General features: G+C 71.5%; 53 protein-coding genes, 1 tRNA gene and 1 pseudogene (2 of these 55 running past the window's edge). 27 read left to right on the forward strand and 28 right to left on the reverse strand.

What is annotated here, in order from left to right; genetic code table 11:
- The 11 genes from JMJ55_RS05700 to JMJ55_RS05750 form a co-directional block, all read right to left on the reverse strand.
- A protein-coding gene (locus JMJ55_RS05700) for a zinc-binding dehydrogenase (RefSeq protein WP_202824547.1) crosses the window boundary here: on the reverse strand, positions 1 to 685 show its 5' portion. Its footprint begins 338 nt before the window's first position; 685 of the gene's 1,023 nt are visible here — the first part of the coding sequence; its start codon is at positions 683 to 685; its stop codon lies beyond the left edge, outside the window.
- A 70-nt stretch (positions 686 to 755) separates the two neighbouring features.
- Positions 756 to 2,024, reverse strand: a complete 1,269-nt coding sequence (locus JMJ55_RS05705) for a beta-ketoacyl-ACP synthase (protein ID WP_202824548.1) — start codon at positions 2,022 to 2,024, stop codon at positions 756 to 758.
- Positions 2,021 to 3,178, reverse strand: a complete 1,158-nt coding sequence (locus tag JMJ55_RS05710) for a beta-ketoacyl-ACP synthase (RefSeq protein WP_202824549.1) — start codon at positions 3,176 to 3,178, stop codon at positions 2,021 to 2,023. The genes JMJ55_RS05705 and JMJ55_RS05710 overlap by 4 nt, the downstream gene beginning before the upstream one ends.
- Positions 3,175 to 3,606, reverse strand: a complete 432-nt coding sequence (locus tag JMJ55_RS05715; protein WP_236033443.1) for a 3-hydroxyacyl-ACP dehydratase FabZ family protein — start codon at positions 3,604 to 3,606, stop codon at positions 3,175 to 3,177. Before JMJ55_RS05715 ends, JMJ55_RS05710 begins: the two co-directional genes overlap by 4 nt.
- Before the next feature lie 31 nt (positions 3,607 to 3,637).
- Entirely contained in the window at positions 3,638 to 3,928 is a 291-nt protein-coding gene (locus JMJ55_RS05720) for an acyl carrier protein (protein ID WP_202824551.1), read from the reverse strand.
- A gap of 108 nt (positions 3,929 to 4,036) precedes the next feature.
- Positions 4,037 to 4,122 (reverse strand) — tRNA-Leu (locus tag JMJ55_RS05725).
- A 57-nt stretch (positions 4,123 to 4,179) separates the two neighbouring features.
- Entirely contained in the window at positions 4,180 to 5,148 is a 969-nt protein-coding gene (locus JMJ55_RS05730) for a Bug family tripartite tricarboxylate transporter substrate binding protein (protein WP_202824552.1), read from the reverse strand.
- Complete coding sequence (locus JMJ55_RS05735) at positions 5,148 to 6,329, reverse strand: FAD-dependent oxidoreductase (RefSeq protein ID WP_202824553.1); 1,182 nt, start codon at positions 6,327 to 6,329, stop codon at positions 5,148 to 5,150. Before JMJ55_RS05735 ends, JMJ55_RS05730 begins: the two co-directional genes overlap by 1 nt.
- Positions 6,329 to 7,579, reverse strand: coding sequence for an ABC transporter substrate-binding protein (locus JMJ55_RS05740; RefSeq protein ID WP_236033444.1), 1,251 nt, complete (start codon positions 7,577 to 7,579; stop codon positions 6,329 to 6,331). The genes JMJ55_RS05735 and JMJ55_RS05740 overlap by 1 nt, the downstream gene beginning before the upstream one ends.
- 21 nt (positions 7,580 to 7,600) lie before the next feature.
- Entirely contained in the window at positions 7,601 to 9,073 is a 1,473-nt protein-coding gene (locus tag JMJ55_RS05745) for a 4-hydroxyphenylacetate 3-hydroxylase family protein (RefSeq protein WP_202824554.1), read from the reverse strand.
- Positions 9,070 to 9,576: a MarR family winged helix-turn-helix transcriptional regulator gene (locus JMJ55_RS05750; RefSeq protein WP_202824555.1), complete on the reverse strand. Its 507-nt coding sequence runs from the start codon at positions 9,574 to 9,576 to the stop codon at positions 9,070 to 9,072. The genes JMJ55_RS05745 and JMJ55_RS05750 overlap by 4 nt, the downstream gene beginning before the upstream one ends.
- Before the next feature lie 117 nt (positions 9,577 to 9,693).
- Here JMJ55_RS05750 and JMJ55_RS05755 point away from each other — a divergent pair, with 117 nt between their 5' ends.
- On the forward strand, positions 9,694 to 10,644 hold the full coding sequence (locus JMJ55_RS05755) for a Bug family tripartite tricarboxylate transporter substrate binding protein (RefSeq protein WP_202824556.1): 951 nt from the start codon (positions 9,694 to 9,696) through the stop codon (positions 10,642 to 10,644).
- 123 nt (positions 10,645 to 10,767) lie between these two features.
- Here the strand turns inward: JMJ55_RS05755 and JMJ55_RS05760 are convergent, their stop codons facing one another.
- From JMJ55_RS05760 to JMJ55_RS05785, 6 genes are all read right to left on the reverse strand, one after another.
- Complete coding sequence (locus JMJ55_RS05760) at positions 10,768 to 11,760, reverse strand: Bug family tripartite tricarboxylate transporter substrate binding protein (RefSeq protein ID WP_202824557.1); 993 nt, start codon at positions 11,758 to 11,760, stop codon at positions 10,768 to 10,770.
- A gap of 139 nt (positions 11,761 to 11,899) precedes the next feature.
- The gene (locus JMJ55_RS05765) at positions 11,900 to 12,262 is read right to left on the reverse strand and encodes a nuclear transport factor 2 family protein (protein WP_202824558.1); all 363 of its coding nucleotides are present in this window, start codon (positions 12,260 to 12,262) and stop codon (positions 11,900 to 11,902) included.
- 34 nt (positions 12,263 to 12,296) lie between these two features.
- Positions 12,297 to 13,805, reverse strand: a complete 1,509-nt coding sequence (locus tag JMJ55_RS05770) for an amidohydrolase family protein (protein ID WP_202824559.1) — start codon at positions 13,803 to 13,805, stop codon at positions 12,297 to 12,299.
- Between the two features lie 11 nt (positions 13,806 to 13,816).
- Positions 13,817 to 14,581: an ABC transporter permease gene (locus JMJ55_RS05775; RefSeq protein ID WP_202824560.1), complete on the reverse strand. Its 765-nt coding sequence runs from the start codon at positions 14,579 to 14,581 to the stop codon at positions 13,817 to 13,819.
- Positions 14,571 to 15,326 carry an ABC transporter ATP-binding protein gene (locus tag JMJ55_RS05780; protein WP_202824561.1) on the reverse strand — a complete coding sequence of 252 codons (756 nt, stop codon included), beginning with the start codon at positions 15,324 to 15,326 and terminating at the stop codon, positions 14,571 to 14,573. Before JMJ55_RS05780 ends, JMJ55_RS05775 begins: the two co-directional genes overlap by 11 nt.
- Positions 15,323 to 16,300, reverse strand: a complete 978-nt coding sequence (locus JMJ55_RS05785) for an ABC transporter substrate-binding protein (RefSeq protein ID WP_202824562.1) — start codon at positions 16,298 to 16,300, stop codon at positions 15,323 to 15,325. Before JMJ55_RS05785 ends, JMJ55_RS05780 begins: the two co-directional genes overlap by 4 nt.
- A 208-nt stretch (positions 16,301 to 16,508) precedes the next feature.
- Between JMJ55_RS05785 and JMJ55_RS05790 the strand changes: the two genes are divergently transcribed.
- The gene (locus JMJ55_RS05790; RefSeq protein ID WP_202824563.1) at positions 16,509 to 18,728 is read left to right on the forward strand and encodes a putative bifunctional diguanylate cyclase/phosphodiesterase; all 2,220 of its coding nucleotides are present in this window, start codon (positions 16,509 to 16,511) and stop codon (positions 18,726 to 18,728) included.
- Here JMJ55_RS05790 and JMJ55_RS05795 read toward each other — a convergent pair.
- Positions 18,677 to 19,429: an SDR family NAD(P)-dependent oxidoreductase gene (locus tag JMJ55_RS05795; protein WP_328702573.1), complete on the reverse strand. Its 753-nt coding sequence runs from the start codon at positions 19,427 to 19,429 to the stop codon at positions 18,677 to 18,679. The two genes, JMJ55_RS05790 and JMJ55_RS05795, sit on opposite strands and share 52 nt — an antisense overlap.
- A 160-nt stretch (positions 19,430 to 19,589) precedes the next feature.
- Here JMJ55_RS05795 and rpmB point away from each other — a divergent pair, with 160 nt between their 5' ends.
- Together rpmB and JMJ55_RS05805 are read left to right on the forward strand one after the other, a co-directional pair.
- Entirely contained in the window at positions 19,590 to 19,892 is a 303-nt protein-coding gene (gene rpmB, locus JMJ55_RS05800; RefSeq protein WP_202824565.1) for a 50S ribosomal protein L28, read from the forward strand.
- 38 nt (positions 19,893 to 19,930) lie between these two features.
- Positions 19,931 to 20,668: a sensor histidine kinase gene (locus JMJ55_RS05805; RefSeq protein ID WP_202824566.1), complete on the forward strand. Its 738-nt coding sequence runs from the start codon at positions 19,931 to 19,933 to the stop codon at positions 20,666 to 20,668.
- On the opposite strand, the gene JMJ55_RS05810 is transcribed toward JMJ55_RS05805, so the two are convergent.
- Both JMJ55_RS05810 and JMJ55_RS05815 read right to left on the reverse strand, forming a co-directional pair.
- On the reverse strand, positions 20,628 to 20,810 hold the full coding sequence (locus JMJ55_RS05810) for a hypothetical protein (RefSeq protein WP_202824567.1): 183 nt from the start codon (positions 20,808 to 20,810) through the stop codon (positions 20,628 to 20,630). The genes JMJ55_RS05805 and JMJ55_RS05810 overlap by 41 nt on opposite strands.
- A complete protein-coding gene (locus tag JMJ55_RS05815) occupies positions 20,807 to 22,366 on the reverse strand; it encodes an FAD-dependent monooxygenase (protein WP_202824568.1) in 1,560 nt (519 codons plus the stop codon). The genes JMJ55_RS05810 and JMJ55_RS05815 overlap by 4 nt, the downstream gene beginning before the upstream one ends.
- 72 nt (positions 22,367 to 22,438) lie before the next feature.
- Here JMJ55_RS05815 and JMJ55_RS05820 point away from each other — a divergent pair, with 72 nt between their 5' ends.
- From JMJ55_RS05820 to JMJ55_RS05865, 10 genes are all read left to right on the forward strand, one after another.
- A complete protein-coding gene (locus tag JMJ55_RS05820) occupies positions 22,439 to 23,602 on the forward strand; it encodes an aminotransferase class V-fold PLP-dependent enzyme (protein ID WP_202824569.1) in 1,164 nt (387 codons plus the stop codon).
- The gene (locus JMJ55_RS05825; protein ID WP_202824570.1) at positions 23,599 to 24,447 is read left to right on the forward strand and encodes a hypothetical protein; all 849 of its coding nucleotides are present in this window, start codon (positions 23,599 to 23,601) and stop codon (positions 24,445 to 24,447) included. The genes JMJ55_RS05820 and JMJ55_RS05825 overlap by 4 nt, the downstream gene beginning before the upstream one ends.
- Positions 24,444 to 25,637, forward strand: coding sequence for a CaiB/BaiF CoA transferase family protein (locus JMJ55_RS05830; RefSeq protein WP_202824571.1), 1,194 nt, complete (start codon positions 24,444 to 24,446; stop codon positions 25,635 to 25,637). Before JMJ55_RS05825 ends, JMJ55_RS05830 begins: the two co-directional genes overlap by 4 nt.
- A gap of 73 nt (positions 25,638 to 25,710) precedes the next feature.
- Positions 25,711 to 26,571: an HpcH/HpaI aldolase/citrate lyase family protein gene (locus JMJ55_RS05835; RefSeq protein WP_202824572.1), complete on the forward strand. Its 861-nt coding sequence runs from the start codon at positions 25,711 to 25,713 to the stop codon at positions 26,569 to 26,571.
- A 63-nt stretch (positions 26,572 to 26,634) separates the two neighbouring features.
- Positions 26,635 to 27,942 (forward strand): homogentisate 1,2-dioxygenase, encoded by a 1,308-nt coding sequence (gene hmgA, locus JMJ55_RS05840; protein ID WP_202824573.1) that lies wholly within the window; start codon positions 26,635 to 26,637, stop codon positions 27,940 to 27,942.
- Position 27,943: 1 nt separating this feature from the next.
- Positions 27,944 to 29,221, forward strand: coding sequence for a fumarylacetoacetase (fahA, locus tag JMJ55_RS05845; protein WP_328702574.1), 1,278 nt, complete (start codon positions 27,944 to 27,946; stop codon positions 29,219 to 29,221).
- 73 nt (positions 29,222 to 29,294) lie between these two features.
- Positions 29,295 to 29,660 carry a nuclear transport factor 2 family protein gene (locus JMJ55_RS05850; protein WP_202824575.1) on the forward strand — a complete coding sequence of 122 codons (366 nt, stop codon included), beginning with the start codon at positions 29,295 to 29,297 and terminating at the stop codon, positions 29,658 to 29,660.
- A gap of 3 nt (positions 29,661 to 29,663) precedes the next feature.
- Entirely contained in the window at positions 29,664 to 30,062 is a 399-nt protein-coding gene (locus tag JMJ55_RS05855) for a hypothetical protein (RefSeq protein ID WP_202824576.1), read from the forward strand.
- 42 nt (positions 30,063 to 30,104) lie between these two features.
- The gene (locus JMJ55_RS05860) at positions 30,105 to 31,157 is read left to right on the forward strand and encodes an Ldh family oxidoreductase (RefSeq protein ID WP_202824577.1); all 1,053 of its coding nucleotides are present in this window, start codon (positions 30,105 to 30,107) and stop codon (positions 31,155 to 31,157) included.
- On the forward strand, positions 31,154 to 32,116 hold the full coding sequence (locus JMJ55_RS05865) for a Bug family tripartite tricarboxylate transporter substrate binding protein (RefSeq protein ID WP_202824578.1): 963 nt from the start codon (positions 31,154 to 31,156) through the stop codon (positions 32,114 to 32,116). Before JMJ55_RS05860 ends, JMJ55_RS05865 begins: the two co-directional genes overlap by 4 nt.
- Before the next feature lie 165 nt (positions 32,117 to 32,281).
- Here JMJ55_RS05865 and JMJ55_RS05870 read toward each other — a convergent pair whose 3' ends face one another.
- Complete coding sequence (locus JMJ55_RS05870; RefSeq protein WP_202824579.1) at positions 32,282 to 32,905, reverse strand: DUF2306 domain-containing protein; 624 nt, start codon at positions 32,903 to 32,905, stop codon at positions 32,282 to 32,284.
- A 99-nt stretch (positions 32,906 to 33,004) separates the two neighbouring features.
- On the opposite strand from JMJ55_RS05870, the gene JMJ55_RS05875 reads away from it, so the two are divergent.
- Both JMJ55_RS05875 and JMJ55_RS05880 read left to right on the forward strand, forming a co-directional pair.
- On the forward strand, positions 33,005 to 33,550 hold the full coding sequence (locus JMJ55_RS05875; protein WP_202824580.1) for a TetR/AcrR family transcriptional regulator: 546 nt from the start codon (positions 33,005 to 33,007) through the stop codon (positions 33,548 to 33,550).
- Between the two features lie 298 nt (positions 33,551 to 33,848).
- Positions 33,849 to 36,131, forward strand: a complete 2,283-nt coding sequence (locus JMJ55_RS05880) for a PAS domain-containing protein (protein WP_202824581.1) — start codon at positions 33,849 to 33,851, stop codon at positions 36,129 to 36,131.
- Here the strand turns inward: JMJ55_RS05880 and JMJ55_RS05885 are convergent.
- On the reverse strand, positions 36,119 to 36,526 hold the full coding sequence (locus tag JMJ55_RS05885) for a hypothetical protein (RefSeq protein ID WP_236033445.1): 408 nt from the start codon (positions 36,524 to 36,526) through the stop codon (positions 36,119 to 36,121). The two genes, JMJ55_RS05880 and JMJ55_RS05885, sit on opposite strands and share 13 nt — an antisense overlap.
- A gap of 9 nt (positions 36,527 to 36,535) precedes the next feature.
- Entirely contained in the window at positions 36,536 to 36,991 is a 456-nt protein-coding gene (locus tag JMJ55_RS05890) for a MaoC family dehydratase (RefSeq protein ID WP_202824582.1), read from the reverse strand.
- Positions 36,992 to 37,069: 78 nt separating this feature from the next.
- Between JMJ55_RS05890 and JMJ55_RS05895 the strand changes: the two genes are divergently transcribed.
- The 9 genes from JMJ55_RS05895 to JMJ55_RS05935 all read left to right on the forward strand — a co-directional run bounded on the left by JMJ55_RS05895 (position 37,070) and on the right by JMJ55_RS05935 (position 50,057).
- Complete coding sequence (locus tag JMJ55_RS05895) at positions 37,070 to 38,677, forward strand: ABC transporter substrate-binding protein (RefSeq protein WP_328702575.1); 1,608 nt, start codon at positions 37,070 to 37,072, stop codon at positions 38,675 to 38,677.
- A gap of 6 nt (positions 38,678 to 38,683) precedes the next feature.
- Positions 38,684 to 39,400, forward strand: a complete 717-nt coding sequence (locus JMJ55_RS05900) for a metallophosphoesterase (protein ID WP_202824584.1) — start codon at positions 38,684 to 38,686, stop codon at positions 39,398 to 39,400.
- A 168-nt stretch (positions 39,401 to 39,568) separates the two neighbouring features.
- Entirely contained in the window at positions 39,569 to 41,869 is a 2,301-nt protein-coding gene (locus JMJ55_RS05905; RefSeq protein ID WP_202824585.1) for an ATP-binding protein, read from the forward strand.
- A gap of 112 nt (positions 41,870 to 41,981) precedes the next feature.
- The gene (locus JMJ55_RS05910) at positions 41,982 to 44,357 is read left to right on the forward strand and encodes a helicase-related protein (protein ID WP_407927528.1); all 2,376 of its coding nucleotides are present in this window, start codon (positions 41,982 to 41,984) and stop codon (positions 44,355 to 44,357) included.
- Between the two features lie 14 nt (positions 44,358 to 44,371).
- Positions 44,372 to 46,054, forward strand: coding sequence for a DEAD/DEAH box helicase (locus JMJ55_RS05915; protein WP_202824587.1), 1,683 nt, complete (start codon positions 44,372 to 44,374; stop codon positions 46,052 to 46,054).
- 141 nt (positions 46,055 to 46,195) lie between these two features.
- Positions 46,196 to 46,681, forward strand: coding sequence for a HutD/Ves family protein (locus tag JMJ55_RS05920; RefSeq protein ID WP_202824588.1), 486 nt, complete (start codon positions 46,196 to 46,198; stop codon positions 46,679 to 46,681).
- A 52-nt stretch (positions 46,682 to 46,733) separates the two neighbouring features.
- A complete protein-coding gene (locus JMJ55_RS05925; protein ID WP_202824589.1) occupies positions 46,734 to 47,810 on the forward strand; it encodes an LLM class flavin-dependent oxidoreductase in 1,077 nt (358 codons plus the stop codon).
- Entirely contained in the window at positions 47,807 to 49,483 is a 1,677-nt protein-coding gene (locus JMJ55_RS05930; RefSeq protein ID WP_202824590.1) for a M3 family oligoendopeptidase, read from the forward strand. The genes JMJ55_RS05925 and JMJ55_RS05930 overlap by 4 nt, the downstream gene beginning before the upstream one ends.
- 85 nt (positions 49,484 to 49,568) lie before the next feature.
- Complete coding sequence (locus JMJ55_RS05935; protein ID WP_202824591.1) at positions 49,569 to 50,057, forward strand: hypothetical protein; 489 nt, start codon at positions 49,569 to 49,571, stop codon at positions 50,055 to 50,057.
- On the opposite strand, the gene mtnC is transcribed toward JMJ55_RS05935, so the two are convergent.
- Genes mtnC through JMJ55_RS05955 form a run of 4 tightly spaced genes read right to left on the reverse strand, consistent with a single transcriptional unit; the run spans position 50,039 to position 52,155 of the window.
- Positions 50,039 to 50,755 (reverse strand): acireductone synthase, encoded by a 717-nt coding sequence (gene mtnC, locus JMJ55_RS05940; protein ID WP_236033446.1) that lies wholly within the window; start codon positions 50,753 to 50,755, stop codon positions 50,039 to 50,041. The two genes, JMJ55_RS05935 and mtnC, sit on opposite strands and share 19 nt — an antisense overlap.
- On the reverse strand, positions 50,745 to 51,281 hold the full coding sequence (locus JMJ55_RS05945; protein ID WP_202824593.1) for a 1,2-dihydroxy-3-keto-5-methylthiopentene dioxygenase: 537 nt from the start codon (positions 51,279 to 51,281) through the stop codon (positions 50,745 to 50,747). The genes mtnC and JMJ55_RS05945 overlap by 11 nt, the downstream gene beginning before the upstream one ends.
- A complete protein-coding gene (locus JMJ55_RS05950; RefSeq protein WP_202824594.1) occupies positions 51,278 to 51,889 on the reverse strand; it encodes a methylthioribulose 1-phosphate dehydratase in 612 nt (203 codons plus the stop codon). The genes JMJ55_RS05945 and JMJ55_RS05950 overlap by 4 nt, the downstream gene beginning before the upstream one ends.
- The gene (locus JMJ55_RS05955) at positions 51,889 to 52,155 is read right to left on the reverse strand and encodes a twin-arginine translocase TatA/TatE family subunit (RefSeq protein ID WP_202824595.1); all 267 of its coding nucleotides are present in this window, start codon (positions 52,153 to 52,155) and stop codon (positions 51,889 to 51,891) included. Before JMJ55_RS05955 ends, JMJ55_RS05950 begins: the two co-directional genes overlap by 1 nt.
- 302 nt (positions 52,156 to 52,457) lie before the next feature.
- On the opposite strand from JMJ55_RS05955, the gene JMJ55_RS05960 reads away from it, so the two are divergent.
- The gene (locus JMJ55_RS05960; protein ID WP_202824596.1) at positions 52,458 to 53,420 is read left to right on the forward strand and encodes a TerC family protein; all 963 of its coding nucleotides are present in this window, start codon (positions 52,458 to 52,460) and stop codon (positions 53,418 to 53,420) included.
- A 13-nt stretch (positions 53,421 to 53,433) separates the two neighbouring features.
- Here the strand turns inward: JMJ55_RS05960 and JMJ55_RS05965 are convergent, their stop codons facing one another.
- Complete coding sequence (locus tag JMJ55_RS05965; protein WP_202824597.1) at positions 53,434 to 54,402, reverse strand: Bug family tripartite tricarboxylate transporter substrate binding protein; 969 nt, start codon at positions 54,400 to 54,402, stop codon at positions 53,434 to 53,436.
- Positions 54,403 to 54,841: 439 nt separating this feature from the next.
- Between JMJ55_RS05965 and JMJ55_RS32050 the strand changes: the two are divergent.
- A pseudogene (locus JMJ55_RS32050) lies at positions 54,842 to 55,004 on the forward strand (HWE histidine kinase domain-containing protein); its annotated part runs 1,127 nt beyond the window's last position; the annotation flags it as partial.

The raw sequence follows: 55,004 nt of genomic DNA on the forward strand, positions 1-55,004 counted from the left end.
CCTTGCGCGCCACGCTCTCGAACCGGTCGGTGGTGTAATTCACCACATGGTCGGCGCCGAGTGCCCGGACGCGCTCGCATTTCTCATCCGAGCCGGCGGTCGCGATCACGGTGCAGCCGATCGCCTTCGCCATCTTCACCGCGACGGTGCCGATGCCCGATCCGGCGGCCTGCACCAGGATGGTCTCGCCCGGTTCCAGCTTCGCATTGTCGAACAGCATGTGCTCGACGGTCGAGAAGGTGATGGCGGCGCAGGCGGCGTCCTCGACCGCGATGCCCTCGGGCACCGGCACGCAGAGCCGCGCCTGCTGGTTCGCCAGCTCCTGCGCGAAACCGTCGAGGTGGAAGCCCTTCACCCCGGAGACATTCTCGCAGAGATTGTCGCGGCCCTCGCGGCAGGCGCGGCACTGGCCGCAGGTCTGCGCGCCATAGGGCACGGCGCGCTGGCCGATGCGCCAGCCGGTGACGCCCTCGCCGATGGCCACGACCTCGCCCACCGCCTCGGCGCCCACCGTCAGCGGCAGGTTGCGCTTGGCGAAGGCCATGCCGCGCCAGCCCCAGACATCGATATGGTTCAGCCCGACGGCGAGCATGCGCAGCTGCACCTCGCCCGGCCCGGGCGGCGGGGGCGGCGGCACATCGACCAGCCGCGTGTCGCGGTCGCCGAAAAGCTGCAGCGCCCTCATGCTTGGTGCGCCTCCGGCGCGCGGGCCGAGTCAGCCCTCCGCGCTTTCGGCGCTACGACCATCGGACCGCTCACGGCGCCGCTCCCAGCACCAGGCACACATTCTGCCCGCCGAAGCCGAAGCTGTTGGACAGCACCCGCGCGACCCGCGCCGGCCGCGCCGCATTCGGCACCACATCCAGCGGGATGGCGGGATCGGGCGTCTCGTGGTTGATCGTCGGCGGCAGGATGCCGTCGCGGATGGTCAGCAGGCTGACCACAGCCTCGATCGCCCCGGCGGCCGAAAGCGTGTGCCCGATCATCGACTTGTTCGAGGAGATCGGCGGTGGCGCCTCGCCGAAGACGGCGCGCATGCCGAGCGTCTCCATCTTGTCGTTCTCCGGCGTGCCCGTGCCATGGGCGTTGACATAGTCGATCTGCCCCGGCTCCAGCCCGGCATCGGCGATGGCGGCGCGCATCGCGCCGATGATCGCCCCGCCATCCGGGTTGCTGCGGGTGCGGTGGAAGCTGTCCGCCCGTTCCCCGGCGCCGAGCACCAGGCCCAGCACCTCCGCGCCCCGTGCCCGGGCCGATTCCAGGCTTTCCAGCACCAGCGCCGCGGCGCCCTCGCTCATCACGAAGCCCTCACGGGTCTTCTCGAAGGGGCGGGAGGCACGCTCCGGCTCCTCGTTCCGGGTGGACAGGGCCGAGAGCAGGGAGAAGCGGATCATCGCCTCCGGCGCCACGCTGCCCTCGGCGCCGATGCAGAGCGCCGCCGCCGCCTCGCCGCGCTGGATCGCCTCGACCCCGAGCTGGATGGCGGAGGCGCCGGTGGCACAGGCGGTGCTGACCGAAACCGGCGCGCCCTCCGTGCCGAACCGGTCCGCCAGACGCTCCCCGATCCCGCCGAAGAGGAAGGTCTCGAACAGGTCGCGCCGGCCCTCGGCAGCGGCGATCATCGCGGTGTAGCGCCCGGCTGCCTCGCCGGCGGTCTGCCGCGCCAGTTCCAGCCGCTGCGGCCATTCCACCTCCACCGGCGGCATGCCGAGGAAGAGCGGGCCGGGGAAGCGCGCATCAATGCCGGACTGCGCCACGGCCTCCGCCGCCGCCAGCGCGGCCATGCGCTCCACCCGTTCGGGCGAGGAGAGGGGCGGGCGCCCGGCCTCCTCGGGCAGCGCCACCTGGCCGGCGATGGAGGTCTTCAGATGCTCGGTCGGGAAGCGGGTGATGCGGCGGATGCCGGACCGGCCGGCCAGCAGCCCCGCCCAGCTCTCCGCCACGCCCAGGCCGAGCGGCGTCACCAGCCCCATGCCGGTGACGGCGACGAGGTGGCGTCCCAGATGGTCACGTGTCGCGCTCATGCCCCAGCCTCCTCGGCGATGGGTTCCAGCAGCGCCAGCGCCTCGCCCCGCCAGAGGCCGAAGCCGGTCACCAGCGCCTGCGGCACGAGGCCGGCCCGCAACGCCAGGGCGGCCAGCGCCAGATTGGCCGGGAAGGTTGCCTCCACCGCATGGCCGAGAAGATCGGTGGTGTGCCGCACTGGTCCCGGTGCCGGCCCGGCGGCGGCGAGGTCGGCCAGGAAGGCGGCCTCCTCCGCCAGCGGATCGCTGGCGCCGCTGGCGCCGGAAAAGACCGCATAGCCCGGCCGCAGCGGCAGGCCCTCGGCCAGCCGGCCGGCCTCGGCGCGTGCCGTGTCGTCGCTCCGCCGCCGGGCCGTGCCGGTGCGGATGGCCGAGAGCTTCGCCAGCCCCCGCGCCCCGCGTGCCCGGGCGTGGCGCGCCGTCTCCAGCACCAGGAAGGCGCCGGCGCTGCCCATCACCACCCCGCCCGGCCCACGTTCGGCCAGCGGCACCCAGCCGTCGCGCCACAGCGCGCCGGAGGTCCCGAAGAGCAGCAGCATGTCCCAGCGCCCGGCGACATAGGCGCCGCCGACCAGCGCCGTCTCGCCCCGGCCCTCGGCCAGCCGCGCGGCGGCGATCCGCACCGCATCGGCCCCGGCCGATTCCTCGCCCATGAAGGTGCGGGAGGAGCCGGTGACGCCATGGACGATGGAGATATTGCCGGCCAGCAGGTTGGAGAGCTGGGCGAGGAAGAGGGTCGGCCGCAGCCCATTGGCCAGCCGCCCGTTCAGCAGCGGGCCCGCCTCGCCGGGCGGCAGCGTGGCCAGCTCGCGGCAGATCGTCTCGTCCAGCGCCACATCCCGCTCGCCGCCGCCGGCGGCCACCACCAGATGCATGTCGGCCGCCAGGGCGCGGGCCCCGGCATGGTCGAGCGCCAGCCCGGCGGCATAGGTGCCGAGGCGTTGCCAGGGCTCCATCTGCCGCTGGTCGCCCTTCTTCGGGATCTGCGAATCGAGTGCGAGGGCAGGCAGCGGGTGGATGGGGAAGGGGGCGAAGCCCGCCTCATCCACCGCCGGCCGCGACGCCGCGTCCTGCAGCGCCGCCAGATGCGGCGCCTCGCCCTCGCCGAGGGAGGAGACGAGGCCGATGCCGGTGATCCAGACGGCCTCGCTCATGCCGGCAGGCCGATCCGCACCGCCTGGGCGCGCATCGCCGCTTCCAGTTCCGGCGCGGGGAAGGGCTGGAGGCTGAATTTCATCTCGCCCACCTCGCAGACGCGGCGGCCCTCGCAGGTGATGGCGGCCTCGGTCACGGCGAAGCCCGATCCCTCATGAACCAGCCTGGCCGAGACGCTCAGCCGCTCCCCGGGGCGAACGAAGCGGCGCAGCTTCAGCTCCCGGTTGCCGATCAGGAAGGCCATGCGGGTATAGAGAAGCCGGGCCAGCAGCAGGTAGCCGGAGGCCTGGGCCATGGTCTCCAGCAGCAGCACGCCGGGGACCAGCGGATGGCCGGGGAAATGCCCCTCGAAGACCGGGCTCGCCTCGGGGACCACCGCCTCGGCGGTGATGCTCTCGGGATCGACCGCCTCGATGCGGTCGATCATCTGGAAATATTCGAGGCGCACGGATTTGGGGCTAGGTCGCGGCGCCGGATTTCGCCGCGACCAGCTCCTCGATCCGCTTCGCCAGGTTCTCCATGACGAAATACTGCGCGGCCGGGGCGGCGCCGGAATTCACTTCCTGCGTCCAGGCTTCGACCGGGACCTTGATGCCGAAATCCTTGTCGATGGCGAAGACGATGTCGAGGAAGTCGAGGCTGTCGATGCCGAGATCCTCGATGACATGGCTTTCGGGCGTGATCTTCTCGCGCGGGACGTCACTCGTCTCCGCGATGATGTCGGCGATGCGCTCGAACGCCGAGGCCATGGGCTTCTCCGGAACGGACGGTCAGGGAAGGGGGTCTTTGGCCCGATCCGGGGCGCTTGGCAAGCGCCGCGTCGCCGGCGGGACGGCCGGTGTGGATGACCCGAGAGGTGGTAGGGGCGGCCGGACTCGAACCGGCATAGCCTTGCGGCCGGGGGATTTTGAGTCCCCTGCGTCTACCATTCCGCCACGCCCCCGCGGCAGGGCGAGGATTAGCACGGGTCCCCACCGGCTGCGAAGCGGGGGGCGCCCGCCTAATCCGCCACCGCGCCGGACGCCTGGACGATCGTCCGCATCCGCCCCGTCTCCTCGGCGATGAAGCGGGCGAAATGGTCCCGGCCGCGCGCCCGGGCGAGGCTGCCCGTCTCCGCCACCCGGGCGGCGACGCCCGGGTCCTGCATCGCCGCCACCGCCTCCGCCTCCAGCCGGGCGAGCACCGGCTCCGGCACTCCGGCCGGGGCCATCAGCCCGAACCAGCCGACGGTGGTCACGTCGATTCCCGCCTCGCGCAGGGTCGGCAACTCGGCGAAGGCGGGCACGCGCTCCTCGCCGGTGACCGCCAGCGCCTTCATCCGCCCCGTCTTCGCCAGCTGGGCGACGCCGGAGATGGACTGGAACAGCACCTGGACCCGGCCCTCCATCAGGTCGGTATTGGCTTGGGCCGGGTCGCGATAGGGGACGTGCACCATCTGCGTCCCGGTCAGCATGTTGAACTGCACCCCCGCCAGATGCTGCGAGGTGCCGTTGCCGATCGAGCCGAAGCTGACCCCGGCTCCCTGCGCCCGCGCCCAGGCGGCGAATTCGCCAGGCGTCGCAACCGGCAGGCCGAGCGGCACGACCATCAGGTTCGGCACCAGTGCCAGCAGCGAGATGGGGGTGAGGTCCCGGTCCGGGTCATAGGGCAAGCGGCGGAACAGGAAGCGGTTCACCGCCACCGTGCCGATGGCGCCGAGCACAAGGGTATAGCCGTCGGGGGCCGCTCGCGCCGCCGCCTCGGTGCCGATATTCCCGCCCGCCCCGCCGCGATTCTCGATCACCACCGGCTGGCCGAGCCGGGCCGTCAGGAATTCGGCGGTGACGCGGCCGACGAAATCGCTGGCGCCGCCGGGCGGGAAGGGGACGATGAAGCGCAGCGGCCGGCTCGGCCAGGGCTCCTGCGCCAGAGTCGGCGTCGCCAGGGCCAGCGTCGCCAGCGCCGCGCCGAGGAGTGCGCGCCGTCGCATCAGGCGATCTCCTCGGCCCGGCGCAGGCTGCCGATCATGGAGATCTGGGTCAGATAGGCATGCGCCTTGGCGGGATCGGCCGCGGCCTCCGCCATGCGGGCGCGGAAGGCGGCCTGGGCCTCCGGCTCCACCGCTTCCAGGTTCTGCTTGTTGGCGATGGTCTGGCGCTGGACATGCTCCACCGTCACCCCGCGCCGCTGCCGGTCGTAGCGGTCGAGCAGCGCTTCCTCCGCGCCCTCCAGCATCACCGCGGCCAGCTTCGCCCCGAGGTTCACCGCGTCATGCACCCCGCCATTCAGCCCCATGCCGCCGAGCGGGTTGTTGATATGCGCCGCATCGCCGGCCAGCAGGATGCGCCCGCGCCGGAAGGTCTCAGCGACGCGCTGATGCACCCGGTAGAGCGTCCGGTGGCGAATCTCATAGCCGCCGCGCCCGGCGATGATCCGCCCCATCCGCGCCGCCGCGAACTCGTCTGAGGCGACCTCCTCCTCGGAAACCTCGGGCTTCACCGGGAACATCGCCCGCCACAGGCCGGGCACGCGCAACAGGAAGAACCATTCCTCCGGATCGGCATAGTAGGAGACATCGGCCAGGCCCGGGATGGCCTCGGCGAACTCGAAGGGCGTCGAGAGGACCAGGAAGCGCTCCGGCCAGGTGAAGCCCTCGAACTCGATCCCGGCCGCGCGCCGCACCGCGCTGCGCGCCCCATCCGCGCCGATCAGCCAGGAGCCTTCGACCGAGGAGCCATCGGCCAGCGTCACCCGCACATGGTCGCCACGGTCCTCGGCCGTATCCAGCCTGGCGTTGAAGCGCAGCGCGAAGCCCGGCCGGCCGGAGAGCAGGCCGGCCAGGATGCGGGTCAGCTTGAACTGCTCGACCTGCACCCGGAAGGGATGCCGCGTCAGGTCGGCGATGGTGCCGAAGTCGAATTCCGCGATCAGGCTGTGGTCGCGGTTGCGGTACTGCAGCTTCGGCGCCACCAGCCCCTCGGCGATCATGGCCCGGGCGGCGCCGAGATCGTCCAGCATGTCGAGCGTCGGCGCATGGAAGGTGGAGGCGCGGAGCTCGAGCGGCAGGGCCGGCTCCGCCTCCAGCACCGTCACCGGGATGCCGTGGCGGTGCAGGGCGGCGGCGGCGACCAGCCCGACCGGCCCGGCGCCGGCGATGAGGACGGGGCGCATCACCGCCGCACCAGTGCGCATTCGCTCTCGGCGAGCGGCCGCGCGGCGACCTCGGCCGGGATGGTGGCGACGGTCTGGTAGTAGTCCCAGGGGCCGCGGCTTTCGGCTGGTGACTTCACGCGGAACAGGGTGAAGTCGCGCAGCACCCGCCCATCCTCGCGGATGCGGCCCTCCCGCGTCATGAAGTCATTGATCGGCATGGCGCGCATCTGCGCTGCCACCTTCTCGGCATCGTCGGTGCCCGCCGCCTGGATGGCGCGGAGATAGTGCAGCGTCGCGGTATAGATGCCGGCCTGCGGCATGGTCGGCATGCGCTTCATCGTCTCGAAGAAGCGGCGGGACCAGGCGCGGGCCTCCTCGTTCATGTCCCAGTAGAAGCTCTCGGTCAGCATCAGCCCCTGCGCGTCCTGCAAGCCGATCGCATGGATGTCGGTGAGGAAGACCATGATGCCGACCGGCGTCATGCTGCGGAACAGGCCGAAGCTCGCCGCCTGCTTGATGGAATTGGACAGGTCGCCGCCCGCATTGGCGAAGGCGATGACCTTCGCCCGCGAGGCCTGGGCCTGCAGCAGGAAGGAGGAGAAATCGGCCGTGTTCAGCGGGTGCCGCACATTGCCGAGGACGCGGCCCCCATTGGCGCGCACCACCGCCCCCGTATCCCGCTCGAAGGCATGGCCCACGGCGTAATCGACGGTGAGGAAGAACCAGCTATCGCCACCCTGGCGCAGCACCGCATTGCCGGTGCTGGTCGCCAGCGCATAGCTGTCGAAGGCCCAATGAATACCGTAAGGCGAGCAGGCCTTGCCCGTCAGGTCGGAGACCGCGGCGGAGCTGAAGATGACGAGCCGCTGCTTCTCCCGCGCCACCTGCTGCACCGCCAGCGCGATGCCGGAATTGGGCAGGTCCATGATGACGTCGATGCGGTCCTGGTCGTACCAGCGCCGCGCCAGCGCCGTGCCGACATCCGCCTTGTTCTGATGATCGCCGGCCACGACCTCGATCGGCCGGCCCAGCACCTGGCCGCCGAAATCGGCGACCGCCATCCGCGCCGCCTCGACTGAGCCCGGCCCCGCCAGATCGGCGAAGAGCCCGGTCTGGTCGTTCAGCACGCCGATCCGCACCACATTGTCGCTGAGCTGCGCCCGCGCCGGCGCCGCCAGCGCCAGTGCGGCCGCCAGCAGCCCCGCACCCCAGAACCCCATCCGCATCGCCCGAACCCCTGCCGTCCAGAAGCCTGCCGTGGCCGTCATCTTATGTCTTGGGGCTTCGCCCTATTCCGCCGCCGCCTTCAGCGCCGGCCCGTCCAGCCCATAGCCCGAGAGCACGCCATCCACCATGCCGGTGGCGCGCGCCCAATCATAGCTCCGGAAGGAATGTCCCTTCGGCACGAAAGGTGCGCCGGCATAGAACAGCTCGTATTGCGCATGGCGGGAGGCGAATTCGCTCCCCACCGCATCCCAGGCCAGGCGGAAGAATTTCACTCGCTCCTCCGGCCCCACGGCCGGCGAGCGCTGCGTCCTGCCGATGATGGCGCGCAATTCGGGATCGGCGAAATCCTCGATGCCGGAGGGCAGCATGATCATCCCGCCCCCCGACAGCTCCCGCAACGTGCCGATCACCTTCCCATAGAGCTGCTGCGTCAGCACCTGCGCCGCATAGAGCAGGTGCCGGTCGGGGATGAAGTAGCGCCCGTGGAAGCTGCCCTTGGCCTCCATCCCGGCGACCATGCCCTCGACCATCGCCACCTCGGCCGCGAGCTGGCCGAGCGTCTCCCGCACCTGCGGGAAGCCGAGGGTGCCGTTCACCTCGGCGATCCGCCGCCCGAGCCCGGCCAGGAAGCGCAGCTTCACCATCAGCCGCACCTGCGACTGGTAGTTCTGGTAGACATGCGCCGGCGTCGCATGGAATTGCCGGGCGCACATCCCGGTATCGCCGGCGACGAAGACCCTGTCCCAGGGCACCCGCACATCCTCGAACCACAGCACCGCGTCATTCTCGTCGAAGCGGCTGGCGAGCGGGTTGTCGAAAGTGCTCGGCGCCTCCGCCTCATAGGATTTGCGCGAGAGGATCTTCAGCCCCGGCTGGTTCATCGGGATGACGAAGGACAGCGCGAAGGGCTCGTCCGCCCCCGCCTGCAAGGGCTGGATGCAGGAGACGAAGACCTCATTCGCCATGATGGCGCTGGTCGCCAGCATCTTGGCGCCGCGCACGGTGATGCCGGCTGCGTCCTGATCGACCAGCCGCAGCACCAGATCCTCGGCCTGCCCCGCCGCGCCCTGCCCGCGATCGGCCTGCGGGTTGATGATGGCATAGGTCAGATAAAGATCATTGTCCCGCGCATGGCGGTAGTAGTCCCGCAGCGCCCCGGCGGCGCGGTCGTCGAAGGCCTCGATCCCCATCACCATGCCGGAGATGCAGGAGGCGACATGGTCCGGCGAGCGGCCGAGGAAGCCGCAATGGCTCTCGGCCCAGCGCTCCAGCGCCTCGCGCCGATGCACCAGCGCGTCGCGGCTTTCCGGCAATTCCCACATGCGGGAGACGGGGCGGCCGGTCTCCGGGCTGCTGAAGGTCAGCAAGTCCCGCAGCGCCGGATCGGCGTTCAGGTCGAAAAGCCCGGCGGCCGTCGCCACCGCCTGGCGGAAGGCGGGGTGGGTGGTGACATCCGCCACCCTCTCCCCGCGATAGAACAGCGCCCGCCCGTCGCGCAGGCTTTCCAGATGGTCGCGGCCGGTCTTCGGACTCATGCGGCATCCTCCGCGTGCAGCGTGGCGAGCGCCGCATCGCCATCCGCCACCATCCGGGGCAGCAGCGCGGCGAGGCGGCGGAAATCATCGGCTCCGAGCGCGGCGAAGAGCGCATCATTCACCGGCGCCTGCACCGGCGCCAGCCGCGCCAGCGCCGCCCGCCCGGCAGGCGTGACCGAGAGCACGACGCGCCGGCCATCCGCCGGATGCGGCCGCTTATGGACGAAGCCGGCGCGTTGCAGCCGCGCCACCTCGGCGGTGACGAAGGCGGTCGAGACATGCAGATGCGCGGCCAGCGCCGCGACGCCCGGCTGCCCCGCTTCCAGATGCGCCAGGGCGATCAGCGTGGTGTAGGCGGCGCCCGGCAGGCCGAGCCGCGCCGCGAAGCCGGCCCGGACCGCCGTCAGCCGGTCGGCGAAGGCGAGGAATTCATGCACGAAGACCCGGAAGGGCCGATCCGTGCCATCGGGCATCAGGGCCGGCCGGGTAACGGTGGCTGCCATGCGCGCTCCGTGATTTCGCTAAGCAGCTTAGCGACCTTGCGCCCGCCGTCGCAAGCCTTGCCAGCGCCCGGCCCGCATTGTTCAGTCCCGCCCCAAGGAATAATCGGAGGAAACAGGATGACCATCGCCCGCCGGACGCTGCTCGCTGCGCCCGCCCTGCTGCCGGCGCTCGCCCGAGCCCAGAGCTGGCCCGACCGGCCGATCCGCATGGTCATCGCCTTCCCCGCCGGCACCGTGACCGACACGCTGATGCGCCACTTGGCGGAGCCGCTGTCGCGCGAGCTCGGCCAGCCGGTCATCATCGACAACCGCCCGGGCGGCAGCGGAGTCGTCGGCACCGAGAGCGTCGCCCGCGCGGCCCCGGACGGCTTCACCTGGTGCGTGCTGAGCGTCACCAACGGGGCGCTGAATACCTATCTGGTCCCGCGCCTCTCCTACGATCCGCTCAAGGATTTCGCCCCGATCGGCTATGTCGCCGATACCGCCTATATCCTGGCGGTGCCGGCCAGCAGCCCGGCGCGCGACCTGCGCGGCTTCATCGACCTCGCCAAGCGCCAGCCGCTGACCTACAGCTACGGCAATGCCAGCGCCCGCATCGCCTCTGCGATGCTGGCGCGCATGGCCGGGGTCGAGATGACGGCGGTGCCCTATCGCGGCGGGCCGGAAGCGCTGACCGATGTGATCGCCGGCCGGATCGACAGCACCTTCACCGATTTCGCCGCCGTCATGCCCCAGGTCCGCGAGGGCAAGGTGCGGGCGCTCGCCGTCACCTCGCCGCAATCCTTCTCGCTGGCGCCGGAGATCCCGCCGGTGGCGAGCCTGCTGCCGGGCTATGCCGTCTCCGCCTGGTTCGGCATGGGGCTGCCAGCGGCCACGCCGGCGCCGATCGTGGCGCGGGCCAATGCGGCGATGAATGCGGCGCTGGCCGATCCCGGCTTCATCGAGAAGGTCGGCCGCCTTGGCTATGTGCCGCGCGGCACGACGCCGGCGGAATTCCACGCCTTCCTCCGCCAGCAGATCGAGGAGATGACCGCCCGCGCCAAGGAAGCGGGGCTGGAGCCCGGCTGAGAACTCCCCGCAAGACCGCTTCGCGGCGTTGCGGGGGCCCCGGATTGCGCTCGATTTCCCGAACCTCGCACAGCTTTCCGCGGCAAAGCCGCGGAAGGGCACCAAGCAGGGACCGAAGGCTGATCAGTCCGGCTTCACTCCGGCCTCCTGGATCACCCGCCGCCAGCGTGCCAACTCCCCTGTGATGAGGCCGGTGTATTCCGCCGGCCCCATCCGCCCCGGCACCACGCCGAGACCGGCGAAGCGTTCCCGCACCCGCTCATCCGCCAGCGCCGTCTGCAGCACCGCCTGCCAGCGCTCGGTTACCGCGGGCGGGATGCCGGCGGCGGCGGAGAAGCCGAACCAGTTGGTGCTCTGCACCGCAGGGTACCCGGCCTCGGCGAAGCTCGGCACATCGGGCAGGGAGGCATCGCGCACCGCCTCGCTGGTGCCGAGCGCGCGCAGCCGCCCGGCGCGGAGATGCGGCAGGGCGATGGGCAGGCTCTCCATCACCGCCGGGATCTGCCCGCCCATCGCATCGGCCAGCGCCGGGGCGGAGCCGCGATAGGGCACATGCGTCAGCTCCACCCCCGCGGCGCGGGCCAGCAGCACGCCGGTCAGGTGGTTCATCGTGCCATTGCCGCCGGTGCCGAAGGCGAGCCCGCCCGGCCGGCCCTTCGCCAGCGCCACGAACTCCGCCAGCGTCTGCGCCGGCACGCCGGGATTGACCACCAGCACGCTCGGGAAGGTGCCGACCAGCGCGACATGGGTGAAGTCGCCAAGCGGGTCATAGGGCACGTTCGAGTACAGCACCGGCCCGATGCCATGCGAGGCGGCGCTCGACACCAGCACGATATGCGCATCGCCCCGGGCCTTGGCGATCAGGTCGGCGCCGACCATCCCGCCCGCGCCCGGCCGGTTCTCCACCACCAGCGGCTGGCCGAGGCCGTGGCCGATCTGCTCGGCCAGGATGCGGGACAGCGTATCCGCCGCCCCGCCGGGCGGGAAATTGACGATCCAGCGGATCGGCCGCTCGGGCCAGGCGGGCTGGGCGCGGCTGGGGCTGGACAAGGCGATGGCAGGCAGGGCGAGGGCGCCGAGCAGCGCACCGCGCCGCCCGACCGGCATGCGGGTCATGGGCAAAGCAATCCTTGGCTTGGGGTCAGTGCGGCCGGCGCCGAAGATGGCGGGCAAGTCAGGCAGGGCACAGTGGGGCAGGGGCATGGCGGCATCCGGCAGGGTCGCGCCCCACCATGCCAATCCCGTGCCAGCCGCCTCACCCCATGCGGACCAGGAAACGCTCCTCCGCCACCTTGCCATCGCGGACGGTGTAGAGCGCGACCTCCTCCATCTGCATCCGCTGGCCGGAGGCCTTCTGGGTGACGTCGATATGGAAGCGCAGGGCGAATTGGTTGCCGTTCACATAGGGGCCATGCGTCTCGGTCCCGTGGATGACGTGGTTGGCATACCACCATTCGCCCTTGCCCCGGACCGCCGCCTTGCCGCGCAGCTCCGCCATCTCGCCCTGCATCGGCTCGATGCTCACGACGTCCTCGGCCCAGAAGCGCTCGCCCGCCTCCTCGAACTTCCCGGCCTTGCACAGCGCCGCGAATTCCGCGGCGACGGCTTGGGTGTCCATCCCCTGTTCCTCCCGTTTCGATGGGGTGAGGATATCAGGCCGGCGCGTCGCAGAGATAGCGTTTCAGGTGGTAGGGCTGCGCCGCGATGGCCGGGCAGAAGCTCGCCACCACCGGCTCCAGCTTGAGGTAGAGCTCATGCCATTCGGCATTCAGCGCCTCCAGCCGGGCGCGGGCCGCTTCCGCCTCGCGGGCGAGCTTCGCCAGGTCGAGCGTGGTATGCCGCCCGTCCTTGAAGATTAACCGCCCGCCGGTCATCACATGCCGCACGCCGCCGCCATCCTCGGTATGGACGATCTGGTTGGTGGACCAGTTATGCGGCACCCAGTTGATGCTGCCGAGATCGAGGAAGACGATATCCGCCTTGTACCCCGGCGCGATCAGGCCAAGGTCCTTGAAACCGAGCGCCCGGGCCGAGCCGATGGTCGCCGCCTTGTAGACCTCCTCGGAGGTTGCCCAGAAGCGCGGATCGGGCGTCTGCACCTTGGAGAGCATGGAGGCGTAGCGCATCGCCTCATACATGTTCTGGTTGTCGGCGCAGCTCGCCCCATCGGTGCCGATGCCGACATTGCAGCCCGCATCGATCGCCTGGCGCAGCCGGAACATGCCATTGCCGAGCCGCATGTTGCTGCCCGGGTTATGCGCCATGGAGGCGCCATGGTCCGCCATGCGCTTGAAGTCGTCATCATCCAGCCAGACGGCATGGGCGGCGGTGAAGTCCGGCCCGAGCAGGCCGAGCGCATCGAGATGCGCCACCAGCGTCTTGCCATATTTCTGGCGGCCGACCACCGCCTGGACCTTGCTCTCGCCGACATGGCTATGCAGGCCGACGCCATGCTCCCGCGCCAGCTGGGCGCAGCCGCACATGAACTCATCGGCGCAATGCAGCGGGATGGTCGGCGCGACGGCCGGGCGGATATCCTGCCCCGACCAGCGCCAGTGCTTCAGCACATCGCCGATGGCGGAGAGCGTCTGCTCGAAGGGCATCAGCTTCAGCCGCGCCACCTGGGCCTGCAGCGCATCCGGCAGGGCGTCCATCAGCCCGGGGATCGCCTCATACATGGTGCGGTCGGCGACCATGGGGGCGATCACCGCCCGCATCCCCGCCTCGGCATAGGCCGCGGCGGCGGCATCCAGCCCGTCGCGGGAGGGCAGGGGGAATTCGTAGTAGAGATCGTAGGCCGCGGTGCAGCCCTTCGCCACCATCTCGGCGGCGCAGATCAGCGTGGTGAGCTTCTTGTCCTCCACGGTCCGGCTGCCGCCGATCCAGGGCGCGGCGGCCAGCAGCAGCTCCAGCGTCCATTTGTCGCCCATGCCCTTGGCGAGGCCGGTATGGCCATGGGTATGGGAGTTGATCAGCCCCGGATGCATCAGCATGCCCGAGGCATCGAAGACCGGCGTCCCTTCCGGTGCCGTGAGGCCGGTGCCGACGGAATGGATCATCCCATCCTCGATCAGCACATCGGTCGGCTCGCCGCGCCGCTTCGCGGGGTCCGCCAGCAGCGCGCCGTGAACCAGCAGGAACCCCTTCTCGCTGACGGCCATGCGGCCCTCCTCTAGCTGGAGGTCGGGGGCGACGCGGCGCCGCTCGACCATGGAAACAGGATGCGCTCGGCGAGCGTCACCGCCTGGAACAGCAGGATGCCCATGATGGCCAGGATCACCACCGCCCCGAAGGCCAGCGGCGTGCGGAAGAAAGCCATCGAGGTCTGGATCAGGTAGCCGAGCCCGGCATCGGCGCCGACGAATTCCGCGACGACCGCCCCGACCACGGCCAGCGCCGCCGCCACCTTCAGGCCGCCAAAGACGAAGGGCACGGCGAAGGGCAGGCGGATGCGCAGCAGCTCCTGCACCCGCCCCGCGCGGCAGGCGCGGCCGAGCTCGATCAGCTCCGGCGGCGTCGCCAGCAGCCCGGCGACGGTGCCGACCACCAGCGGGAAGAAGGCGACGAGGAAGGTGACGATCACCCGCGGCAGCTCATTGGCGCCGAGCGCCACGATCAGGATCGGGGCAAGCGCCACCTTCGGGATCGACTGGGTGATGACGAGGATCGGGTAGAGCGCCGCCGAGATGGTGGGCGAGGCGGCGATGAGCATCGCCAGCGGCAGCGAGACCGCGACCGAGGCCGCGAAGCCCAGCAGCACCGTCCCGAGCGTCGCCCAGGTATGGGCCAGCACATTGGGCCAGGCCGCCAGCGTGTCATGCAGGATCAGGCTCGGCATCGGCAGGATGAAGGGGCGGATGCCGAAGCCGCGGCAGAGCGCCTCCCAGCCGAGGAAGAGCACCGCCACGGCAATCAGGGAGGGGAGGCTACGCCGCATGGGAGGCCCGCCCGCCATAGATCAGCGCCCGGATGCGCTGCGCCGCGGCCTGGAAGGCCGGCGATCCCTCCTGCTCGAAGCCGCGCGGCCGCGGCAGCTCCACCGGGATGATCTCGGCGATCCGTCCCGGCCGCGGCGACATCACCACCACCCGGTCGGCCAGCAGCACCGCTTCCGGGATGGAGTGCGTCACGAAGACCACCGCCATCTCCCGCCCCTGCCAGATGCGCAGCAGCTCGAGCGACATCTCCTCCCGCGTCAGCGCGTCCAGCGCGCCGAAGGGCTCGTCCATCAGCAGCACCCGCGGGTCCTGCAGCAGCGCGCGGCAGATGGCGACGCGCTGCTGCATGCCGCCCGAAAGCTCCCGCGGCAGCCGGTGCTCGAAGCCGGCGAGCCCGGCCGTCGCCAGCAGCGCCCGCGCCCGCGCCTCGGTATCCCCGCCCGCGCGGCGCATCAGCCGCAGCGGGAAGGTGACGTTGCGCAGCACATCGGCCCAGGGCAGCAGGGTCGCCGCCTGGAAGACCATCGCCGTCTCGGCGCGTGGTTCGGTCACCGCGCGTCCGTCCAGCACGACATGCCCCGCCGTCGGCTGGACCAGCCCGGCGATCAAGCGCAGCAGCGTCGATTTCCCGCAGCCCGAGGCGCCGACGATGGCGACGAACTCCCCCGCCGCCACCTCCAGCGAGACATCCCGCAGCGCCTCGACGCTACCAAAACTCTTGCGGACGCGGTCGAGGCGGATCACGGCAGCAGGCTGGTGTTGATCGCCCCCGTCGGGTCCCAATTCGGATCGAGCTGCAGGCTTTCCGCCACCACCCGCCATGTGGTTGCCATCCGCTCCGGCTGGAAGCGGCCGAGCCCCGTCTCCCGCGCATGGTCGGTGAAGACGAAGCTCATCACCGCCCGCAGCGAGGCTTCGCAATCATCCTGCGCCACTTCCGGGTTGCGCTGGACGTGCAGCTTGCAGGCCTCCGCCTGGTTGTCGCGCGACCATTCGAGGCTTTTCTGCAAGCCGCGCAGGAAGCGCCGCACCAGGTCCGGGTTCTTCTGGATCATGTCGTCGGTCGCGGCGATCGAGGCGGCATAGATCGCGAAGCCGGTCTCGACGAAGGGCAGCACGACGATCTCCTCGCCCGCCGCCACCGCTGCCTTGTTGGTGTAGTAGTGGTGGATCGAATAGAAGGGCGCCGCATCCACCCGGCGGCTGATCAGCAGCGCCGCCATGGCGGAGGCATCGGTATTGACCCAGGTGATGCGGTCCGGATTGGTCCCCGCCCGCCGCGCCACTTCGGGAAAGTAGAGGCGATGGCTGTTGCCCGGCGTCACCGCGATCCGCTTGCCCTCCAGCCCGCGGAAGCTGGTGATGCCGCTGCTTTTCACCACGAAGAGCGAATGCGGCGAATGGGTGTAGATCGCCGAGATGGAGCGGACCGGGACATTCTGCCGGGCCCGGGCCGCCAGCACCGCGCCGAGATCGGCGACGCCGAATTGCGCCGCGCCGGCCGCCAGCTTGTTGACGGTGTCGCCCGAGCCATAGCCGCGGGTGAGCGAGAGCTCGATCCCCTGTTCACGCCAGAAGCCGCGCCCGGCGCCGGCGAAATAGGCGGCGTGCTCGCCGGTCGGGATCCAGTCCAGTTGCAGCAGCGCCCGGTCCTGGGCCCGCGCCGGTCCTGCAAGCAGGAGCGCGCAAAGCCCCGCCGCGATGGTCCTGAACACCATTCTCGTCTCCGATCCCTGTTCGATGACCGTGTGGCGAGCCTTCCCGTAGCGAGCAGACCGTGTTTCCGTCAGGCTGGCAAGCCGAACGGCCCCAGCCGGCGTTACCACGCTGCATCACCGTGGAAGCTTTGTTCTTGGTAGACAATTTTGCGCTTTCCGGGGCCTTGCACACAAGCTAGTCACAAAATACTGCAACCACCGGTTATTCATGGACGTCATCCTGCCCGCCCAGATGGAACCGGATCGGCTCGAATCCGAGTCCCCGCCCGAGCCGTTGGACCTGCCCATCCCCTCCGACCTCCAGGCCCTGGTGGAACTGGCCGCCGAGCGCCTGGCCTGCCCGATCGCCGCCATCTCCCTGATGGAGGGCGACCAGATCGTCCTCCTCGCCCGGCATGGCACCACGATCGAGGCCCTGCCGAAGGACACGGCCTTCTGCACCCATGCCATCGGTGGCGAGGACACGCTGATCGTCGAGGATCTGCGGCTGGACGGGCGCTTCGCCCGCAATCCCAGGGTCACCAAGCCGGGGGGCCACCGCTTCTATGCCGCCGTCCCCTTGCCGATCGAGGGCTGGAATATCGGCGCCCTCTGCCTGATCGATCGCCGGCCACGCCAATTCGGCCCCGACGAGCGGGCTGCGCTCCATCGCCTCGGCCTGGTCGCTGCCTCCCTGCTGCAGACCGAGGCGACGCGCCGCCTGGCGCAGGAGCAGGATCGCCGGCTCTGGCGGCAGACCCGGCTGCTCTCCCAGGTGGAGCGCATGGCCGAGATCGGTGGCTGGGAGCTCGATCTCGATACCGGGCTGGTCGCCTGGTCGGACCAGACCTACCGCATCCATGAGCTGGCGCCGGACGGTCCGGTCGCGCTGGATTACGCCCGCCGCTTCTATCCGCCGGAGGAGCAGGCGCGGCTGAATGCCGCCCTCGCGGCCACGATCCGGGATGGCACCCCTTACGAATTCGAGGGCGAGTTCATCACCGCCCGCGGCCGCCGCCGCCGGGTCCGGGCGCTCGCCGAGTTGGAGTGGCGGCAGGGCCGGCCGATCCGGGTGATCGGCACCTTCCAGGACATCACCGCCCAATGGGAGATGATGGAGCGCCTCCGCCTCGCGGCGCAGACCGATCCGCTGACCGGCCTCGGCAACCGCACCCTGCTGAAGCGCCGCCTGGCGGCGCAGCAGCCGGCGGGGATCGGCCTGCTGCTGCTCGGCCTGGATGGCTTCAAGGAGGTGAACGATACCGGCGGGCATGAGCTGGGCGACCAGGCCCTGGCCAGCATCGCCGCCCGCCTCGCCGGCCTGGTCGGGGAGGGGGGGCTGGCGGCGCGCATGGGCGGCGATGAATTCGCCCTCTTGCTGCCCGGCGCCACCGATGCCGCCAGGCTGTGCGAATACGGCGCCCGGGTGATGCGCGCGGTCCGCACCCCGCTGGCGCTCGGCCCGCACCGGCTGCGCCTGTCCTGCACCATCGGCGCCACCGTCCAGGCGCCCGGCGGCGGGGGTGCCGAGGCGCTGCTGCGCGAGGCCGACCTCGCCCTGCTCGAGGGCAAGCGCAGCGGCCGCGGCCAGGTCACCTTCTATACCCCCGCCATCGCCGAGGCCTTCCAACGCGGGCGGGAAGCGGTGGCCCGCATCCGCCAGGCGCTGGAGGAGGACCGGCTGCTGCCCTTCTACCAGCCGAAGCTGCGGCTGGCGGATGGCGGCCTCGCTGGCTTCGAGGCGCTGGTCCGCATCCGCGCTGGCGATGGCGGGGTGCTCGGTCCCGCCGCCTTCTGGCAGGCGCTGGCCGATCCCGAGACCTGCCGGGCGATCGGCGACCGCATGCTGGAGCTGGTGACGGCCGACCTCGCCGCCTGGACGCGGCAGGGGCTGCGGCCGCATGGCGTGGCGATCAATGTCGCCCAGGCGGATTTCGCCGGCGGCGACCTCGCGGCCCGGGTGCTCGGCCGGCTCGCCGCGCACGGGCTGCCGCCCGCCTGCCTGCAGATCGAGGTGACGGAGACCGTCATCCTCGACGACCGGGCCGGGCTGGTGCCGGATGCGCTGCGCCGGCTGGATGCGGCCGGCATCGTCATCGCCCTCGATGATTTCGGCACCGGCCATGCCTCGCTGGCGCATCTGCGCCGCGCCGGCATCCGCCAGCTCAAGATCGACCGCTCCTTCACCGACGGGCTGGAAGGCAACCGCGAATGCCTGGCCATCACCCGGGCGGTGATCGGCCTGGCACATGAGCTCGGCCTGGAGGTCGTGGCCGAGGGGGTGGAGCGGGAGGCCCAGGCCGAGCTGCTGCGCGGCCTCGGCTGCGATTCCGTCCAGGGCTATCTCTATGGCCAGGCGATGCCGGCGGAGGCTGTCCGCCGGCTCCTGGCCACGGCTCAGCAGGCCAAATACCCGCCATCCACATGCAGCTCGGCCCCGGTGACGTAGGAGGCCTCGTCCGAGGCGAGGAAGAGGATGGCCTGCGCCACCTCATCCACCTCGCCCGAGCGGCCGAGCGGCACATGGCCGAGCATCTTGGCCCGGAAGACCGGGTCGGCGGTGGCGCCCGAGGTCCGCATCGGCGGCATCAGCCCGGGATGGATGGTGTTCACCCGGATTCCCGCCGCGCCTTCCTGCACCGCGACCGATTTGGTCAGCAGCCGCACCGCCGCCTTCGAGGCATTGTAGGCGCAGTGAATCCTCTCCTGCCCGACATTGCCGGAGATCGAGGAGAGGTTGACGATGGACCCGCCGCCGCGCTGGCGCATCGCGGCCACGCCATGCTTCACGCCGAGGAAGGTCCCCCGCGCATTCACCGCCATGATCCGGTCCCAGAGGCCGGTGTCATAGAGATCGTTGGTGGCGCTGCCGGAGATGCCGGCATTGTTGACCAGGATGTCGAGCCCGCCCCAGGCCCCCGTCACCTCGGCCAGGGCTGCCTCCCAATCGGCCTCCTCGGCGACGTCGAGGCGGATGAAGCGTGCCTCGCCCCCTGCCGCCTCGATCTGCCCGACCACTGCCCGGCCCTCGGTCTCCATCAGGTCGGCGACCGCGACCTTCGCCCCTTCGCGCGCAAGGAGGCGCGCCGTCGCCGCCCCCATGCCGGATGCCGCCCCGGTGACGAGGGCGATCTTGTTGGCCAGCCGCATCGGCATTTCCTCTCCATCTGCCTTTCCGCCAGCATGGCCCCTTGACGCGGCGGTGGTGAAGAGGGCACAAGGCGCCCCTTCCATACCACCTCCGCGCGTGGCACGGGATCGATCCCCTTTGGCCCATTGGCCGCGCGCCTGCTGTTCGGGATTAGCAACCATGGCCCGCCGCTGCGGTATCACCGGCAAGGGCGTTCTGACGGGTAACAACGTCAGCCACGCCAACAACAAGACGCGGCGTCGCTTCCTGCCCAACCTGCAGGAGACGTCCTTCTTCTCGGACGTGCTGGCCTCCAGCATCCAGCTGCGCCTGACCACCAACGGCATCCGCACCATCGAGCACAATGGCGGGCTCGACGCCTTCCTGCTCGGCACGCCGAACCGGAAGCTGCCGGAGGAAGCGCAGGTCCTGAAGCGCCGCATCCTGCGCGCCCAGGCGAAGAAGGCCGGCGCCGCGGCGTAAACCGCCGCTTCATGCTGTGCTGATAGGAAGCCGGGCCCATGCCCGGCTTTTTTCTTGCCCTCTGCCTGGTCCTGCCGCTCGCCTTCCTGCTGGCCTGGCGGGAACGCGCTGCTGGCGCCGCCGCCCGGCGCCTGGCGGATAGCCGCGGCCGCTGGCTGGGCCTGCTGGCGCGGGAGCTTCGGGTTCAGGGCTTCGCCCTGCTCGCTGGCCCGGCCGCCGGCGCCGGGCACCGGCTGATCGGCCTGGCGGATACGGTGCAGGATGCGTTGGCGGCCGAATCGGGGCCTCGCAGCCTTGTCCCCGCACCCGTCCCGCTCGCCCCGCTGATCGAGGAAGCAGTGACCCTCGGCGCCGCCGTGCTCGCCCCCGGCAGCCGGCGCTGGCGCGTCTCGCCGGATTTCGCCCCGCTGGTCCTGATGGCCGATCGCCGGGCGCTGCGCGGCGCCCTGCTGCCGCTGCTCGGCCGCGCCGCCCGGCTGACAGGGGAGGGCGATTGGATCGACATCCGCCCGGTGCTGACCGAGGATGCGGTGGCGATCCTGGTCGAGGAGGAGGGCGCCGGCCTCCCCGCCGAGGACCTTGCCGTCGCGACGCCCAAGGGCACCCGCGGCATGGGCATGGGCCTCGCTTTGGCCCGCTCTCTGGTTGAGGCGCATGGCGGCACGCTGCGGCTGGAGGCGCTGCCGGGCATCGGCAGCCGCGCCTGGCTGAGCCTGCCGCGGGCGAGGCTGCTCGCTACTCCAGATCCCGCAGCGCCACCGCCACTGCCGCCCTGACCCGGTCGAGGTCCCCGACCTCCCGCCCCAGCAGCAGGGCGAGCTTGGCCAGGAACAGCCTCTCGCGCTCCGGCCCCGCCGCGGTCACCGCCTCGGCCAGCTCCTCCCAGAGCGTCTCCAGCGCCGCCTCCTCCATGCTCATCGCCTCATCATCCGCCGCAGCGCCGTCGCGAAGCCGGTCGCGTTCCAATCCTGCCAGCGCCAGGCGACATGCCCGTCCGGCCGCATCAGATAGCCCGCCCCCGGCCGCGCCAGGCCGAGCGCTGTCCGGGCCTCCGACTCGTCGATCTCCACCACGCGCAACCCGGTGGGCGGCGCCAGGCCCGGCGCCCAAAGGATAGTCGGCCCCGGCCCGACCAGCGCCTGCACATGCCCCGCCCCGAGCGGGATGCTCGGCAGCACCATCCCCGGCCGCGGCCCGGCCGCCCACTCCCCCGCCTCCGGCGTGCTGAGCGGCGAGTCCGGGAAGGCGGTGGCGCTGCTCTGCCGCGGGTTGACCAGCACCCGCGCCCAGTCCTCATGGACCGAGAGGCTCAGCGCCGCATCGCGCAGCAGCGCATGGCCGCGGCTGGGCGGGGTCATGAAGAGGGTGGATTTCCGCGCCGCCCGGATATTCTCCCGCGCCGCGAAGACCCGCTCCTCGGAATAGCTGTCGAGCAGCGCCTCGCCCCCTTCGCCGCGCAGCACCGCGGCCAGCTTCCAGGCGAGATTCCCGGCATCCTCGATGCCGGAATTCAGCCCCCGCACGCCGAAGATCGGCACCAGATGCGCCGCATCCCCGGCCAGCAGCACCCGTCCCTGCCGGTAGCTGTCCAGCGTCAGGCAATGCGCGCGGTAGAGGCTGATCAGCAGCAGCTCGTACTGGCTGGGCTCGCCGATCGCGGCCAGATGCGCGTCGATCCGCGCGCGGACGGCGTCCTCGCGCTGCGCCGCCTCGGCATCCTCCTCCTCGCGCAGCTGGTAGTCGATCCGCCAGACATCCCCGGGCTGGCGATGCATCAGCAGGGTGGAGCCGGGGTTGGAGGGTGGGTCGAACCAGGCCCGCCGCTCGGTCGGAGTGGCCGAGCGCAGGCGGATATCGGCGATCAGGTAGCGCCCCTCATAGGAGGTGCCGCGCAGCTCCAGCCCCAGCGCGGCCCGCGCCGGGCTGCGCGCCCCATCCGTCGCCACCACCCAGTCGGCTTCGAGGTCGTATTCGCCCTCCGGCGTGCCGACCCGCAGCACCACCCGGTCGGCCTCCTGGCGCAGCCCGAGCATCCGGCTGTGCCAGCGCAGCTCGACCTCCGGCCGGCCCTCCAGCGCCTCGACCAGCAGCTGTTCGGTGAAGCATTGCTGCAGGTTCAGCATGGGCGGGTGGCGCTGCTCCGGCCCATGCGGCATGGCGAAGGCCAGGACCTGATGGCCGCGCCAGAAGCTGCGCCCCGTGGTCCAGGGCAGGCCGGCGGCCAGGATCGGCGCCGCGACGCCGAACCCCTCCAGGATCTCCAGCGAGCGGCGGGAGAGGCAGATGGCCCGGCTGCCGAAGCTCACGGCTCCGCGCGGTTCCACCACCAGGCAGCGCACCCCCTGCCGCGCCAGCCCCGCCGCCAGGGCCAGCCCCACCGGCCCGGCCCCCAGCACCACCACCGGCGCCCGCTGCTTCCCGGCGACCGGGCGGAAGGGGAAGCGCGGCAGATCGTCATAGAGGCCCGCACCCATGCCCCATCCCCCCTGCTTGCCCATCCCCACCAGGCTCCTATCATCCGCTCGCCCAAGGGAGGAAACCAAGCCATGCCCAGCCCGGCCGAGGCGATGCTGGCCGAAAGGCCGGCTGCCGGCGATGCCCCGATCTTCGACCCGCGCGACTTCCGCATCCCGGCGGGGATCACCCATGTCTGCGCCGGCGGCGAGACCGCCTTCCTCCATCGCCATGACGCGGCGCTGGCCCGCTATGCCGCCGACAAGTCGAACGGCATCCATGGCCGCCATGCCCAGGATGCTGAGGTGCTGCGCGCCCGCAGCCTGGTCGCCGGGGCCTGGGGCGTGGAGCGGGGCGATATCGGCCTGGTCGCCAATGTGGCCGAGGGCATGTCCATGCTGGTCGAGAGCCTCGACTGGCGGCCGGGCGACAACATCCTGGTGGACCCGGACGAATACCCCTCCCTCGTCGCCCCGGTGGCCCTGCAGCGCCATCCGCATATCGGGATCCGCTATGCCCGGGCGAATGACCCGGCGGCGCTGGCCGCTGCCGTCACCGACCGCACGCGGCTGATCGCCGTCTCGCATGTCTCCTACCTGACCGGGGAGCGCTACGACCTCGCCGCGCTGCGGCGGCTGGCGGATGGCGTCGGCGCGCTGCTGGTGGTGGACCACACCCAGGCGGCGGGCTACCTGGCCGTAGACCCGCGCATCGCCGATTTCGCCTTCGCTGCGGGCTACAAATGGCTGCTGGGCATGACCGGCACCGCCATCGCCTATTGGAACCGCGCCCGCCAGCCCGATTGGATGCCGAGCACCGCCGGCTGGCATTCCATCGACGATATGGGCCGGCCCGATTATTCCGCCGGATTGAAGCTGGTGCCGGACGCCATGCGCTTCGCCCGCGGCAATCCGGCCCATGGCGCCGTCTATGTGCTGGCGGAGGCGCTGGATTATCTCGGCCGCCATCCGCCCGGCGCGGTGCAGGCGCATGTGCAGCGCCTGACCACGGCGCTGCTCGCCCGGCTGGAGGCGGCGGGCATCCCGAGCACCACCCCGCGCGACCCCGCCCGGCATGGTGCCAGCGTCTGCGTCGCCTGCCCCGGCGCCGCTGCGCTGACCGAGGCGCTGGTGCAGCGGGGCGTCTGGGCCTGGAATGGCCGCGGCCGCATCCGCTTCAGCTTCCACGGCTACAATGCGATGGCGGATGTGGACCGCATCATGGATGCCCTGCTGGCGGAGTGGCACGCACAATGAGTGATGATCTTCAGTCCTGGGTCGGCCGCAAGCGGGTGGTCGAGGAGGATATCGGCCTCGGCCAGGTGCGGCGCATCGCCGGCATGCTGGACATGGACCCGGCCGGCTTCCGCCGCGGCGATCCGCTGCCGCCGCACTGGTTCGTCTTCTTCTGCAATGAGACGCCGCGCCAATCCGATATCGGCACCGACGGCCATCCGAAGCCGGGTGTCGTCCTGCCGCCCATCCCGCTGCCGCGCCGCATGGGCGCCGGGCGGCGCGTGACCATCCCCGGCAGCATGCGGATCGGCGACATGGCCGAGCGCATCGCCGAGGTCGCCGCCATCGTCCCCAAGCAGGCGCGCACCGGCTTCATCACCGTGCTGACCATGCGCCATACCTACCGGGTCGATGGTCAGGTCGTGGCCGAGGAGGAGTTCGACGCTGTCTACCGCGAGGCGCCGAAGCCCGGCGAGGCGAGCCCCGTCGCCCCGCCCGCGCCGGCACCCACCGATGCCGCCTGGCGGATCGAGAAGCATCTGAGTTCGCCGCTGGTCTTCCGCTACTCGGCGCTGACCTGGAACGCGCATCGCATCCACTACGATGCCGATTATTCCCGCGCCGAGGAGGGCTATCCGAACACGGTGCAGAATGGGGGCCTCACCATGCAGCTCCTGCTCGATGCCGCGGTCGCGCATACGCCCGGCCGCCTCACGGGCTTCACCGCGCGGCTGACGCGGCCGATCTATGTCGGCGACACCATCACCCTCTGCGGGCGTGCGTCGGACGGCGGCAAGGTGGCGACCTGGGTGCAGGACCGCGACGGCAATCTCTGCGGCCAGCTGGATTGCGAGTTCGCCGCGTGACCGGCGGGCCGCTGGAGGGGGTGAAGGTCGTCGACCTCACCACGGTCGTCGTCGGCCCGATCTGCACCCGCACCCTCGGCGACCAGGGCGCCGAGATCATCAAGGTGGAGGCACCCGGCGGCGACATTCTGCGCTACCTCGCGGCCGGCAGCCGCTCCCCCGCCATGTCGGGCAAGTTCATCAATTTCAACCGCAACAAGCGCAGCATCCTCCTCGACATCAAGCAGCCTGAGGGCCTCGCGGCGCTGAAGCGGCTGATCGCGGCGGCGGATGTCTTCGTCTCCAATGTCCGGCCCGCGGCGCTGGCCCGTGCCGGGCTCGATCATGCGTCCCTTTCAGCGCTGAACCCGCGCCTGATCCATTGCGGCATCGTCGCCTTCGGCACCGAGGGCCGCTATGCCGGCCGCCCCGCCTATGATCCGGTGATCCAGTCCCTCTCGGGCGTCGCCGGCACCTTCGAGCGCGCGATCGGCGAGCCGCGCTTCGTGCCCATGGTGATGACGGACCACATCACCGGCCTCGTCGCCGCGCAGAGCATCGGCTTCGCCCTGTTCCGCCGCGAGAAGACCGGGGTGGGCGAGGCGATCGAGGTGCCGATGTTCGAGACCATGGCGAGCTTCGTCACCAGCGAGCATATGGGCGCCGCCACCTTCGACCCGCCCGAGGGGCCGAGCGGCGATGCGCGCCTGCTGAGCCCCGACTACCGCCCGCTGCCGACGAGCGACGGCTACATCACCATCCGCCCGAACGACAACCGCCAGGCCTTCGCCTTCTTCGACGTCATCGGCCGGCCGGAGCTGAAGACCGACCCGCGCTTCGCCACGCCGATCACCCGCACCCAAAACGCCGCCGCCTATTTCACCCTCCAGGTCGAGGCGCTGGTGCAGAAGACCACGGCGGAATGGCTGGAGATCTTCGCCAAGGCCGATGTGCCGGCCGCGCGCTACAACTCCATCGACGACCTGCTGGAGGACCCGCATCTCGGCGATGTCGGCTTCTGGAATTTCGACGACCACCCGACCGAGGGCCGCATCCGCCGCACCCGCACCCCCGTCACCTTCCACGGCGGCATGCGCGAGGAGGTGCTGCCCGCCCCGCGCCTCGGCGCCCATACAAGCGAGATCCTGGCGGAGGCCGGCTACGCGCCCGCCGAGATCGACGCCATGCTGCAATCCGGCGCTGCCGCCTGAGGATGCGGCCCGATGGCCGGAGCGCCGTATGGCGCGGAGGGCTGAATCGGCCCGCCCAACAAAGGATCTTCCAATGACCGTGCCGAATTGGCGTTCCCTGCTGTTTGTCCCCGTCACCGCCGAGCGTTTTGTCGCCCGCGCGCATACCCGCGGCGCCGATGTCATCATCCTCGACCTCGAGGACAGCATCCCGCCGGCCGAGAAGGAGGCCGCCCGCGCCGCGCTTCCCGGCGCGGCGGCCATGCTGCATGCGGAGGGCCAGGCGCTCGCCGTCCGCATCAACCGCCCGCTGGAGCTCGCGGTGCCCGACATCGCCGCCGCCATCCGGCCGGAGGTCTCGGCGCTGATGCTGCCGAAGGTGATGGGCGCAGAGCATGTGAAGCTGCTCTCGGAAGTGGTCGCGGTGCGGGAGGCGGCGCTCGGCCTGCCCCTCGGCCATACCCGCTTCATCGGCATCGTCGAGACGCCGCAGGCCCTGCCGAACCTCGCCGCCATCGCGCTGGCCGACCCGCGCATGGCAGCGCTCGGCCTCGGCTCGGAGGATCTCTCGACCGAGCTGGAGGCCGTCCCCGGCGCCGACATGCTCTACCCCTTCGGCATGATGGTGGTGGCGGCAGCGCGTGGGGCCGGCATCCTGCCGCTCGGCTCCATCGGCGCCTTCGCCGATTTCCGTGACCTGGAGGGCTATCGCGCCAGCCTGCAACGCAGCCGCAAGCTCGGCTTCGCCTGCACCGCCTGCATCCATCCGGCGCATGTGCCGATCATCAACGAGGAATACGGCGTCCCGCCCGCCGAGGCCGACCGTGCCCGTCGCCTGATCGAGACCTTCGAGCAGGCGGTGGCGGCCGGGCAGGGGGCCGTCGCCTTCGAGGGGGCGATGATCGACCTGCCGGTGGTGGAACGCGCCCGGCGGCTGCTGGCCCGGGTGCGGTAGACGGTTTCACTTGAAACCAGTTGGGCCGGGGTGCAAACAGGGACCCAGCAGGAGGGAAGCGCCATGAACGTCATCTCGAACCCGGTGCAGCAGGAGCTCGCGACCCTCTCCGGCTTCGGCAATGAATTCGCCACCGAGGCGCTGCCGGGCGCACTGCCCATCGGCCGCAACTCGCCGCAGCGCGTGCCCTATGGCCTCTATGCCGAGCAGTTCAGCGGCACCGCCTTCACGGTCCCCCGCCATGAGGCGCGGCGGACCTGGCTGTATCGCATCCGCCCCTCGGCCGGGCATGGCGCCTTCCGCCCGATCGATGGGGGCCTGCTCTGCGGTCCGCTCGCCCCGCCCAACCCAAACCGCCTGCGCTGGGATCCGCTGCCGATCCCGGAGGGTCCGACGGATTTCGTCGCCGGCCTCGCCACCATCGGCGCCAATGCGCCAGGCGATGCGCTCTCCGGCGTCACCATCCATCTCTATCGCGCCAACCAGTCCATGCAGCGCGTCTTCATGGACAGCGATGGGGAGCTGCTGCTGGTGCCGCAGCAGGGCCGTCTGCTGCTGGCGACCGAGTGCGGCCGGCTGCTGGTCGCGCCCGGCCAGATCGCGGTCATCCCTTGCGGCATGAAGTTCCGCGTCGAGCTGCCGGACGGACCCTCCCGCGGCTATATCGCGGAGAATCATGGTGCCCCGCTGCGCCTGCCCGATCTCGGCCCGATCGGCGCCAACGGCCTCGCCAATCCGCGCGACTTCCTCTCGCCGGTGGCCTGGTACGAGGAGCGGGACGAGCCCACCGAGCTGGTGCAGAAATACTGCGGCACGCTCTGGGCGACGACGCTCGGCCATTCGCCGCTCGATGTCGTCGCCTGGCATGGCAACAACGTGCCCTATCTCTATGACACCGTGCATTTCAACACGATCAACACGGTCAGCTTCGACCACCCGGACCCGTCGATCTTCACCGTCCTCACCAGCCCGACCACGGCGCCGGGGACGGCGAATATGGACTTCGTCATCTTCCCGCCGCGCTGGATGGTGGCGGAGGACACCTTCCGGCCGCCCTGGTTCCACCGCAACGTGATGAACGAGTGCATGGGGCTGGTGCAGGGCGTCTATGACGCGAAGGCGGAGGGCTTCCTGCCCGGCGGCGTCTCGCTGCATCCGCGCCTCTCGGGCCATGGTCCCGATGCGGCGACGACCGAGCGCGCCATCGCTGCCGATCTCAAGCCGCACAAGATCGCCGGCACCCTCGCCTTCATGTTCGAGACCAGCCAGGTGATCCGCCCGACCGCCTTCGCCATGGGCTGCCAGCAGCTCCAGCCGAGCTATGATTCCTGCTGGGACGGGCTGCCCAAGACCTTTAACGGGGGGCGCTGAGGTGGACGCGACGCATGACCCGAAGCTGACCAGCTTCGTCGCCTCGGCCAACGGGCATCCGGACTTCCCGATCCAGAACCTGCCGCTCGGCATCTTCTCGACCGCCAGCGGCAAGCCGCATGGCGGCGTTGCGATCGGCGACATGATCCTCGATGTCCCCGCCATCGCCACGCTGCTGCCGGCCGAGGCCCGCGCCGCGGCCGAGGCGATGGGCGCGGAGTCCCTGAACGCCGTCTTCGCCCTCGGCCCCGCGCCGCGGCGGGCGTTGCGCGCCGGGCTTTCGGCGCTGCTCACCGCCGCCAGCGCCAAGGCGGAGCAGCTCCGCCCGCATCTCCATGCGGCTTCGGCCTGCACGCTGCACCTGCCGGCGCGCATCGGCGACTACACGGATTTCTATGCCGGCATCCATCACGCGACCAATGCCGGCACGCTGTTTCGCCCCGACAATCCGCTGCTGCCCAACTACAAATACGTCCCCGTCGGCTATCACGGCCGCGCCTCCTCCGTGCGCGTCTCGGGCAGCGAGGTCCGGCGGCCCAAGGGCCAGCGCAAGCTGCCGGAGGAGACGGCGCCGACCTTCGGCCCCTGCCGCAATCTCGACTACGAGATGGAGCTCGGCATCTGGATCGGCAGCGGGAACGCACTCGGCGAGCCGGTTCCCATCGCCGCGGCGGGCGAGGCGATCGCCGGCTATGGCTTGCTGAACGACTGGTCGGCGCGCGACATCCAGGGCTGGGAGGCGCAGCCGCTCGGGCCCTTCCTCGCCAAGAATTTCCACACCTCCATCAGCCCCTGGGTCATCACGCCCGAGGCGCTGGCGCCCTTCCGCATCGCCCAGCCGCCGCGGCCGGAGGGCGATCCGCGCCCGCTCGACTATCTCTGGGACGAGGCCGACCAGGCACGGGGCGCGCTCGACCTGGCGGTGGAGGTGCTGCTGGAGACGCCGAAGGGCGGGCCCTTCCGCCTCTCGCTGAGCAATACCAGCTTCCTCTACTGGACGCCGGCGCAGATGGTTGCGCATCACACGGTCGGCGGCTGCAACCTCGCCCCCGGCGATCTCCTCGGCAGCGGCACCATCTCCTCGCCGACCGAGGATGGCTATGGCGCGCTGCTCGAGATCACCCGGGCCGGCCGCAAGCCGGTCACCCTGCCGAATGGCGAGGAGCGCCGCTTCCTGGAGGATGGCGACACGGTGATCTTCCGTGCCCGCGCCGCGCGGGATGGCGCGGTGCCCATCGGCTTCGGCGAATGCCGCGGCCGAATACGACCTGCGACGTAATCGCGCCGCGGCGCGCACTCCGTCACTTTCCGCGTGTCGGCGGGATCCTCCCGCCGCATCGGGAGTGACGGAGATGAGCGACCACGAGGGGCTGATCGACACCTATATCGCCTGCTGGAACGAGGCCGATGCCGGCCGCCGCACGGCGCTGGCCCGTGAGGCCTTCGCCGAGACGGCGACCTATACCGACCCGCTGATGGAAGGCAGCGGCGCCGCGGGCATCGCCGCGATGATCGGCGCCGCGCAGGCGCATTTCCCCGGCCACCGCTTCAGCCGCCGTGGCGGCGTCGATGCGCATCACAACCTGCTGCGCTTCGCCTGGGATCTGGCGCCGGAGGGCGGCCCCGCTATCGCCGCCGGCACCGATATCGCCGAACTCACCGCGGATGGCCGCTTCGCCCGCGTCATCGGCTTTATCGACATGGCGCCGGGGGCCTGAGCCATGATCATCCCCTCGACCTTCCTCCGCCGCGCCCTGCTGCTGGATGCGGCGAGCTGCCTCCTGCTCGGCCTGCTGCTGGCTGTCGGCGCTGCGCCGCTCGGCTGGTGGTTCCACCTGCCGCTGGCCCTGCTGCGGGAAAGCGGGTTCTTCCTGCTGGCCTTTGCGGCGCTGCTGCTCTGGCTCGCCACGCGGCCGGCGCTGCCGCGCTGGGCGGTGCTCGGCGTCGTCGCGGGCAATGCGCTCTGGGCCATCGACAGCGTCTTGCTGCTGCTGCCGGGCTGGATCGCGCCGAACATGCTGGGCGGCTGCTTCATCCTGATCCAGGCCATCGCCACCGGCCTGATCGCGGAGCTTGAATATGTCGGGCTGAAGCGCTCCGCCGCGGCGGCCATGGCCTGAGGCGGGGCATCGGTCTAGCCTCCCCGCAAGGGAGGAAGACCGATGCCAGAGCGAGTCCCCGCCGAAGCGCTGCGCCGCTTCATGGCCGGCATCTATGAGGCGGCGGGCGTCCCCGCCGCCGATGCCGCGCTGGTCGCCGGGCTGATGACCGAGGCGGACCTGATCGGCGCCGATGGCCATGGCGTCTTCCGCCTCGCCCAGTACATCCGCCGCATCCGTGCCGGCGGCATGAACCCCCGCGCCGTCCCGCGCATCGTCGAGGAACGCCCGGCCTCCGCCCTGATCGACGGCGACAACGGCCTCGGCCATCTCGCCACGACCATGGCGGCCCGCACCGCGATCGAGAAGGCCCGCACCCAGGGCGTCGCCTGGTGCGGCGTCCGCCATGGCAACCATGCCGGCCCGGCCAGCCTCTATGCGCGGATGGTGATGGAGGCGGGGATGATCGGCCTCTATCTCGCGGTCGGCAGCGCGAACCACCTGCCGCCCTGGGGCGGGCTGGAACTGCTGCTCTCGACCAACCCCATCGCCGTCGCCGTCCCGACCGAGGAGGAGCCGCCGATCGTCCTCGACATGGCGACGACCGTCGCCGCCTATGGCAAGGTCAAGCTGCGCGCCCAGCGCGGCGAGGCGATGCCGGAAGGCTGGATGATCGACCGGCAGGGCCAGCCGCTGACCGATCCGAAGCGGGCGGGGGAGGGGCTGCTGCTGCCCATCGGCGGCTACAAGGGCTATGGGCTGGCGCTGATCTTCGGCCTGCTCGCCGGCACGCTGAACGGCGCCGCGATGGGCCGGGAAGTAGTGGACTTCAACGCCGACGACACCACGGTGACCAATACCGGCCAGGCCGTGCTCGCCATCGACATCGCCGCCTTCGGCGACCCCGCCGCCTTCCGCCGCCGTGTCGATGAACTGGCCCGCGAGATCCGCGGCAGCGAACGCCTGCCCGGCGTCGATCGCATCTTCCTGCCCGGCGAGCAGAGTGCCGCGACCCGCGCCCGCCGCGCGGCGGAGGGCGTGCCGATCCCGCCCCAGCTCCGCACGCAGCTCGACACGCTGGCCGGGGAGCTCGGCGCGCCGAGGCTCGGCGCATGATCCCGCGCCGGGCGCTGTCCGCCTTGCTCCTGCCGGCCGCCGCGGCGGCGCAGGAGCCGCCCTTTCCCGCCCGCCCCGTGACGCTGCTGGTCGGCTTCGCCCCCGGCGGCGGCACCGACATCCTGGCCCGGCTGCTCGCCGCACGCCTCTCCGAGGAATTCGGCCAGCCCGTCGCGGTCGAGAACCGCACCGGTGGGGGAGGGACCATCGCCGCGCTCGCTGCCGCCCGCGCCCGGCCGGACGGGCATACGGTGACGCTGGGGACGGTCAGCAACATGGTGCAGGTGCCGCTCGCCATGCGCAGCCCGCCCTTCGACCCGGCGCGGGACATCACACCCATCGTCCTCGTCGCCGCGGTGCCGATGGTGGTGACCGTGCCGGCCAAGTCCCCCGCCCGCGACCTCGCCGGCTTCATCGCCCTGGCGCGGGAGAATCCGGGCCGGCTGAACTTCGCCAGCAACGGCGTCGGCACCAGCCAGCACCTTGCGGCCGAGCTCTTCATGCAGGCGACGGGGACGCGGATGGTGCATGTCCCCTATCGCGGCAGCGGCCAGGTGGTGATGGACCTGGCCCAGGGCGTGGTGGATGTGAATTTCGACACCCTCGCCTCGGTCCTGCCGGGCATCCGGCAGGGGATGCTGCGCGGCCTCGCCGTCACCACCGCCCGCCGCTCCGACCAGTTGCCGGAGGTGCCGACGGTCATGGAAAGCGGCGTGCCCGATTACGACTTCGATGTCTGGTACATGCTCGATGGGCCTGCGGGGCTGGCGGAGCCGGCGCTGCGCCGCTGGTCCGAGGCCACGGCCCGGGCGCTCGCGGATCCGGCGCTGCGGGCCCGGCTGCGGGATGCCGGCTTCGAGGCCGCCGGCGGCACGCCGGAGGAAGCCGCCGCCCTGGTCCGGCGCGAGATCGCCCGCTACGGCACCGCCATCCGCCGCGCCGGCATCCAGCTCGATTGAGGTCCGTCAGACACGGCCGATCGGGTCGGTCCGCCGGGTCTTTTCCGTCCTGGGTGCGTCGGCCGGCTTGCCGATGCAACCAGCATCGGCTGCACCGTCCTCCTGCCCAAGCCGAAAAATCCCTCGTCGGCCCTCAACCGCCGGCCTTGTCTGACGGACCTTAGCTCAGGCCGCAGCCCGCCGCGTGGTGCGGGCCACATGCTGCGCCGCGACCCAGGCGATGAGGATGGTGCCCAGCAGGCTCGGCGCCAGGAACACCACCGCTTTCGGCAGGAAGTGGAGGTTCACCACCAGGAAGGCGTCCAGCGTCGCCAGATAGGCGGCGCTCATGCCGATGATATGGGCCAGCAGCCAGTCCGGCCGCGCCGCCCGCTGCGTCCGCCATTGCCGGGCCGCCAGCACCAGGCTGCCGGCGCCGAAGGCGAGGCCGGTGACGTTCATCGGGTCGAGGCTCGTCCCCAGCAGCCAGGCGCCGAACCCCGCCAGCAGCAGGCAGAGCGCCGCATCGCCCGCGCCCGGCCGCGCCCCGTGGCGGAACCGCACCGCCCGCATCCCGGTCACGACCAGGAAGCCGGTCAGCACCGCAATCGTCAGCAGCAGCCGGTTCCCCGCGATCAGCGCCAGCGGGAAGGCCGCGAGGGCGGACAGCCCCATCCCGCCGGCGAAGACCCAGCCGGCGCGGCGGTGCAGCCGCCCACCCTTCTTCGCCAGCATCGGCACCGGCCCGGCCAGCAGGCCGGCGAAGCCGCCCATGATGTGCAGGACAAGGAGGAAGGTGGTCGCGGTCATGGCTTGGGTCTCCAACTTGACAGTGTCAGAATCACTATCCCGCGGCGCCGCGTCAAGCAAAACTTGCCACTGGCAAGATTGGGGTCCATCTACCTCCGCATGGCCTATCACCACGGCGCCCTGCGCCCCGCCCTGTTGGACGCTGCCGAGACATTGCTGGAGGAAGCGGGGCCGGACGGCCTCTCGCTTCGCGCCATCGCCCGCGCCGCCGGCGTCTCCCATGCCGCCCCGGCGCATCATTTCGGCGATCTGCGCGGGCTGCTGACGGCCCTCGCCACCGAGGGCTTCACCCGCTTCGGCGCGGCGCTGGAGGCGGCCGCCGCCGGCTCAGCCGATCCGCTGCGCGACCTTGGCCGCGCCTATGTGCGCTTCGCACGTGTGCATCCCGGGCTCTTCCAGCTGATGTTCCGCAGCCCGCTGCTCCAGGGCGAGGATGCCGCGCTGCGCGCCGCCATGGCCGGGTCCTTCGGCACCCTCGCCCGCATCGCCGCCGCGGCGCCGCCCGGGCCGGCAGGGCGGGCGGCGCATCCGATCGGGTCCTGGTGCCTGGTGCATGGCTTCGCCATGCTGCTGCTGGATGGCCGCCTGCCGGCCGAGCCGGGGCCGGACGCCTTGCTGGAAGCAGTGCTGGGCAGTGGCTCCTGACCGGGCGCTTTTCGCAACGGGTCCATCACGATAACGAGACTACCTTACGCCATCCTCGACGCCATCCGATGGCCCGACGATATACTCGTTGTTGGAAGGGCGGGGACAAGGCAGAAGGATGCCGGTGAATCCCGCAATAGTTGTTTCTGGCAATCCTCCGCGCCGCGCCCGACCCGTCTGGGTCCATCTGGCCGGATTCACCCTGTCGATCGTCATTCCTCTCTGGGCATTGCTCGGTCTCCTCGCCTGGAACTCGGTCCAGGGCGCGCGCCGAGACGTCCAGCGGCAGACCATGGTCATGGCGCGTAACATCGCGTTGGAGCTGGACCGGGAACTGGCCGGCTTCGGCGGCACGCTCCGGAGCCTGGCGACCTCGCCGGCGCTGCAGGATGACGACCTCCGTCGCTTCGACTGGCAGGCCCGTCAGGTCGTGCCGGAGGGCGGCGCCATCGTGATGCGCGACCGGTCGGGCCAGCAGGTGGTGAACACGCTCTTCCCCTTCGGCACGCCCCTGCCGGTCACCCGGGCCCCGGCCGTGCTGGCGACGGATGAATGCGTCTTCCGCACCCGCTCCACCTGCGTCTCCGACCTCTATACCGGCACCACCGACCCGCAGCCCTATATCCTGCTGGATGCCCCGGTGCTGCGCGATGGCGAGGTCGCCTTCGCACTCAATATCGCCTTCCGCGCCCGCCATCTCGCCACGCTGCTCGACCGCCATCGCCTGCCGGCGGGCTGGGGTGTCTCCATCCTGGACCGAAGGGACCGCATCGTCGCCCGCGCGCCCGACCACGACCGTTTCGTCGGCAGCTTCGCCAATGCGGCCCTGCGCGAGGCGAGCGCGGAGGAGGGCACCGTCCGCAGCGTGAATGTCGCCGGCATCCCGGTCTGGGGCGCCTATGTCCGCCTGCCGAATTGGGGCTGGCGCGTCGCCATCGGCGTGCCGGAGGCGGTGCTCGACGCGCCGCTCTGGCGCTCGGCGCTGTTCTTCGGCGCGGCGGGGCTGCTGGCGGTCGGGGCCTCGCTGGCCGCGGCGCTGGTCTATGGCCGCCGCCTCGCCCGCCCGATCCGGGCCCTCGCCCTGGCGGCCGCCGAGGTGGGGGCCGCGCCCGTGCCGGGCCCGAGCTCGATCCGCGAGCTCGACCAGGTCGCCGCCTCTCTCGCCGCCGGCGAGGAGCGGCTCCGGCTGGCGCAGGAGGCGGGCCGGATCGGCACCTGGGAGCTGGACCCGAAGACCGGGCGCACGGTGGTGAGCCTGTCGCAGGCACGCCTCTATGGCATGCCGGCGGAGGCGGCGCCCCATGGCTTCGGCTGGGATGCCTGGCTGGCCTGCGTCCATCCCGAGGACCGCGCGCGCGCCGAGGCGGTGGCCCATGCCGCGGTCACCTCCGGCACGGCCTATGAGGACGAATTCCGCATCCTCCGCGCCGATACCGGGGAGCTGCGCTGGATGCATGCGCGCGGGCTGTGGTCGGCGCATCGCGCCGATGGGGGACGCTTCGTCGGTGTCCATATCGACATCACCGAGGCCAAGGCGGGCGAGGCCATGCTGGCCGCGAGCGAGGCCGAATTCCGCGCGATCTTCGAGAATTCGGTGGTCGGCAAGGCGCAGAACGACCCGGCCACCCTGCGCTTCATCCGGGTCAACCGTGCCCTCTGCGAGATGCTCGGCTATGAGGAGAGCGAGCTGCTCGGGGGGATGACCTTCCTCGACGTCACCCATCCCGAGGACCGCCCCCGGAACGAGACGGGTTTCCGCGAGGCGATGGCGGAGGGGCGGCCCTTCCTGGTGGAGAAGCGGCTGCTGCGGAAGGATGGCGGCCTGCGCTGGGTCATCGAATCCGTGGTGCTGCTGCCGCAGGTGCCCGGCCGCCCGGCCCGGTCCATCGCCACGCTGCAGGACATCACCGAGCGCCGGCTGGGCGAGGAGCGCCAGGCGCTGCTGGCGCGCGAGGTGGACCATCGCGCCAAGAACGCGCTGGCGGTGGTGCAGGCGGCGATCCGGCTGACGCCGAAGGAGGATGCCACGGCCTTCGCCCGGGCGATCGAGGGCCGCATCGGCGCCCTGGCCCGGGCGCAGACGCTGCTCGCCAAGCGACGCTGGGACGGCGCGGATCTCGCCATGCTGGTCGAGGGCGAACTGGCGGCCTTTGTCGGCGGGGAGGGCCCGGAGCCACGCATGCGCCTCGCCGGCCCCCCGGTCCTGGTCGCGGCGGAGGCGGCGCAGCCGCTGGCGATGGCGCTGCACGAACTCGCCACCAATGCGACCAAATACGGCGCCCTGTCGGTGCCGGGCGGCCTCGTCTCGGTCACCTGGTCACTCGATCCGGGGGAGGGGGTGCTGGTGCTGGACTGGGTCGAGACGGGCGGCCCCGCGCTGCCGGAGCCGCCGCGCCGGCGGGGCTTCGGTTCGAGCGTGATCGAGGCGACGCTGCGGCAGCTCGGCGGCCAGGCGCGGCTGGACTGGCGCGAGGGTGGCCTCGCCTGCCGGCTGCGGGCGCCGCTCTCGCGCCTCCTCGCCGGAAGGCGGAACGGCGCCACCAGCCATGAGATGGCGGGATCGGCCCGCTACCGCTTGTAGCCCCCATCCGCGCCCTTGGCCGACGGCAGCGCATCCCCGATCGGCGCGCCGAAGGCCACCGGCGGTGGCGCGCCATAGATCACCGGCGGCGCCCCATAGACCACGGGCGGCGGGAAATAGGCCGGCGGCGCATAGACGACCGGCGGCGGCACCCAGGCGGGACCCCAATAGCCGGGGCCGTAGCCATAGCCATAGGCCCGCGGCCGGTAGTATCCGGCCGGGGGCCCGACCCGGAAGCCGAAGCCATATCCGCCCCGGTAGCCGCCGCCGTAATAGCCATGCCCGCCGCGATACCCGCCGCCGCCATGGTGTCCGCCCCGCGCCGCGGCCTCCCCGGCCCCGAGGGCCAGCGCCGCGCCGAGCCCGGCGGCGAAGATCGTGATCCTGGCCGCCATGGCGACCTCCTACTCGTAGACCAGGGACAGGGTCTCCGCGACCAGGGCCGGGCGGCTGCTGCCCTCGACCTCGACCGAGGCTTCCATAGTCAGCCGCGCCCCGCCCTCGACCGGGTCGATGGCCTTCAGCGTCAGATGGCCGCGGATGCGCGAACCCGCCGGCACCGGCGCCGTGAAGCGCACCTTGTTGGAGCCGTAATTGACCCCCCGGCTGCGCTTCTTGATGGTGAAGATGCCATGGTTCAGCCGCGGCAGCAGAGACAGCGTCAGATAGCCATGCGCGATGGTCTTGCCGCCCGGCATCTCGCGCTTCGCCCGCTCCACATCGATATGGATCCACTGGTGGTCGCCGGTCGCCTCGGCGAACTGGTCGATCATCTTCTGGTCCACCACCAGCCAGTCGCTGGTGCCGAGGCTCCGGCCGATATGGGCGCGCAGCGCCTCGATGCTTTCGACCTCCAGCATGCCATTCCTCCCGGGGCTTTGGTTCCGCCCGAGTCCTGGCATACAAAGGGGGTGCTGACCATAAGGAGTGCAGACCGCGTGACGTCCCGCCTCCGGGCCATCGCCGCGACGCGGTTCGCCCTCTGCTGCCTGGCCAGCACCCTCCTCGCCGGCGACCCCGCCGCGGCGCAGCGCCCGGCCGATACGGTCATCCTCGGCCTCGCCGCGCCCGCCACTTCGGTCGATCCGCATTTCTTCAATGCCGCGCCGAATGCCCAGCTCTCGGCGCATGTCTTCTCCCGCCTGGTCGAACGCGATGCCCGGGTGCAGCTCCAGCCCGGCCTGGCCGAGAGCTGGCGCGCCATCGCGCCGACGGTCTGGGAGTTCAGGCTGCGCCCCGGCGTCAAATGGCATGACGGCCACGCCTTCACCGCCGAGGACGTCGCCTTCAGCCTCGCCCGCGCGCCCAATGTGCCGAACAGCCCGGGCGGCTATGGCAGCTTCCTGCGGATGGTGAAGCAGGTGGAGGTGGTCGATCCGCTGACCATCCGCCTGCACACGAAGCAGCCGCATTCCCTGCTGCCGACCGAGATCGGCTATATCGCCATCATCGCCCGCCACGCCGCCCAGGGTGCGACGACCGAGGACTTCAACAGCGGCAAGGCCGCGATCGGCACCGGCCCTTACCGCCTGCTCTCGCACACCGCCAATGACCGCACCGAGCTCGCCCGCAACGAGGCCTGGTTCGGCCCGCGCGAGCCCTGGTCGCGCGTCACGCTGCGCTTCCTCGGCAATGACGCGGCCCGCACCGCCGCGGTGCTGGCCGGCGATGTGGACCTGATCGACCAGGTGCCCTCGGCCGATCTGGCGCGGCTGAAATCCGATCCGCGCGTCGCGGTCTCCGAGATCCAGGGGCTGCGGCTGATCTACCTCCAGGCCGATTTCTCCCGCGACGGGATGCTGCCCTTCGTCACCGACGGCGCCGGCCAACCCCTGCCGCGCAATCCTTTCCGCGATGTCCGGGTGCGCCGCGCCCTCTCCATCGCCATCAACCGCCAGGCCCTGGCGGAGCGGGTGATGGAAGGCGCCGCCCGCCCCGCCGGCCAATGGCTGCCGCCCGGCGTCTATTCCCATGACCCCGGCACCCCGGTCCCGCCCTTCGCGCCGGAGGAAGCGCGCCGCCTGCTGGCCGAGGCCGGCTATCCGGAGGGTTTCCGCCTCACGCTGCACAGCCCGAACGACCGCTACCCGAACGATGCCCGCACCGCCCAGGCGGTGGCGCAGATGTGGACCCGGATCGGCATCCGCACCGAGGTCGCGGCGCTGCCCTGGTCCGCCTTCTCCGCCCGCAGCGCGCGGCAGGAATTCGCCATGCGCCTGCTCGGCTGGGGCAGCACGACGGGGGAGGCGAGCTACCTGCTGGCCAATGTGCTCGGCACCTACGACCCCTCCGCCCGGCGCGGCGCCTCCAATGCCGGGCGCTATTCCAACCCGGCGCTGGATGCGCTGACCGACCGCGCCACCGCCACCCTCGACCCAGAGGAGCGCGAGGCGATGCTGCGCCAGGCGGTGCATATGGCGAGCGAGGTTGTGGCGCTGATCCCTCTGTTTCACCTGGTCAATGCCTGGGCGGCGCGGTCCGGCCTCCGCTACGAGGCGCGGATGGATGAGCGGAGCCTCGCGATGGGGCTGCGCCCGGCGCCGTAGAGGGGGATGATGCCGGAATTCCAGACCGCCCCGGCCGCGCTGCCGCCGGGCCACCGGGTCTATGCCATCGGTGATGTCCATGGCTGCGACGCGCAGCTGGCCGCGCTGCATGCCCGGATTGCCGAGGACTTCGCCGCCCGGCCGGTGGCGCAGCCGCTGCTGCTGCATCTCGGCGACTTCATCGACCGGGGGCCGGACAGCGCCGGCGTCGTCGCCCGGCTCTGCGGCGGCTCGCCCATTCCCGGCCTCCCCATGGTCAACCTGCTCGGCAATCATGAACGCTGCATGCAGGAGGCGCTGGCCGGCGAGCGCGCCGCCATCACCGACTGGCGCATCCAGGGCGGGCGGGAAGCGCTGGAGAGCTGGGGCGTCGACCCAGATGGCGACCCCCGCCTCTGGGCTGAATCGATCCCCGCCGCGCATCGCCGCTTCGTCGATGGGCTGGGGCTGATGCACCGGCTCGGCGGCTACCTCTTCGTCCATGCCGGCATCCGCCCTGGCCTGCCGCTTGAGGCGCAGTCGCCCGAGGATCTGATCCGCATCCGCGGCCCCTTCCTGAATTCCGAGGCCGATTTCGGCTGCGTCGTGGTGCATGGCCATTCGCCCAGCCGCGGCCCTGTGCTGCGCCGCAACCGAATCGGCATCGATACCGGGGCGGTCTTCGGGCGGGAGCTGACCTGCCTGGTGCTCGAAGAGGACCGCCTGGCCTTCCTCCAGGCCTGAGCTGCTCACCTTTTCGGCAGGGACCGCACGGCCAGCTCTCCCCAGGGGTGTGTTCTGCCTACTTATGCGTGTGGCAATTGTGCATGGACTAACTTTAGGTTGCTTCGGCAGGCCGCTGCATTATCGTATGCCCAAGGGGCCGCCGTGCCCGCAACCGAGGTCATGGGCTTGTCCCTTCCGTCCCCCGCGCCGCGCCGGTTCGGTTCGCTCCGGCTGCGGCTCCTGCTGCTGATCCTGCTGGCGGTCCTGCCGCCCGCGCTGGTCACGCTGTGGGAGCAGAACCGGAATGCCGAGGACCGGCTGGCCGAGGCCGGGCGGGAGCTGCAGGACCTTGCCGTGAATACGGCGCGGGAGCAGGCGGCGCTGATCGGCCATGCCCAGACCCTGCTCGCCGCCCTGGCCCGGCTGCCCGCCATCACCGATGGCGCGCCGGAGGATTGCCAGCCGGTGCTCCGCAGCCTCAGCGGCGGCGCGCCCTGGCAGCGCTCGCTCGGCGTCTATGGGCCGGATGGCCAGCCGATCTGCACCGACCAGGCCTCCGGCGCCGGCCTCTCCATCGCCGACCAGTCCTATATGCAGGCGGCGCTCTCGACCCGCCGCTTCGTCCTCTCGGACCTCGTCATCGGCCGGCTGGTGCCGGTGCCGATGGTCATGGCGGTGCAGCCGGTGATCGGCATCGATGGGCTGGCCCGCCGGCTCATCGTGCTTGGCATCGACATCGCCCAGCTCGGCGACCTGACCCGTCCGCAGCTCCCGGCCGGGGCCGAGGCCATGCTGCTGGCCGATGCGGGCGGCACCATCGTCGCCCGCTTCCCGCCGGCGCCCGATATCCTCGGCCGCAACCTGCGCGGCACCGGCCTTGCCCCGGCGCTGTCGGGCCGGGCGGGGCATGGCAGCGGCACCGGCCTCGCCGGCGCGACCCGGCTGTTCGGCTATGCCCCCATCCCCGGCACCCGCGCCGTGGTCGTGGTGGGCCGCGATCCGGCGACGGTGCTGGCCGGGGTGCACAGCCTGCAGCGCCAGGTCCTGCTGCTGGCCGGCGGCAGCACCCTGCTGGCCCTGGCGCTCGCCCTGCTGGCCGGCCGGATGATGCTGCTGCGGCCGATGACCCGCTTCGCCACCGTCATCCGCCGCATCGCCGCGGGCGATCTGGAAGCCCGGGCCGCGACCGGCCGCTTCGGCGGCGAATTCGGCAGCCTGGCCGCGGAGGTGAACGGCATGGCCGCCCGCCTCGCCGCACATCAGGCGGAGATGGCGCGGAAGAATGCCGAGCTGGCGGGGCTGGCCGATGCGCTCGCCGCCGCCCGCGATTCGGCCGAGGCCGCGAGCGCCGCCAAGACCCGCTTCGTCAGCACCCTCAGCCATGAGCTGCGCACGCCGCTCAACGGCATCTTCGGCCATGCCCAGCTTCTCCAGGCCGATCCTGGTCTCACCCCCATGCAGCGGCGCTGCGCTGAGCAGATCACCGCCTGCGGCGAGCATCTGATGTCCATGATCCGCGAATTGCTCGACCTGGCCGCCATCGAGGCCGGCAAGGTCACGCTTCAGCCCGCCCCGGTCCGGCTGGCCGCCTTCGCCGAATCCTGCGCGGCGCTGATCCGCCCGGCCGCCACCGCCAAGGGCCTCGCCTTCGGGGTGGAGCTTGCGCCGCGCGCCGCCGGCTGGGTCCAGGCCGACCCGCTGCGGCTGCGCCAGGTGCTGCTCAACCTGCTCGGCAATGCGGTGAAATTCACCGCGGAGGGGGAGGTGGTGCTGCGCATCCACCCGGCCGCCGGGGGGCTGATCCGCTTCGAGGTCAGCGATACCGGCCCGGGCATGACCGAAGCCGAGCGCACCGCCCTGTTCCGCGAATTCATGCGCCTGCCCGGCACCGCCGGGGCCGAGGGCAGCGGCCTCGGCCTCGCCATCACCGCCCGGCTGGTGGCGCTGATGGGCGGCACGGTCGGCTGCGAGAGCGAGAAGGGGCAGGGCAGCCTGTTCTGGGTCGAGCTGCCCCTGCCGGCCTCCGCCCCCGGCGAGGAACCGGAGGCCGGCCTCGCGGCCCCGCTGGCCCTCGGCGAGCCGCTGCGCCTGCTGCTGGCCGATGACGTGCTGGTCAACCGCGAGGTCGCCCGCGCCCTGCTGAACGCCGCCGGCCATGCGGTGGAAGTGGTCCCCGACGGCGCCCGGGCGCTGGAGGCGGCGCTGAGCGAGGATTGGGATGCGGTGCTGCTCGACGTCCATATGCCGGTGATGGACGGGCTGACCGCCGCCCGCCGGATTCGCGCCGCTGTCGGGCCGCGCGGCCGGGTGCCGATCCTCGCCGTCACCGCCAGCGCCAACCAGGCCGAGGTGGCCGAATGCCTCTCGGCCGGCATGGATGCCCATGTCGAGAAGCCGCTCCGCGCCTGGGAACTGCAGAACGCGCTGGCCGATATCAGGGCCCGTGGCATGGCCGGGCGCGCCTGGCAGTCCGCGGTTCCGGGCTGATCGGCGCTGGCAATCCGGGCCCGGACCACCCATATGGACCGGGACAGGAACCGCATGAATGGACGCGGCTGCCCCCTTCCTAGCCTTGGGAGCCGGCCGCGGAGATGTTGATTTGACCGAATCCGATGGCGCCCCCTTCGCCCTGGCCGATGACCAGGAGGCGAGCCCGGCGCGCCGCCCCAGCCAATCCCCCGCCGAAGCCGCGATCCTCGCCTCCGGCCTCGATGTCGCGCCGCGCGAGATGCCGGCCCTCATCCGCCGCGTCGAGCGGCGCATGCCGGCCGATGCCGAGACCGTCCGCACCGCGTTGATCGAGACCCGCCGCCGCGCCTGGATCGCCCGGCTGAACGACCTCGCCAACCGCGCCGGCCGCAACTGGGTCCGCCGCGCCGAGGCCGAGACCGCCGCCGGCACCATCCGCGAGCTGGAGCCGGATGACGCGACCCTGCTCGCCGCGCTCGATGCCGCCATCGCCAGCCGCCTCCGTGGCCTTGGCCCCACGCCCGAGGCGGCGCTGGAGGCGATCGCGGCCGAACTGACCGAAACCGGCTCCGGCAGCCTCTCGGCCGACCGTCATGCGGCGCTGGCCCGCGAGGTTGCGGGCGCCTTCGGCCTGCGGGATGGGGCGGAGATCGATTTCCTCGATGCCGCCGGCGCGGTCGAATCGCGCCGCCGGCGGGAGCAGCGCGAGGCGGCCGATGCGGCGCGGAGCAAGCGGCGCGAGGAGGTCCAGCGCCTCCGTGCCTGGGAACGCAGCCTGGTCGACAGCCGCGCCCTGCCGAAGCTGCTGGGCGCGACCGAGCGCGAGGTGCTGCGCTGGGTCGGCCAGGGCCTGATCCCGATCGCCCGCCGCATCCCCGTGCGCGGCAAGGGCCAGGAGAAATGGGAATTCGACCCGAAGGAGGTCACCGCCCTCCGCCCGCAGGTCCAGGCCTGGCGGGATACTACCGGCCGGCCGCGCGACCCCGCCGCCCCGGTGGTGCTGCGGCCCGGCCGCGCCGGCAATGCCGCCATCGCCCGCGTCGCCGCGCTCGACCGCTATGCCGGGCATTTCGCCACCGCCCGCGCCCTGAACCGCCGCATCACCCTCGTCACCGGCCCGACCAATTCCGGCAAGAGCCATACCGCGCTCGACCGCCTCGCCGCCTCCTCCAGCGGCATGGCGCTCGCGCCGCTCCGGCTGCTGGCGCATGAATTCCGGGAAGCCCTGGCCAGCCGCGGCGTCGCCGCCTCCCTCGTCACCGGGGAGGAGCGGATGCCCGTCCCCGGCAGCCGCCACCTGGCCGCGACCGTCGAGATGTGCCCCTTCCACAACCCGGTGGATGTGGCGCTGATCGATGAGGCGCAGATGCTGGGCGACCGCGACCGCGGCGCCGCCTGGACCGCCGCCATCATGGGCGCCCCGGCGCGCGAGGTCTTCGTCCTCGGCGCCCCGGAATGCGCGACGCTGGTGCGCCGCATCGCCCGGCTCTGCGACGACGAGATGGACGAGGTGACCTTGCAGCGGAAGAACCCGCTGGTCGCCGCGCGCAATCCGGTCGGCCTCGGCGACCTGCAGACCGGCGATGCGCTGGTCGCCTTCTCCCGCCGCGACGTGCTCGACCTGCGGGCGGAGCTGGTGAAGCGCGGCCGCCGCGTCGCCGTGGTCTATGGCGCGCTGAGCCCCGAGGTCCGCCGTGCCGAGGCCGCGCGCTTCCGCAATGGCGATGCCGATGTGCTGGTGGCGACGGATGCTATCGGCATGGGCCTCAACCTGCCCATCCGCCGCGTCGTCTTCTCGACGCTCCGCAAATTCGACGGCGAGGCCCGCCGCGACCTGAACAGCCAGGAAGTGAAGCAGATCGGCGGCCGCGCCGGCCGCTATGGCCAGCATGAGGAGGGGATCGTCGCGGTCCTCGCCGGCGGCGGCAGCCCGGACTTCATCCGTGCCATGCTCTCGGCCGCCCCGACGGTGCCCGAGGATCCGCGCCCGCTGGTGCAGCCCGATGCCGACATCATCGCCGCCGTCGCGGCCGAGATCGGCTCCGACAGCCTGTTCGGCGTGCTGGCCCGGATCAAGCGCGCCGTGCTGCGCGCCGACGACCCGAATTACCGCCTCGCCGACCTGACCCAGGCGATGGCCGTCGCCTCCGCCATCGATGGCGTCCCCGGCCTCTCGCTGCTCGACCGCTGGACCTACGCCCTCTGCCCCGTCGATGAGCGGGACAATGGCGTCGCCCGCCTGGCGCGCTGGGCGGTGGAGCATGGCGCCGGTCGCCCCGTCCCGCCGCCCATGGCCGGCCGCCTGCCCGCCGCCGATCGCGCGGCGCGGGAGGAGCTGGAGCGGGCCGAGAAGGTGCATAAGCGCCTGGTGGCCTGGCGCTGGCTCGCCCTCCGCTTCGAAACCGCCTATCCCGACCGCGAGGCGGCCCTGGCCGAGACCACCCGGCTGGACCGCTGGATCGAGGAGGTGCTGCGCCAGCAGCGCCGCTCGAAGCTGGTCTTCTGACGCAAAGTACCCTGATGCCCTTCCCCCCGCTTCCCACGCCGCTGCAACAGGCGCTCGCCGAGCGCGGCTATGCCGATCCCACCCCCGTCCAGGCCGCCGTGCTGGAGCCGGAGACGGAAAGCCGCGACCTGCTCGTCTCCGCCCAGACCGGCTCCGGCAAGACCGTCGCCTATGGCCTCGCCATGGCCGGGATGCTGATGGGGGAGGGAGACCGCCTGCCACCCCCTGGCGCGCCGCTCGCCCTGGTGGTGGCCCCGACCCGCGAACTGGCCCTCCAGGTCCAGGGCGAGCTGGCCTGGCTCTATGCCAAGGCCGGCGGCCGCGTCGTCACCTGCGTCGGCGGCACCGACCCGATCGCCGAGCGGCGCGCGCTGGAACGCGGCGCGCATCTCGTCGTCGGCACGCCGGGGCGGCTGCGCGACCATCTGGAGCGCGGCAACCTCCGCCCCAATGCGCTGCGCGCCGTGGTGCTGGATGAGGCCGATGAGATGCTCGATCTCGGCTTCCGCGAGGAGCTGGAGGCGATCCTCGACAGCACGCCGGAGGATCGCCGCACCTTCCTCTTCTCGGCGACGGTGCCGGCCGGCATCGCCGCCATCGCCCGCACCTACCAGAAGGATGCGCTGCGGATCGCCGCCGGCGATGCCGGTGCGCAGCATGGCGATATCGAATACCGCGCCCTGCTGATCGCCCCGCACGAGATCGAGCGGGCGGTGGTCAACAGCCTCCGCTTCTTCGAGGCCCGCTCGGCCATGGTCTTCTGCCGCACCCGCGCCACGGTGACGCGCCTGCACGGCAACCTCGCCGAGCGCGGCTTCGCCGCCGTGGCCCTCTCGGGCGAACTCTCCCAGGCCGAGCGGAACCGCGCGATGCAGAGCCTGCGCGACGGCCGCGCCCGGGTCTGCGTGGCGACCGATGTGGCGGCACGCGGCATCGACCTGCCAGACCTTGGCCTCGTCATCCATGCCGAGCTGCCGAACGACCCGGAGACGCTGCTGCATCGCAGTGGCCGCACCGGCCGCGCCGGCCGCAAGGGCATCAGCGCCCTGCTCGTGCCGCACAACCGCCGCCGCGCCGCGGAGCGCCTGTTGCAGGCCGCCCGCGTCCAGGCCGCCTGGGGCCCGGCGCCCTCGGCCGAGGCGATCCGCGAGCGGGACGATGCCCGCATCCTCGCCCAGGCGACCGAGCTGGCCGGGGAAGAGCCGGTCGATGGCGACATGGCGCTGGCCCGCCAGCTCCTCGCCGCCCAGCCGCCCGAGGCGCTGGCCGCCGCGCTGATGCGGGTGCTGCGCGCGCCCCTGCCGGCGCCGGAGGACCTGGCCGAGATCAGCGACCGCCCGCCGCCGCGCCAGCACCTGCAGACGGATCGTGGCGAGGGCGGCAACCAGCCCGGCGCCTGGTTCAAGATGAATCTCGGCCGCAACGGCAATGCCGATCCGCGCTGGGTGCTGCCCTTCCTCTGCCGCCGCGGCAACGTGACGCGGCAGGAGATCGGCCGCATCCAGGTGCAGGAGCGGGAGACGCGCTTCGAGGTCGCCCCCTGGGCCGCCGCCCGCTTCGCCGCCGCCGCCCAGCGGCCGGGTGATGCCAAGGACGCGCATATCCGCATCGCCCCGGCCGAGCCGCCGCTGGCCGATACGCCGCGGCCGCGCCCCTCGCGCCCGCCGGCGCACCGCACGGCGCGGCCGGCGCGCTGAGCTCCGGTTCAGGCTATTCGGTGGCCCTGGCGGACCGGAACGGATAGGTCGGTCTGGTCTTCCAATGCGTCCGATCTTTCCCGCCGCCGCACGGGATGGCATTGCTGCCGCCATGCCATGCCGGCGCAGCCCAGGACCACCATGCACCTCCACCATGCCGACCTCACCATCTCCCCCTGGCGCAACGGCGCCGGCCGCAAGGCGGATGTGGTGGGCGGCCCCGGCTGGCTCATCACCTTCGCCTGGGTCGACAAGGATGCCGATTTCTCGAATTTCGCCGGCCAGGACCGCACCATCACCCTGATCGAGGGCGATGGCTTCACCCTGGATTTCCCGGACCAGCCGCCGCTGGTCCTCGACACCCCGCTGCGACCGAGCTGGTTCGATGGCGGCTGGCCCGCCCGCTGCCGCCTGCATGGCAGCCCGAGCATGGTCCTCAACGCCATCTCCGACCGCGCCGGCTGGCGCCACATGGTCGAAATCCGCGCCCCGCGCCCGGAGGATACCGGCTTCGCCGTGCTGCTGGAGGATGGCGGCCCCGGCTATCGCCGGCTGGACACGGTCAGCCTGCCGGATGCCGCCGTCACCGTCCACTGCGCCGTCATCCGTTTCACGCCCAGGGCTTGAGAGCCGGGCGGCAAGGGCCGACACTCCCGCAAAAGCACAAGGGAGACGGTCCATGGATTTCGGCCAGTTCAACCTCATGGGCTATCGCGAGCCGGGCACGGACCTGGCCAGCCTCTATGACGGCGCCGTCGCCCAGGTGAAAGCGGCCGAGCAGGCGGGCTTCGGCATCTCCTGGTTCGCCGAGCATCATTTCTCGAATTACTGCGTCTGCCCCTCGCCGCTGCTCATGGTTGCCCGCTGCGCCGGCGAGACCAGCCGCATCAGGCTCGGCAGCGGCGTCGTCATCGTGCCGCTCTACCAGCCCTCCCGCCTGCTGGCCGAGATCGGGATGGTGGACCAGATGACGCATGGCCGGCTCGTCCTCGGCATCGGCAGCGGCTACCAGCCCTTCGAATTCGAACGCTTCGGCGCCGACCTGGCGGAGGCGACGCCCCGCACCCTCGAATTCATGGAGATGCTGGAACAGGCGACGGCCAGCGAGACCTTCACCCATCAGGGCCGGTTCCACAGCCTGCCCGAGACCCATATCGCCGCCCGCCCGGTGCATGGCGTGCCCGAGGTCTGGGTCGCCGGCGACAATCCCGAGCTGCACCGCATGGCCGCACGGCGCGGCTATGTCGTGATGGTGACGCCGCGCCACTACACGGCCGAGCTGCTGGCCAAGGCCCGCGCCCGGTTCGAGGCGACCTACCGCGAGGCCGGGCAGGATCCCGCCCGCATGCGCTTCGGCGCGCTGCGCCATATCTGCGTCACCGACAGCAAGGCCGAGGCCGAAGGTTTCCTCGAGAATATCCGCTACCAGATCCGCCTCTCGCAAAGCCTCCGCCACCGCGAGCAGCACATGCAGGGCGGCATGCTGCTGGAAAAGCCCTGGCCCGGCGAGATGAGCCTGGAGGACATGGCGCGCCATATGCTCGTCGGCGATGCCGAGACCATCGCCGAGCGCATGACGCGCGAGGTCGAGGCCGCGCAGCCCTGCCATTACCTGCTGCAATTCCAGGCCGGTGCCTCCTCCACCGCGCTCGCGCTCCGCAGCATCGAAGGCTTCGCCACACGGGTGCGGCCGCTGCTGGAACGCGCGCTCGGTCCGCTGGAGCGCATCGGCGTGCCGGAGAGCCTCGCCGCATGACCACGCCCCGCTTCGCCGATCTCTCCTTCCCGACGCCGACGCGCGAAAGCCTGGCCGCCGAGCATGCCGCGCTCGATGCGCAGCTCGATGCCGGCGCGGTCGCGGAGGCGCTGGCCGCCTGGGACCGCGGGCGCCGCGACTATGAGAGCTGGGCGAGCCTCGTCCATCTCCGCTTCTCGCAGGACACCACGAGCACGGAGGCCAAGGCGGCGCGCGAATATGCCGATGCGCTCTCACCGGAGGCGACCGGCCATGAGGTCGCGCTGAAGCGCCGGTTGCTGGCCCTGCCGGATCGCGCCGCGCTGGAAGCCGCGGTCGGCCCGCATGTGCTGCGGCTGTGGGAGACCGACATCACCACCTTCGACCCGGTGATCGCCGCCGATCTGGAGGAGGAGGCGAAGCTCACCGCGCGCTACACCGAGCTCATCGCATCGGCGCAGATCAGCATCCGCGGCACCACCACCAACCTCTCCGGCCTTGCCCCTTATGCCGAGGATCCGGACCGCGCCACGCGGCACGAGGCGGAGGCGCTGCGCTGGGGTTTCTTCGCCACGCATGGCGAGGAGCTGGACGCGATCTACGATGCGCTCGTCCGCCTGCGCCACGGCATGGCGCGGAAGCTTGGCTACGAGAACTACCTCGCCCTCGGCTATCGTCGCCTCCGCCGCACCGACTACGACACGGCCGATGTCGCCCGCTACCGCGACCAGGTCGCCGAGCATGTCGTGCCCCTCGTCGGCCGGCTGCTGGAAGCCCGGCGCCAGCGCTTCGGCTGGGACCGGCTGCGCTACTGGGACGAGGCGCTGGTGGACCCCGAGGGCAACCCGAAGCCGATCGGCGACCACGACACCCTCGTCGCCGCCGCCCGCACCATGTTCGACCGCATGGACCCGCGCCTTGCCGCCTTCTACCGGCTGATGGAGGAGGGCGGCTTCCTCGACATGCGCAACCGCGCGGGCAAGGCGGGGGGCGGCTTCTGCACGTCGTTTCCTTCCGTCGGCGTGCCCTTCATCTTCGCCAATTTCAACGGCACCCATCACGATATCGGCGTCTTCACCCATGAGATGGGCCACGCCTTCCAGAATTGGGAAAGCCGGAATCTGCCCGGCATCGACCAGCTCTGGCCCACCATGGAGGCGGCCGAGATCCATTCCATGGGCCTCGAATTCCTCACCTACCCGCATATGGCGCTGCTGGTGGGGGAGGGGGCGGCGGAGCGCTTCCGCCGCATGCATCTCGAGACCTCGCTCGCCTTCCTGCCCTATGGCGTCTGCGTCGACCACTTCCAGCACGAGGTCTACCAGAACCCCGAGGCGACGCCGGCCGAGCGCCACGCCATTTGGCAGCGGCTGGAGCGCCGCTACATGCCCTGGACCGACTATGGCGACCTCGCCTGGCCGGCTAAGGGCGGCCGCTGGCAGGCGAAGCAGCACATCTACAACTCGCCGCTCTACTACATCGACTACACGCTGGCGCTGTGCTGCGCGATGCAGTTCTGGGTCAAGGCGCGGCGGGACGCGCAGGCGGCGCTGGCGGAGTACGTGGCGCTGTGCGGCCGTGGCGGCAGCGCGCCCTTCCAGGCGCTGGTGCGCTCGGCGGGGCTGATCTCGCCCTTCGCGCCGGGGGCGCTGGCCGATGTGGTGCGGGAGGCGGAGGGGGTGCTGGCGGCGTGACCCTGCGGCGTGGCTCGGGCGCCTAATTGACATTGAGAGTCATTCGCATCTAGGTGGCCCGGGACGCCAGCATCCGGAAGCCACCATGGGCCATATCCAGCGCACCGCATCCAGCTACGCCAGCTACCCTCAGGCCACGGCCGATCTCTGGCCCTCCGAGGACCTTGCCCTCTCCGCCATGCGCGACTGGCTCGAAGCCGTGCGGCAGGGCGAGGACCCGCTGGTCCGGCTCGGCCGGCTGATGGCGGGGCCCGGCATCCCCGACGCGGCGCTCTCGGTGGACCATCTGCTGCGGGTGATCGCCCGCACCGCCCGCTGGCGGGTCGATATCCGCTGCGCCCGCTGCCCCTATCTCTCGCGCGATGAGCAGCGCCTGCTCTGCGCTGCCGCTCTGGCCCAGGCCGGCCAGCCCATGCGGGCCCGGGTGACGCTGCAATCCGGCCTGCTGCGACGCCAGGGTGCGGAATTCGCCCTGGCCTCGCTGGAGGGGCTGGGCCGGCTGATGCGATCCGCCGGCCTCATCCTGCCGCGGCGCTTCGCGGGGCAGGGGGTGGCTCAGCCGGCCTGGCTGTGACCCGGCAAGCCGAACCGCCGCGCCACTTCGGGGAAGTCCCGCGCCTCCGGATGCCGCCCCGAGGCGCGGGTTCCATCCTCCGGCCTGACCAGCTGGCAGCATTGCATCCCGGCCGCCACGGCCGCATCCAGCTCCTCGGCGACATCGGAGAGGAACAGGATGGCCCCCGGCGCCATCCCCATGGCCTCGGCGATGGCGGCGTAGCTCGCCTGCTCCCGCTTCGCGCCCATGCGGGTGTCGAAGAAGCCGGAAAACAGCGGCACCAGGTCGCCCGCCACCGAATGGCCGAAGATCAGCCGCTGCGCCTCCTCCGAGCCGGAGGAGTAGACCGCGAGCCCCACGCCGCCCGCCGCCCAGGCGCGCAGGCACCCGGCCACATCCGGCCAGAGATGCCCCTTGAGCCGGCCATCGGCATAGCCCTGCCGCCAGATCAGCCCCTGCAGCGCCTTCAGCGGCGTCGCCTTGGAATCGGCGGCCATCCAGTCCCGCAGCACCGCCAGCGGCTCCCGCCCCGGCTCGGCCGCCCGGACCTCACCGAGCAGGCCGGCCACCTCCGCTTCCCCGCTATGCGCGGCGAGGAAGCCCTCCAGCGCCTCGGCGGCGAAGGGGAAGAGCGTCTCCTTGACGAAGGCGATGGCGGTGGTGGTGCCCTCGATATCCGTCAGCACCGCGCGCAGCGGCAGCGCCTCAGACGACAACGGGGAAGCGCTGCGCCATGTCGGTGCCGGTGAACTGCGCCACCCAGCCGGAGGGATCGGTGAAGACCCGCAGCGCGCAGAAATCCGGCCGCTCCCCGGCATCGAACCAATGGCGGGTATTGGCCGGGACGCTGATCAGGTCGCCCTGCTCGCAGCGCGCATCCCACACCTTGCCGTCCACATGCATGACGAAATGCCCGGCGCCGCGGACAAAGAAGCGCACCTCGTCCTCGGTATGGATATGCTCGTTGAGGAATTTCTCCCGCATGGCCTGCGCCTGCGGATGATCGGGCGTGAGGGCGACCACATCGGCGCTGCCCGCGCCAGTCGCGCCCATCAGCGCATCGAGATGCGGCCGATAGGCCTCGAGGATCTGCTCGTTGCTGGCGCCCTCGGGGACGGTGACGCCCTCCCAGCGCTCGAAGCGCACGCCGATCTCGGACAGCGCCGCGGCGATCCGCGCGGCATCCTCGGTCTTCAGCGTCTCGCGGCCGCTCTCGGCCTCCCATACCGTCAGACGGCTCATGACAGCCTCCTTGCTTCCAATTCGCAGCGGAGCATGAACTCGACCGCCTCCAGCCGCATCAGCGCCTGCGGCATGTCGGCGCCCCAGACATAGATACCATGGCCGCGCAGCAGATAGCCCGGGGGGATTGTGGCCTCCTCGGCCCAGCGCGTCTCGACGGCATCCTGCAGCCGGGCGATGTCCTGGTCGTTCTCGAAGACCGGCAGCGCGACCGCGGCCTGGTGCGTCGCCAGCCCCGGAAAGGCCTTCAGCAGCTCGTAGCCCTCCAGCCGGATGCTGCCGGCCAAGCGCCGCGACAGCACCGTCACCGGCACCGAATGCCCGTGCAGCACCGCCCCTGCCGCGGCGAAGCGGCGATAGATGCCGCAATGCAGCCCCGTCTCGGCGGAGGGCCGGTCGCCCTCCCGCAGCGGCACCCCGTCCAGCCCGACCCGGATCACCCCGTCGTCCGACAGGAAGCCCTTATGGCCGCCGGACCGGGTGATGGCGATGCTGCCATCCCCCAGCCGCACGGAGATATTGCCCGCGGTGGCGGGCACCCAGCCGAGGTGGTCCAGCCGCTGCCCGGCTGCGATGATCGCTGCCCGGGCCTCGGCCAGGCCGGTCATCAGGCCGCCGGGCGGCTCGTCGTGGTGGTCGAGGTGTGCGGCGTCGTCGTCGCCGCAGGACCCTGGATGCTGCCGGTCGGCTGCGTCCCCGGCGCCGGCGGCGCGCCCTCGGCGAGGGACGCGTCATCCTCCTCCTTCATGTTCTTCTTGAAGGATTTGATGCCGGTGGCGAGGTCACCCATGAGGGTGCTGATCTTGCCGCTGCCGAAGAGCAGAAGCACGACCAGCAGCACGATGAGCCAATGCCAGATGCTGAAGGAACCCATGTGACGCCCCGATGAACTTTTGTTGCCGGCCGCGCTCGGCGGCCCTTGCCGGGCCGGACACTAATGCGCCGGCCCCCTTAGAGCAAACTCGGAGATGGCCCGGCCGGTCCTCCGGCACAACGGGGTTGACACCGGTTTTCCGGCTGACCATATCGCGGCCGATCCGGGCCCCTCTGGCCGCCCGGCGGCAGGCTTCGGCCTGATGCCCGGCGAGCGATGTCGGATCGCGTGCAACGCGCGCGATCGGGCCCCATCGCCATCCGCAAGGCCAGCCCGTCGCGCCAATGAGGAGCTCATTGGCCATGGAGCCATCCGTCTGGTTCTGGGTCTGGTTCAACGCGGCCGTGCTTGGCCTGCTTCTGCTCGATCTCGGCGTCTTCGCCCGCAAGGGGCCGAACGGCCAGCCCGCCCCGGTGCCGGTGCGCACCGCGCTATGGAAGTCGGCTGGCTATGTCGCCCTGGCGCTGGGCTTCTTCGCCTGGCTCTGGGCCGGCTACGGTCCGGAGGAAGGGCGCCGCGCCCGCGCCCTCGAATTCCTGACGGGCTACGTCATCGAGTGGTCGCTCTCGGTCGACAACATCTTCGTCTTCGTCCTGATCTTCGCCAGATTCGGCGTCCCGGCCGCCTATCAGCACCGGGTGCTGTTCTGGGGCATCCTCGGCGCGCTGGCGATGCGCGCGGCGATGATCCTGCTCGGCACCAGCCTGCTCCGCGAATTCGACTGGCTGATGGTGGTCTTCGGCCTCTTCCTCGTCTTCAGCGGCTGGAAGATGCTGCAATCGGTCAATGCGCCGGAGGGCGACCCGCGCGACAACCCCGTCCTCCGCTTCCTCCAGCGCCGCCTGCCGGTGACGGAGGGCTTCCGCGGCAGCGCCTTCACCGCGCGCGAGGCCGGCAAATGGATGCTGACCCCGCTCGCCTTGGTGCTGATCCTGGTCGAGCTGACCGACCTCGTCTTCGCCCTCGACAGCATCCCGGCAATCTTCGCCGTCACCACCGACCCCTTCATCGTCTACACCGCGAACGTCTTCGCCATCCTCGGCCTGCGCGCGATGTACTTCGCCCTCTCGGGCGTCATCCATCGCTTCCGCTACCTGAAGCACGGGCTCTCGGTCGTGCTGATGATCGTCGGCGCGAAGATGCTCGCCAACTACTGGGCAGGCGGCAAGGCGGTGCCGGTCGAATGGGCGCTGCTGCTGACCGGCAGCATCATCGGCGGCTCCATCGCGCTCAGCCTGTGGCGGACCCGCGCGGAAGCCTGCTAAGCGGGGAGGGGGATCAGGCCTCGGCCCTGATCCCCAACCGCCGGATCAGCCCGCCCCAGCGCGCCGCCTCGGTGGCCATATACTCCCGCAGCGCCGCCGGGCTGCTCGCCACCACCTCGAATCCCGCCGCCTCCAGCGCGCTCCGCGCCTCCGGCACCGCCAGCGCCCGCTGCGCCTCGGCCGAGAGCCGCGCCACCCGCTCCGCGGGCATGGAGGCCGGGCCGATCAGCCCGATCCAGGCATAGCTCGCCGCATCGGCGATGCCGGCCTCGGCCAGCGTCGGCACCTCCGGCGCCTGCGGGATGCGGGCCTCCGCCGTCACCGCCAGCGCCCGCGCCTGGCCCTCGCGCAGCTGCGGCAGGATGCCGGCGGCGATGATGACCATGGCGTCGATCCGCCCGGCGACCAGGTCGATCACCGCCGGCGGGAAGCCGCGATAGGGGACATGCAGCATCTCCCCACCCGAGCGGCCCAGCAGGTCCATCATCGCCAGATGCCCGCCCGAGCCCGACCCGACCGAGCCGAAGGAGAGCTTGCCCGGCTGCGCCCGCACGAGATCAAGGAAGCCGCGGAGGTCCCGCACCTCCAGCCCCGGCCGCACCACCAGCAGCTGCGCCCCGCGCATCAGCAACGAGATCGGCGCCAGGTCCCGCGCCGGATCGAAGGGCAGGTTGGGATAAAGCGCCGGCGCGGTCGAGAGCGGCCCGTTGATCGAGACGCCGATCGTGTGCCCGTCCGTCGCCTTCGCCACAGCATCGGTGCCGATATTGCCGCCCGCCCCGGCCCGGTTCTCCACCACGCAGGGCTGGCCCAGCACCTGGGAATAGTGGTTCGCCACCGCCCGCCCGGCGATATCGGGGGTGGAGCCGCCGGGGAAGGGGACCACCAGCCGCAGCGGCCGGTCCGGCCAGGCGGAGGGCTGGGCGAGGGCGGGGCGGGCGAGCAGCGGCGCGGCCAGCAGGGCCCGGCGCGGGATGGGCATGGCAGGTCTCTCTTCCAGGGACGTCGGTCAGGGATGTCGTGGCGGTTGCAGCACGGGCCACGGCCCGTCGTAAAGCCGTCCCGGACGGGCTGCGATTCCAGGTGGCCGCTCCCGATCCCCGCCGCTATGTCTGGACTGTCTGCCCCGGAATACGGCCACTTCCCGACCAAGGCGCAGTTCGATCCGCCTGCATCAGGCCCTGCTGGCCGCCGCCCTGCTGGTGCCGGCCGGCCTGTTCGGCGCTGCCGCCTGGTGGAACCGGGAGGAAGTGCTGCGCGACGGCGCCGATGCAGTGGAACGCACCACCGCGGTGATGCATGAGCATGTCGCCAAGGTCTTCGACATCGCCGCCCTGATCCTCGGCCGGGTGGAGGACCGCATCCAGGGCCTCGACCCGGCGGCGGTGGCGGCGCCGCAGATGAACGACTTCCTCCGCCGGATGAAGGACAGCTTCGACCCCATCGTCTCCATCTGGGTCAGCGGGCCGGATGGCCATGTCCTGGCCGGCAGCCAGGCCTGGGACCGCTCCGTCACCATCGCCGACCGCGAATTCTTCCGCGCCCATGCCGATGGCCGGGCAAGCGGCACCCATGTCAGCGCCG

It is taken from the genome of Belnapia mucosa (assembly GCF_016775475.1).
GTDB lineage: Bacteria > Pseudomonadota > Alphaproteobacteria > Acetobacterales > Acetobacteraceae > Belnapia > Belnapia mucosa.

Excerpts from the sequence above, each read along its gene's own strand:
- JMJ55_RS05890 (WP_202824582.1), bottom strand. The coding sequence starts at position 36,991 with ATGCTGGAGGTCGAAAGCATCGAGGCGCTGCGCGCCCATATCGGCCGG.
- JMJ55_RS05755 (WP_202824556.1), top strand. The coding sequence starts at position 9,694 with ATGACCATCGCCCGCCGGACGCTGCTCGCTGCGCCCGCCCTGCTGCCG.
- JMJ55_RS05750 (WP_202824555.1), bottom strand. The coding sequence starts at position 9,576 with ATGGCAGCCACCGTTACCCGGCCGGCCCTGATGCCCGATGGCACGGAT.
- JMJ55_RS05720 (WP_202824551.1), bottom strand. The coding sequence starts at position 3,928 with ATGGCCTCGGCGTTCGAGCGCATCGCCGACATCATCGCGGAGACGAGT.
- JMJ55_RS05785 (WP_202824562.1), bottom strand. The coding sequence starts at position 16,300 with ATGGTGTTCAGGACCATCGCGGCGGGGCTTTGCGCGCTCCTGCTTGCA.
- hmgA (WP_202824573.1), top strand. The coding sequence starts at position 26,635 with ATGAACGTCATCTCGAACCCGGTGCAGCAGGAGCTCGCGACCCTCTCC.
- JMJ55_RS05950 (WP_202824594.1), bottom strand. The coding sequence starts at position 51,889 with ATGACCGGCCTGGCCGAGGCCCGGGCAGCGATCATCGCAGCCGGGCAG.
- rpmB (WP_202824565.1), top strand. The coding sequence starts at position 19,590 with ATGGCCCGCCGCTGCGGTATCACCGGCAAGGGCGTTCTGACGGGTAAC.
- JMJ55_RS05705 (WP_202824548.1), bottom strand. The coding sequence starts at position 2,024 with ATGAGCGCGACACGTGACCATCTGGGACGCCACCTCGTCGCCGTCACC.
- JMJ55_RS05825 (WP_202824570.1), top strand. The coding sequence starts at position 23,599 with ATGAGTGATGATCTTCAGTCCTGGGTCGGCCGCAAGCGGGTGGTCGAG.
- JMJ55_RS05870 (WP_202824579.1), bottom strand. The coding sequence starts at position 32,905 with ATGACCGCGACCACCTTCCTCCTTGTCCTGCACATCATGGGCGGCTTC.
- JMJ55_RS05865 (WP_202824578.1), top strand. The coding sequence starts at position 31,154 with ATGATCCCGCGCCGGGCGCTGTCCGCCTTGCTCCTGCCGGCCGCCGCG.
- JMJ55_RS05935 (WP_202824591.1), top strand. The coding sequence starts at position 49,569 with ATGGGCCATATCCAGCGCACCGCATCCAGCTACGCCAGCTACCCTCAG.
- JMJ55_RS05745 (WP_202824554.1), bottom strand. The coding sequence starts at position 9,073 with ATGAGTCCGAAGACCGGCCGCGACCATCTGGAAAGCCTGCGCGACGGG.
- JMJ55_RS05960 (WP_202824596.1), top strand. The coding sequence starts at position 52,458 with ATGGAGCCATCCGTCTGGTTCTGGGTCTGGTTCAACGCGGCCGTGCTT.
- JMJ55_RS05735 (WP_202824553.1), bottom strand. The coding sequence starts at position 6,329 with ATGCGCCCCGTCCTCATCGCCGGCGCCGGGCCGGTCGGGCTGGTCGCC.
- JMJ55_RS05965 (WP_202824597.1), bottom strand. The coding sequence starts at position 54,402 with ATGCCCATCCCGCGCCGGGCCCTGCTGGCCGCGCCGCTGCTCGCCCGC.
- JMJ55_RS05900 (WP_202824584.1), top strand. The coding sequence starts at position 38,684 with ATGATGCCGGAATTCCAGACCGCCCCGGCCGCGCTGCCGCCGGGCCAC.
- JMJ55_RS05850 (WP_202824575.1), top strand. The coding sequence starts at position 29,295 with ATGAGCGACCACGAGGGGCTGATCGACACCTATATCGCCTGCTGGAAC.
- JMJ55_RS05805 (WP_202824566.1), top strand. The coding sequence starts at position 19,931 with ATGCCCGGCTTTTTTCTTGCCCTCTGCCTGGTCCTGCCGCTCGCCTTC.
- JMJ55_RS05930 (WP_202824590.1), top strand. The coding sequence starts at position 47,807 with ATGACCACGCCCCGCTTCGCCGATCTCTCCTTCCCGACGCCGACGCGC.
- JMJ55_RS05920 (WP_202824588.1), top strand. The coding sequence starts at position 46,196 with ATGCACCTCCACCATGCCGACCTCACCATCTCCCCCTGGCGCAACGGC.
- JMJ55_RS05810 (WP_202824567.1), bottom strand. The coding sequence starts at position 20,810 with ATGAGCATGGAGGAGGCGGCGCTGGAGACGCTCTGGGAGGAGCTGGCC.
- JMJ55_RS05915 (WP_202824587.1), top strand. The coding sequence starts at position 44,372 with ATGCCCTTCCCCCCGCTTCCCACGCCGCTGCAACAGGCGCTCGCCGAG.
- JMJ55_RS05775 (WP_202824560.1), bottom strand. The coding sequence starts at position 14,581 with ATGCGGCGTAGCCTCCCCTCCCTGATTGCCGTGGCGGTGCTCTTCCTC.
- JMJ55_RS05835 (WP_202824572.1), top strand. The coding sequence starts at position 25,711 with ATGACCGTGCCGAATTGGCGTTCCCTGCTGTTTGTCCCCGTCACCGCC.
- JMJ55_RS05860 (WP_202824577.1), top strand. The coding sequence starts at position 30,105 with ATGCCAGAGCGAGTCCCCGCCGAAGCGCTGCGCCGCTTCATGGCCGGC.
- JMJ55_RS05925 (WP_202824589.1), top strand. The coding sequence starts at position 46,734 with ATGGATTTCGGCCAGTTCAACCTCATGGGCTATCGCGAGCCGGGCACG.
- JMJ55_RS05820 (WP_202824569.1), top strand. The coding sequence starts at position 22,439 with ATGCCCAGCCCGGCCGAGGCGATGCTGGCCGAAAGGCCGGCTGCCGGC.
- JMJ55_RS05760 (WP_202824557.1), bottom strand. The coding sequence starts at position 11,760 with ATGACCCGCATGCCGGTCGGGCGGCGCGGTGCGCTGCTCGGCGCCCTC.
- JMJ55_RS05885 (WP_236033445.1), bottom strand. The coding sequence starts at position 36,526 with ATGGCGGCCAGGATCACGATCTTCGCCGCCGGGCTCGGCGCGGCGCTG.
- JMJ55_RS05875 (WP_202824580.1), top strand. The coding sequence starts at position 33,005 with ATGGCCTATCACCACGGCGCCCTGCGCCCCGCCCTGTTGGACGCTGCC.
- JMJ55_RS05815 (WP_202824568.1), bottom strand. The coding sequence starts at position 22,366 with ATGGGTGCGGGCCTCTATGACGATCTGCCGCGCTTCCCCTTCCGCCCG.
- JMJ55_RS05710 (WP_202824549.1), bottom strand. The coding sequence starts at position 3,178 with ATGAGCGAGGCCGTCTGGATCACCGGCATCGGCCTCGTCTCCTCCCTC.
- JMJ55_RS05945 (WP_202824593.1), bottom strand. The coding sequence starts at position 51,281 with ATGAGCCGTCTGACGGTATGGGAGGCCGAGAGCGGCCGCGAGACGCTG.
- JMJ55_RS05730 (WP_202824552.1), bottom strand. The coding sequence starts at position 5,148 with ATGCGACGGCGCGCACTCCTCGGCGCGGCGCTGGCGACGCTGGCCCTG.
- JMJ55_RS05765 (WP_202824558.1), bottom strand. The coding sequence starts at position 12,262 with ATGGACACCCAAGCCGTCGCCGCGGAATTCGCGGCGCTGTGCAAGGCC.
- JMJ55_RS05740 (WP_236033444.1), bottom strand. The coding sequence starts at position 7,579 with ATGACGGCCACGGCAGGCTTCTGGACGGCAGGGGTTCGGGCGATGCGG.
- JMJ55_RS05770 (WP_202824559.1), bottom strand. The coding sequence starts at position 13,805 with ATGGCCGTCAGCGAGAAGGGGTTCCTGCTGGTTCACGGCGCGCTGCTG.
- JMJ55_RS05955 (WP_202824595.1), bottom strand. The coding sequence starts at position 52,155 with ATGGGTTCCTTCAGCATCTGGCATTGGCTCATCGTGCTGCTGGTCGTG.
- JMJ55_RS05855 (WP_202824576.1), top strand. The coding sequence starts at position 29,664 with ATGATCATCCCCTCGACCTTCCTCCGCCGCGCCCTGCTGCTGGATGCG.
- JMJ55_RS05715 (WP_236033443.1), bottom strand. The coding sequence starts at position 3,606 with ATGATCGACCGCATCGAGGCGGTCGATCCCGAGAGCATCACCGCCGAG.
- JMJ55_RS05880 (WP_202824581.1), top strand. The coding sequence starts at position 33,849 with ATGGCGCGTAACATCGCGTTGGAGCTGGACCGGGAACTGGCCGGCTTC.
- JMJ55_RS05795 (WP_328702573.1), bottom strand. The coding sequence starts at position 19,429 with ATGCGGCTGGCCAACAAGATCGCCCTCGTCACCGGGGCGGCATCCGGC.
- JMJ55_RS05790 (WP_202824563.1), top strand. The coding sequence starts at position 16,509 with ATGGACGTCATCCTGCCCGCCCAGATGGAACCGGATCGGCTCGAATCC.